The 57,671-nt window shown below is 37.8% G+C and carries 61 protein-coding genes and 2 riboswitches (2 of these 63 running past the window's edge); of the genes, 12 read left to right on the top strand and 49 right to left on the bottom strand.

Annotated elements, in window-relative coordinates:
- Positions 1–163: the final stretch of an L-serine ammonia-lyase, iron-sulfur-dependent, subunit alpha gene (gene sdaAA / locus IGL93_RS10575; protein WP_002367199.1), read on the top strand. Its footprint begins 710 nt before the window's first position; 163 of the gene's 873 nt are visible here — the last part of the coding sequence; its start codon lies beyond the left edge, outside the window; it ends in the stop codon at positions 161–163.
- Positions 164–227: 64 nt separating this feature from the next.
- Here sdaAA and IGL93_RS10580 read toward each other — a convergent pair whose 3' ends face one another.
- Genes IGL93_RS10580 through IGL93_RS10590 form a run of 3 tightly spaced genes read right to left on the bottom strand, consistent with a single transcriptional unit; the run spans position 228 to position 3,815 of the window.
- Complete coding sequence (locus IGL93_RS10580) at positions 228–1,073, bottom strand: M55 family metallopeptidase (RefSeq protein ID WP_002362310.1); 846 nt, start codon at positions 1,071–1,073, stop codon at positions 228–230.
- Positions 1,070–2,173: a M42 family metallopeptidase gene (locus IGL93_RS10585; protein ID WP_002397881.1), complete on the bottom strand. Its 1,104-nt coding sequence runs from the start codon at positions 2,171–2,173 to the stop codon at positions 1,070–1,072. Before IGL93_RS10585 ends, IGL93_RS10580 begins: the two co-directional genes overlap by 4 nt.
- 13 nt (positions 2,174–2,186) lie before the next feature.
- Positions 2,187–3,815, bottom strand: coding sequence for a peptide ABC transporter substrate-binding protein (locus IGL93_RS10590; RefSeq protein WP_010776057.1), 1,629 nt, complete (start codon positions 3,813–3,815; stop codon positions 2,187–2,189).
- A gap of 76 nt (positions 3,816–3,891) precedes the next feature.
- Between IGL93_RS10590 and IGL93_RS10595 the strand changes: the two genes are divergently transcribed.
- Positions 3,892–4,614, top strand: a complete 723-nt coding sequence (locus IGL93_RS10595; RefSeq protein ID WP_002367202.1) for a MurR/RpiR family transcriptional regulator — start codon at positions 3,892–3,894, stop codon at positions 4,612–4,614.
- Positions 4,615–4,706: 92 nt separating this feature from the next.
- Here the strand turns inward: IGL93_RS10595 and IGL93_RS10600 are convergent, their stop codons facing one another.
- The 4 genes from IGL93_RS10600 to rpmG all read right to left on the bottom strand — a co-directional run bounded on the left by IGL93_RS10600 (position 4,707) and on the right by rpmG (position 6,718).
- On the bottom strand, positions 4,707–5,594 hold the full coding sequence (locus tag IGL93_RS10600) for an alpha/beta hydrolase (RefSeq protein ID WP_002356414.1): 888 nt from the start codon (positions 5,592–5,594) through the stop codon (positions 4,707–4,709).
- A 110-nt stretch (positions 5,595–5,704) separates the two neighbouring features.
- Positions 5,705–6,250: a transcription termination/antitermination protein NusG gene (nusG, locus tag IGL93_RS10605; RefSeq protein ID WP_002384070.1), complete on the bottom strand. Its 546-nt coding sequence runs from the start codon at positions 6,248–6,250 to the stop codon at positions 5,705–5,707.
- A gap of 124 nt (positions 6,251–6,374) precedes the next feature.
- Positions 6,375–6,545 (bottom strand): preprotein translocase subunit SecE, encoded by a 171-nt coding sequence (gene secE, locus IGL93_RS10610; protein ID WP_002356409.1) that lies wholly within the window; start codon positions 6,543–6,545, stop codon positions 6,375–6,377.
- A 20-nt stretch (positions 6,546–6,565) separates the two neighbouring features.
- Entirely contained in the window at positions 6,566–6,718 is a 153-nt protein-coding gene (gene rpmG, locus IGL93_RS10615) for a 50S ribosomal protein L33 (protein ID WP_002356408.1), read from the bottom strand.
- Positions 6,719–7,003: 285 nt separating this feature from the next.
- Between rpmG and cbpA the strand changes: the two genes are divergently transcribed.
- Complete coding sequence (gene cbpA, locus IGL93_RS10620; RefSeq protein WP_002365057.1) at positions 7,004–7,642, top strand: cyclic di-AMP binding protein CbpA; 639 nt, start codon at positions 7,004–7,006, stop codon at positions 7,640–7,642.
- A gap of 455 nt (positions 7,643–8,097) precedes the next feature.
- Here the strand turns inward: cbpA and IGL93_RS10625 are convergent, their stop codons facing one another.
- From IGL93_RS10625 to IGL93_RS10635, 3 genes are all read right to left on the bottom strand, one after another.
- Positions 8,098–8,841, bottom strand: a complete 744-nt coding sequence (locus tag IGL93_RS10625) for a hypothetical protein (protein WP_010776058.1) — start codon at positions 8,839–8,841, stop codon at positions 8,098–8,100.
- A gap of 777 nt (positions 8,842–9,618) precedes the next feature.
- A complete protein-coding gene (gene murB, locus IGL93_RS10630) occupies positions 9,619–10,506 on the bottom strand; it encodes a UDP-N-acetylmuramate dehydrogenase (protein ID WP_002387193.1) in 888 nt (295 codons plus the stop codon).
- 86 nt (positions 10,507–10,592) lie between these two features.
- The gene (locus IGL93_RS10635) at positions 10,593–11,507 is read right to left on the bottom strand and encodes a Gfo/Idh/MocA family protein (RefSeq protein WP_002359452.1); all 915 of its coding nucleotides are present in this window, start codon (positions 11,505–11,507) and stop codon (positions 10,593–10,595) included.
- A gap of 206 nt (positions 11,508–11,713) precedes the next feature.
- Here IGL93_RS10635 and IGL93_RS10640 point away from each other — a divergent pair, with 206 nt between their 5' ends.
- From IGL93_RS10640 to IGL93_RS10650, 3 genes are all read left to right on the top strand, one after another.
- Positions 11,714–12,469: an exodeoxyribonuclease III gene (locus IGL93_RS10640; RefSeq protein WP_010776059.1), complete on the top strand. Its 756-nt coding sequence runs from the start codon at positions 11,714–11,716 to the stop codon at positions 12,467–12,469.
- Positions 12,470–12,503: 34 nt separating this feature from the next.
- Positions 12,504–13,037 (top strand): 3'-5' exonuclease, encoded by a 534-nt coding sequence (locus IGL93_RS10645; protein WP_002356400.1) that lies wholly within the window; start codon positions 12,504–12,506, stop codon positions 13,035–13,037.
- A gap of 120 nt (positions 13,038–13,157) precedes the next feature.
- Positions 13,158–13,748, top strand: coding sequence for a hypothetical protein (locus tag IGL93_RS10650; protein WP_010707185.1), 591 nt, complete (start codon positions 13,158–13,160; stop codon positions 13,746–13,748).
- Positions 13,749–13,848: 100 nt separating this feature from the next.
- On the opposite strand, the gene IGL93_RS10655 is transcribed toward IGL93_RS10650, so the two are convergent.
- The 14 genes from IGL93_RS10655 to IGL93_RS10720 form a co-directional block, all read right to left on the bottom strand.
- Positions 13,849–15,531, bottom strand: coding sequence for an FAD-dependent oxidoreductase (locus tag IGL93_RS10655; RefSeq protein WP_010776060.1), 1,683 nt, complete (start codon positions 15,529–15,531; stop codon positions 13,849–13,851).
- Positions 15,532–15,627: 96 nt separating this feature from the next.
- On the bottom strand, positions 15,628–16,191 hold the full coding sequence (ahpC, locus tag IGL93_RS10660) for an alkyl hydroperoxide reductase subunit C (protein WP_002356396.1): 564 nt from the start codon (positions 16,189–16,191) through the stop codon (positions 15,628–15,630).
- A gap of 240 nt (positions 16,192–16,431) precedes the next feature.
- Positions 16,432–17,121, bottom strand: a complete 690-nt coding sequence (locus IGL93_RS10665; RefSeq protein WP_002381418.1) for an O-methyltransferase — start codon at positions 17,119–17,121, stop codon at positions 16,432–16,434.
- 613 nt (positions 17,122–17,734) lie between these two features.
- Positions 17,735–18,739, bottom strand: coding sequence for a lipoate--protein ligase (locus tag IGL93_RS10670; protein ID WP_002356394.1), 1,005 nt, complete (start codon positions 18,737–18,739; stop codon positions 17,735–17,737).
- Between the two features lie 32 nt (positions 18,740–18,771).
- Positions 18,772–19,512 carry an MBL fold metallo-hydrolase gene (locus IGL93_RS10675; RefSeq protein ID WP_002356393.1) on the bottom strand — a complete coding sequence of 247 codons (741 nt, stop codon included), beginning with the start codon at positions 19,510–19,512 and terminating at the stop codon, positions 18,772–18,774.
- Between the two features lie 145 nt (positions 19,513–19,657).
- Positions 19,658–20,449: a DUF975 family protein gene (locus IGL93_RS10680; protein ID WP_002365061.1), complete on the bottom strand. Its 792-nt coding sequence runs from the start codon at positions 20,447–20,449 to the stop codon at positions 19,658–19,660.
- 20 nt (positions 20,450–20,469) lie between these two features.
- Positions 20,470–21,552, bottom strand: coding sequence for a M42 family metallopeptidase (locus tag IGL93_RS10685; RefSeq protein WP_002367214.1), 1,083 nt, complete (start codon positions 21,550–21,552; stop codon positions 20,470–20,472).
- Between the two features lie 212 nt (positions 21,553–21,764).
- Positions 21,765–23,039 carry a D-alanyl-lipoteichoic acid biosynthesis protein DltD gene (dltD, locus tag IGL93_RS10690; RefSeq protein ID WP_002362324.1) on the bottom strand — a complete coding sequence of 425 codons (1,275 nt, stop codon included), beginning with the start codon at positions 23,037–23,039 and terminating at the stop codon, positions 21,765–21,767.
- Positions 23,039–23,275, bottom strand: a complete 237-nt coding sequence (gene dltC, locus IGL93_RS10695; RefSeq protein ID WP_002356389.1) for a D-alanine--poly(phosphoribitol) ligase subunit DltC — start codon at positions 23,273–23,275, stop codon at positions 23,039–23,041. The genes dltD and dltC overlap by 1 nt, the downstream gene beginning before the upstream one ends.
- Before the next feature lie 32 nt (positions 23,276–23,307).
- The gene (gene dltB, locus IGL93_RS10700; RefSeq protein WP_010776061.1) at positions 23,308–24,513 is read right to left on the bottom strand and encodes a D-alanyl-lipoteichoic acid biosynthesis protein DltB; all 1,206 of its coding nucleotides are present in this window, start codon (positions 24,511–24,513) and stop codon (positions 23,308–23,310) included.
- Positions 24,510–26,030 (bottom strand): D-alanine--poly(phosphoribitol) ligase subunit DltA, encoded by a 1,521-nt coding sequence (gene dltA / locus IGL93_RS10705; protein WP_002368807.1) that lies wholly within the window; start codon positions 26,028–26,030, stop codon positions 24,510–24,512. The genes dltB and dltA overlap by 4 nt, the downstream gene beginning before the upstream one ends.
- Before the next feature lie 14 nt (positions 26,031–26,044).
- Positions 26,045–26,194, bottom strand: coding sequence for a teichoic acid D-Ala incorporation-associated protein DltX (locus IGL93_RS10710; protein WP_002356384.1), 150 nt, complete (start codon positions 26,192–26,194; stop codon positions 26,045–26,047).
- A gap of 203 nt (positions 26,195–26,397) precedes the next feature.
- A complete protein-coding gene (locus IGL93_RS10715; protein ID WP_002384061.1) occupies positions 26,398–28,494 on the bottom strand; it encodes an ABC transporter permease in 2,097 nt (698 codons plus the stop codon).
- Positions 28,484–29,251 (bottom strand): ABC transporter ATP-binding protein, encoded by a 768-nt coding sequence (locus IGL93_RS10720; protein ID WP_002356382.1) that lies wholly within the window; start codon positions 29,249–29,251, stop codon positions 28,484–28,486. The genes IGL93_RS10715 and IGL93_RS10720 overlap by 11 nt, the downstream gene beginning before the upstream one ends.
- Positions 29,252–29,656: 405 nt before the next feature.
- On the opposite strand from IGL93_RS10720, the gene nrdD reads away from it, so the two are divergent.
- Both nrdD and nrdG read left to right on the top strand, forming a co-directional pair.
- Positions 29,657–31,840, top strand: coding sequence for an anaerobic ribonucleoside-triphosphate reductase (nrdD, locus tag IGL93_RS10725; protein ID WP_002385686.1), 2,184 nt, complete (start codon positions 29,657–29,659; stop codon positions 31,838–31,840).
- A 32-nt stretch (positions 31,841–31,872) separates the two neighbouring features.
- Positions 31,873–32,469, top strand: coding sequence for an anaerobic ribonucleoside-triphosphate reductase activating protein (gene nrdG, locus IGL93_RS10730; protein WP_002356379.1), 597 nt, complete (start codon positions 31,873–31,875; stop codon positions 32,467–32,469).
- Positions 32,470–32,513: 44 nt separating this feature from the next.
- On the opposite strand, the gene dinB is transcribed toward nrdG, so the two are convergent.
- From dinB to IGL93_RS10805, 15 genes are all read right to left on the bottom strand, one after another.
- Positions 32,514–33,629 carry a DNA polymerase IV gene (dinB, locus tag IGL93_RS10735; RefSeq protein ID WP_023894966.1) on the bottom strand — a complete coding sequence of 372 codons (1,116 nt, stop codon included), beginning with the start codon at positions 33,627–33,629 and terminating at the stop codon, positions 32,514–32,516.
- A gap of 128 nt (positions 33,630–33,757) precedes the next feature.
- The gene (locus IGL93_RS10740; protein ID WP_002356377.1) at positions 33,758–34,516 is read right to left on the bottom strand and encodes an ABC transporter permease; all 759 of its coding nucleotides are present in this window, start codon (positions 34,514–34,516) and stop codon (positions 33,758–33,760) included.
- Positions 34,500–35,162, bottom strand: coding sequence for an ABC transporter ATP-binding protein (locus IGL93_RS10745; RefSeq protein ID WP_002356375.1), 663 nt, complete (start codon positions 35,160–35,162; stop codon positions 34,500–34,502). The genes IGL93_RS10740 and IGL93_RS10745 overlap by 17 nt, the downstream gene beginning before the upstream one ends.
- Before the next feature lie 14 nt (positions 35,163–35,176).
- Positions 35,177–36,049 (bottom strand): 16S rRNA (cytidine(1402)-2'-O)-methyltransferase, encoded by an 873-nt coding sequence (gene rsmI, locus IGL93_RS10750; protein ID WP_002394142.1) that lies wholly within the window; start codon positions 36,047–36,049, stop codon positions 35,177–35,179.
- A 111-nt stretch (positions 36,050–36,160) separates the two neighbouring features.
- Positions 36,161–36,508, bottom strand: a complete 348-nt coding sequence (locus tag IGL93_RS10755) for a DNA replication initiation control protein YabA (protein WP_002356372.1) — start codon at positions 36,506–36,508, stop codon at positions 36,161–36,163.
- A complete protein-coding gene (locus IGL93_RS10760; protein WP_002356371.1) occupies positions 36,501–37,340 on the bottom strand; it encodes a PSP1 domain-containing protein in 840 nt (279 codons plus the stop codon). The genes IGL93_RS10755 and IGL93_RS10760 overlap by 8 nt, the downstream gene beginning before the upstream one ends.
- 116 nt (positions 37,341–37,456) lie before the next feature.
- Entirely contained in the window at positions 37,457–38,407 is a 951-nt protein-coding gene (gene holB, locus IGL93_RS10765; RefSeq protein ID WP_002384059.1) for a DNA polymerase III subunit delta', read from the bottom strand.
- A 1-nt stretch (position 38,408) separates the two neighbouring features.
- Positions 38,409–38,738, bottom strand: a complete 330-nt coding sequence (locus IGL93_RS10770; RefSeq protein WP_002356367.1) for a cyclic-di-AMP receptor — start codon at positions 38,736–38,738, stop codon at positions 38,409–38,411.
- A gap of 19 nt (positions 38,739–38,757) precedes the next feature.
- Positions 38,758–39,396 carry a dTMP kinase gene (tmk, locus tag IGL93_RS10775; RefSeq protein ID WP_002356366.1) on the bottom strand — a complete coding sequence of 213 codons (639 nt, stop codon included), beginning with the start codon at positions 39,394–39,396 and terminating at the stop codon, positions 38,758–38,760.
- A gap of 208 nt (positions 39,397–39,604) precedes the next feature.
- Positions 39,605–40,201 (bottom strand): recombination mediator RecR, encoded by a 597-nt coding sequence (gene recR, locus IGL93_RS10780; RefSeq protein ID WP_002356363.1) that lies wholly within the window; start codon positions 40,199–40,201, stop codon positions 39,605–39,607.
- Positions 40,202–40,381: 180 nt separating this feature from the next.
- Positions 40,382–40,804 (bottom strand): hypothetical protein, encoded by a 423-nt coding sequence (locus IGL93_RS10785; RefSeq protein ID WP_002367219.1) that lies wholly within the window; start codon positions 40,802–40,804, stop codon positions 40,382–40,384.
- Between the two features lie 31 nt (positions 40,805–40,835).
- The gene (gene tenA / locus IGL93_RS10790; protein ID WP_002407262.1) at positions 40,836–41,519 is read right to left on the bottom strand and encodes a thiaminase II; all 684 of its coding nucleotides are present in this window, start codon (positions 41,517–41,519) and stop codon (positions 40,836–40,838) included.
- 11 nt (positions 41,520–41,530) lie between these two features.
- Positions 41,531–42,184 carry a CbiQ family ECF transporter T component gene (locus tag IGL93_RS10795; RefSeq protein WP_010713128.1) on the bottom strand — a complete coding sequence of 218 codons (654 nt, stop codon included), beginning with the start codon at positions 42,182–42,184 and terminating at the stop codon, positions 41,531–41,533.
- Positions 42,175–43,533, bottom strand: coding sequence for an ABC transporter ATP-binding protein (locus IGL93_RS10800; RefSeq protein WP_002374040.1), 1,359 nt, complete (start codon positions 43,531–43,533; stop codon positions 42,175–42,177). The genes IGL93_RS10795 and IGL93_RS10800 overlap by 10 nt, the downstream gene beginning before the upstream one ends.
- The gene (locus tag IGL93_RS10805) at positions 43,530–44,093 is read right to left on the bottom strand and encodes an ECF transporter S component (protein WP_002359429.1); all 564 of its coding nucleotides are present in this window, start codon (positions 44,091–44,093) and stop codon (positions 43,530–43,532) included. The genes IGL93_RS10800 and IGL93_RS10805 overlap by 4 nt, the downstream gene beginning before the upstream one ends.
- A 104-nt stretch (positions 44,094–44,197) precedes the next feature.
- Positions 44,198–44,288: riboswitch (TPP riboswitch) on the bottom strand.
- 178 nt (positions 44,289–44,466) lie between these two features.
- Here IGL93_RS10805 and IGL93_RS10810 point away from each other — a divergent pair.
- Both IGL93_RS10810 and IGL93_RS10815 read left to right on the top strand, forming a co-directional pair.
- Positions 44,467–45,252, top strand: coding sequence for a TraX family protein (locus tag IGL93_RS10810; RefSeq protein ID WP_002356353.1), 786 nt, complete (start codon positions 44,467–44,469; stop codon positions 45,250–45,252).
- A 163-nt stretch (positions 45,253–45,415) separates the two neighbouring features.
- Entirely contained in the window at positions 45,416–46,777 is a 1,362-nt protein-coding gene (locus IGL93_RS10815; RefSeq protein WP_010776063.1) for an MFS transporter, read from the top strand.
- Between the two features lie 50 nt (positions 46,778–46,827).
- On the opposite strand, the gene IGL93_RS10820 is transcribed toward IGL93_RS10815, so the two are convergent.
- Positions 46,828–48,018 carry an MFS transporter gene (locus IGL93_RS10820; RefSeq protein ID WP_430599992.1) on the bottom strand — a complete coding sequence of 397 codons (1,191 nt, stop codon included), beginning with the start codon at positions 48,016–48,018 and terminating at the stop codon, positions 46,828–46,830.
- A 144-nt stretch (positions 48,019–48,162) separates the two neighbouring features.
- Between IGL93_RS10820 and IGL93_RS10825 the strand changes: the two genes are divergently transcribed.
- The gene (locus tag IGL93_RS10825) at positions 48,163–48,519 is read left to right on the top strand and encodes a winged helix-turn-helix transcriptional regulator (protein ID WP_002356348.1); all 357 of its coding nucleotides are present in this window, start codon (positions 48,163–48,165) and stop codon (positions 48,517–48,519) included.
- Positions 48,520–48,612: 93 nt separating this feature from the next.
- On the opposite strand, the gene thiD is transcribed toward IGL93_RS10825, so the two are convergent.
- The 8 genes from thiD to galE form a co-directional block, all read right to left on the bottom strand.
- Entirely contained in the window at positions 48,613–49,443 is an 831-nt protein-coding gene (gene thiD, locus IGL93_RS10830) for a bifunctional hydroxymethylpyrimidine kinase/phosphomethylpyrimidine kinase (RefSeq protein WP_002362487.1), read from the bottom strand.
- Complete coding sequence (thiE, locus tag IGL93_RS10835; RefSeq protein WP_010776065.1) at positions 49,440–50,075, bottom strand: thiamine phosphate synthase; 636 nt, start codon at positions 50,073–50,075, stop codon at positions 49,440–49,442. The genes thiD and thiE overlap by 4 nt, the downstream gene beginning before the upstream one ends.
- Positions 50,072–50,890: a hydroxyethylthiazole kinase gene (locus IGL93_RS10840; protein ID WP_010776066.1), complete on the bottom strand. Its 819-nt coding sequence runs from the start codon at positions 50,888–50,890 to the stop codon at positions 50,072–50,074. The genes thiE and IGL93_RS10840 overlap by 4 nt, the downstream gene beginning before the upstream one ends.
- On the bottom strand, positions 50,874–51,362 hold the full coding sequence (gene thiW / locus IGL93_RS10845; protein WP_025190581.1) for an energy coupling factor transporter S component ThiW: 489 nt from the start codon (positions 51,360–51,362) through the stop codon (positions 50,874–50,876). The genes IGL93_RS10840 and thiW overlap by 17 nt, the downstream gene beginning before the upstream one ends.
- 140 nt (positions 51,363–51,502) lie before the next feature.
- Positions 51,503–51,591: riboswitch (TPP riboswitch) on the bottom strand.
- Between the two features lie 147 nt (positions 51,592–51,738).
- The gene (locus IGL93_RS10850; RefSeq protein WP_002382484.1) at positions 51,739–52,053 is read right to left on the bottom strand and encodes a YbaB/EbfC family nucleoid-associated protein; all 315 of its coding nucleotides are present in this window, start codon (positions 52,051–52,053) and stop codon (positions 51,739–51,741) included.
- Positions 52,054–52,073: 20 nt separating this feature from the next.
- Positions 52,074–53,834 carry a DNA polymerase III subunit gamma/tau gene (dnaX, locus tag IGL93_RS10855; protein WP_002376472.1) on the bottom strand — a complete coding sequence of 587 codons (1,761 nt, stop codon included), beginning with the start codon at positions 53,832–53,834 and terminating at the stop codon, positions 52,074–52,076.
- 71 nt (positions 53,835–53,905) lie between these two features.
- Positions 53,906–55,156 carry a UDP-glucose--hexose-1-phosphate uridylyltransferase gene (locus IGL93_RS10860; RefSeq protein ID WP_025192703.1) on the bottom strand — a complete coding sequence of 417 codons (1,251 nt, stop codon included), beginning with the start codon at positions 55,154–55,156 and terminating at the stop codon, positions 53,906–53,908.
- Positions 55,137–56,129: a UDP-glucose 4-epimerase GalE gene (galE, locus tag IGL93_RS10865; RefSeq protein WP_002378649.1), complete on the bottom strand. Its 993-nt coding sequence runs from the start codon at positions 56,127–56,129 to the stop codon at positions 55,137–55,139. The genes IGL93_RS10860 and galE overlap by 20 nt, the downstream gene beginning before the upstream one ends.
- A gap of 267 nt (positions 56,130–56,396) precedes the next feature.
- Between galE and IGL93_RS10870 the strand changes: the two genes are divergently transcribed.
- Positions 56,397–56,564, top strand: coding sequence for a DUF3042 family protein (locus tag IGL93_RS10870; protein WP_002356337.1), 168 nt, complete (start codon positions 56,397–56,399; stop codon positions 56,562–56,564).
- 162 nt (positions 56,565–56,726) lie between these two features.
- Here IGL93_RS10870 and IGL93_RS10875 read toward each other — a convergent pair whose 3' ends face one another.
- Positions 56,727–57,671 carry the 3' portion of an FAD/NAD(P)-binding protein gene (locus IGL93_RS10875; protein WP_010776068.1) on the bottom strand. It continues 894 nt past the right edge of the window, so only the last 945 of its 1,839 coding nucleotides appear in the window; the start codon falls outside the window, past its right edge; it ends in the stop codon at positions 56,727–56,729.

A 57,671-nucleotide genomic window follows, 5' to 3' on the forward strand; every position in this document is an offset into this window, starting at 1 on the left:
AGCGGGGATTCGAAGTGTCATTCCACCAGATGAAGTCATCCACGCAATGTACCAAGTGGGTCGCCAAATGCCACAAATTTTCAAGGAAACCGCTGAAGGCGGTCTTGCGGTGACACCAACTGCACAACGTTTAAGCAAAGAAATTCTAGAGAAACAAAAATAGAAATAACTATTGCAAGAAGCTTACAGAAAAAAACGTCCATTCGTTTTTTCCGTAAGCTTCTTCTTTAATAACTTGTTCCGCCTAAACCAACCACAGCGACAATTCCATTCATGACATCTTTCATCGTTTCACCTACAAATGAAACAGTTCTACCATCAATGCGTTTAATCATTGGTAACATTTCAATACGATCTGCTTGTGCTGTCGTCACGCATTGCAATTTTACAGTTGCTGGTGTTTGCAAGGCATATCGGGGTAATTCAGACAACGCAAAGGAAGTTAACACCTGACTTGTAGTTGCTACGATAGCTTCCCGAACTTGTTGCATGGGTCTATTTTTGATTGCATAACGTCCCAGAGATTCTTTGGTGGAAACAAAGGGAACTTTGGACATCATTTTTTCTTGAAAAAGTTGTTCCTCTAAGCCTGATTCACCGATAATTAAACCAACAGGGACACCTAATTCGCTAGCGTAAGCTGCATTAATTGTCGTTTCATTCATCGCTAAGTCGTTTATTTTTAAATCATAAGCAACACTAGCGCTATACCCATGATCCATATTCCCTTTTTGTTTACCAATACCGGCATGATAACCTAAGAAAAAGACCACATCATAGCTACTATCCAAGCCACTCATCATATAATCCATGCGAGGAAAGCCGCTCACTAAGGAAATTCGTTCATCCATTTCTGCCAAGCGCGCATAAGCTAAATTCAATCCACGGCTATGCGAATCGGCAATAGTAATTTCTGTAATTTGTTCATTTTTGGCACTCTTTTGAATCCCTTCAATCAACCAAGCCACATGTTGGTGATATAATTCTCGGAATAAAACGGTGTCTTCTTTTTCCATATCAAATGTCGCAATACCTGCTAATCCTTCAATATCGCATGATACATAAATCTTCATTTGTTCCACTCCTTTGACAATGGCTGAACCAGTGCTTGAATTTTGTCAGCATCTAAATTTTTGATTAATTGAATGACTAATTCTTTCGCCGCTTGGTAATCTTGAAAGTCCACATAGCAATGGGGTGTGTGAGCGTAACGGACAGGAATTCCTACAACAATCGTCGGGGCTCCTTGAACTTGTGTAATCGCCATGCCATTGGTTCCACCACCACTTCGAACAGAAACTTGAACAGGAATTTTGTGTATTTTAGCAATCTCTAGTGCATACTCTTGAAATTCCGGATTCGTAATCATAGAAACATCAAAATAACGTAACATCGGTCCTTTTCCCATTGCTGATTGAATCATCTCTGGCGTTTCTGCCGTATCATCAGCCGGGCAGCCTTCGAAAACAATAGCTAAATCAGGATTGACTTGCTTTGCGGCAATAAGTGCTCCTCTTTCGCCAACTTCTTCTTGTGCAGTTACTGTCGCAACTAACTTGAATGGAAGCGTCTCTTCTTTCAACTCCTCCATGACATCCACTAAGCAAGCACAGCCAATGCGACAATCAAAAGCTTTTCCTAAAAAAAGATCTGTCTGTTCGTTGTAACAGCACGTCACATCTGGAATGACCGGTGCACCAAGATCGATTTTGTACGTTTCAATTACTTCTTCTTTTGAGGTAGCACCAATGTCGATCGTCAAATCAGCAATGGTTAATGGCCGCTGTCGTTCCTCTGGTGTCATAAAATGAGGGGGCCGACTAGTAACTACGCCTGGCAGATAGGTACCTTCCCGGTTACGAATCCGAACTTTTTGTGCAGAAATCGTATTTGGGACCCAGCCACCTAACGGAAGAAAACGCAACAAGCCGTTTTCTTTAATTGCTTGAATCATAAAACCCACTTCGTCACTATGAGCATCAAAAAGCACTACTGGACCTTCACTTAGATTATTTTTCTTCTCAAGATATAAATTTTTAATGGAATCTAGCCGTTGAATAGTAAAATCCGCAGTTGCGTGTTGAAGGATTCTAACGACTTCTGTTTCAAAGCCTGAAACACCATTAGCATTTGAAAGTTCCTGAATTAATTGAACAGCTTGACTTTTTTTCATTTTTTCCCAACCTTTACTTGTCGCTGATAGAGACTGATTTGTAATAGCCTGAACCTAATGGACCATAGACTAAATTTTGGACAGAATCGTCCACTAAGCGTGCTTCTGTTAATTGATAAAGAGGAACTAGGGGTGCTTCTTCCGCAACCAATTGATCCGCTTTTTGTAATGTTTTCCAACGTTCTTCATATTTGTTTGCATAAGTTACGTTTGCTTCTTGAAGCAACTGATCAAAGGTCTTATTAGACCATTTACCAAAATTATTGGAATTTTTTGATTGCAGTAAGTTTAAGAAATCGATTGGATCAGCATATACTGGCGTCCAGCCACCAACCACAATGTCGAAATCTCCGCTGCGACTTTTTTCTAAACGATTATTAAAAGGAACTGGTGAAACATTGACTGTTAAATTTTCTAAATTATCTGCTAAAGCTCCTTGAACATACTCACTGATTTTTTTAGCATTTTCTGTATCCGAACTTAAAATGGTTAGCTCCGCTTTTTCAATTCCTAATTCTTTTTTAGCCATTTGCCATAACTCTTTCGCTTTTTCTGGTTCACTAGGATTTAAATCTCCTAATTCCTCTGCAAAATCTTTTTGCGTTTCTTGATTAGTGAAACCTGTTGGCACGAAGCCAAGTGCTTTTTTTGAGCCATCATTTAAAACATTTTTAGCTAAACGTTCAGAATTTAATGATAATGCTATTGCTCGACGTGCATTCTTATTTGCCAAAAGATCTTTTTGCGTATTTAATTGGATATAATACGTTCCAGGAATTTCACGAATTTTCAAAGCTGCATTGTCTTGTTCTTGTGCAACAATTTCTCCAGAAATTTTTACAACATCTAATTCTTTCCCTTCGAAAAGATTTTTCCCAGTATTGACTTCTTTAACTACTTGGACATCCACCTTATCCAATGAAACATTCGCTTGATCCCAATAATTTTTATTCTTCACATAGGACCAAGTATTATTCGTGCCATCCCAACCTTCCAATGTGAAAGCGCCATTGTAAAGTGTTGACTCAGCTGATGTACCATAGTTTTTGCCCGTTTTTTCGACAAATGCTTCATTTAAAGGATAAAAAGCTGGCACCGCCAATAATTGTTGAAAATAACTCATAGGATAGCTTAGCTCTACTTCCAAGGTATGGTCATCAATGGCTGTTACCCCTAACTCTTCTTTAGATTTGCCACCGTCAACAATAGCACGATAATTTTTTAGCCCTTCAAAATAATACGCTTGCGGGGAAGCTGTTTTTGGGTCCACTGTGCGCTTCCAAGAATATTCAAAATCATTGGCTGTGATTGGCTCGCCGTTACTCCATTTTGCATCTTTTCGAATCGTAAAAGTATAGATTAAACCATCATTGGAGGGCTGTACTTTTTCAGTTGCCAATGCTGGTTTAGCTTCTCCTTTTTCGTCAAAGGAGAAAAGTCCCTCCCCTACTTGGCTCATTACATCTGCTGCGGTATTATCCATTGCCAACGACACGTCTGCCGTTGATAATTCCGAATCAATCCCGACCCGTAATACCTGTTGTTCTTGCTTTTTGGTTTCTTTCCCAACACTTCCACAGCCCGAGAGAAGTAGAACCATGATTGCTGCCAAAGACAGCCTTTGCTTTGTTGCCCTTTTCATAAAAACACCTCATTTTTTATTTTTTGATACCTTTTTCCCACAAAATTATTTATAATCTGATAAAGGAGGTTTGCTCATGAACTTAGATTACTTAAAAGAAACGTATCATTTAACAAAAACAGAAAGTCAGATTTTGTATTATTTGGATCAACAAAGTACGAACGCGGCCGATTTGAGTATTCGAGAAGTTGCCAAACACTGCTTTTCTTCGCCTAGTTCCATCATTCGTTTAGCCAAAAAATTAAATTTATCAGGTTATAATGAACTTATTTACAAATTAAAAGAAGCCCATTTTTCTCAGCCAATCCCTTTTGAAACAGCACCTTCATTTGAAACAACCAACGAGTTTTGTCGACTGCTTGCCAAACACAAGAGTCATTTATTTGTTATTTTAGGTCATGACTTTTCACGACATTTGGCGGCTTACATTAGTGAAGTTTTCAATTTTCATGGCATCCCCAGTATCACAACAGCCCATACTCATTCGATAAATAGTCAAAATAATCAGAATTTTCTTTTTATCATCCTTTCACATTCTGGTGAAGAAAAATACTTAAAAGAAACAGCTCTGCTTGCGAAAGAGAAAAAACATCCTATCATTTCTTTTGTTGGTGCCAAAAATTCAACTCTTGGTCGACTGGCAGATCTCGTTTTTTCAACTGACTCTTACAGCCCGTTTTCAACAAGTGTCGCTCAGCCACAAATGTTTTTTGGCCAAACATTAATCACCTTTGAAGCCTTGATTTGTGCTTATTTAAATCATGAGGATTCCATTCCAATATCTCCTAAAAATAAATAATTTTATTTATTATAGCTGAAAAAAGCTATTTCGCTAGCCAAAGTATAGAAAAAGGCACATGTTCCATTTTTTATGGAACATGTGCCTTTTTGCTATTTTTTACTCGGCCATAGAAATTCGATTAGCAATTGATCTACTTCAGGATTTTCATGTAATTGGCTATGTTGTGCATTTTCTCCTTTAATAATCTGGCTAGTGACTTGAGTTCCTCGCTGTCTTAGCAAGGCGTTGACTGCTAAGGCACTAGATAACGGTACTGTTCCATCACTTAAATCTGTTGGACTTAATTGACCACCAATTAATAAAATGGGCAGTTTTTCTGGAACAACATTAATCATCTCTTGATAATCCAAATAGCGGCTACTTTTTTCTGTGGGGCCGTTCTCTAGTTCCGTTTCGATGGTTTGCTGTTGACTCGTATCAATAAAATCATTGAAAGGTGCTCCAATGCTGACGAATTTTTCAATTTTAGGTAACGATGCGTCTTGCCCATAGGTTCCTAAATAACGTAAACCACTAACACCACCCATAGAGTGCCCGACAATATTGGCTTTGTTCACTTGATAATTTTTTTGTAAATAGAGTAATGTGTTTTTTATCCATTCTGTTTGATTCCATTCATTGTTTTTATTATCTTCAAATAGAACTTGAACACTGGGATTCGTCGCTTTGCCACTTAAAGCTCCTCGCTCTTTAACCACGGTCCCATCAGGTTTAACGAGTAGCACTAATTCTTGAGTTGTGGCACCTTGTTTCTCCAAGCGATGCAGTAACGAGCCAAACGAATTTTTAGTTCCTGCGTAACCATGAAAAAAAAGTGTTGGTGTTGTTGTGCGGTTTAACTCAACAGTTGCTTCTTTTGTGGCGGCTTGATTGTCATTCTTCGTGGTTGCCCCAATTTGGCAAGCACTTAATAATAGAACAAGACCCATTAGCAAAGAAAAATAACGATATTTTTGGGCATGTTTCATTTTTTTCATTCCTTTCTGCGATGAACTAAAAAAGGGCTTGGAAAAGAAGTCAGTTGACTGCTTTTCCAGACCCTACAATCTGTATCAATCAGCTGAACAATAGTTTGTCAGCTTGTTTATTAATCAATGTTATCGACTTGTTCAAAGTCTAATTCTGTACTTGTTTCACGACCAAACATATCGATGTTTACTTTTAATTTTTGTTTTTCTTCATCGATTTCTGTCACAACACCTTCAAGACCAGAAAAGGCACCTTCGATAATTTTCACTGTATCGCCTAGCGCTACTTCTAAGTCTGATTGACGGGTGCTCATGCCAATTGAACGTAAAATGTGGTTAATTTCTTCTTGTAATAAAGGAGCGGGTTTACTACCAGCACCATGTGAGCCTACAAAACCAGTTACGCCTGGCGTGTTACGAACAATATACCAAGAATCATCGGTCATAATCATTTCCACTAACACATAACCAGGGAAAGTTTTATGAACGATTTCTTTTTCTTTACCATTTTTGACTTCTTTTTCTGTTTCTTCTGGTACAACGACACGAAAAATATAATCGCCCATCCCCATGCTTTGTGCACGTGATTCAATGTTTGCTTTTACTTTATTTTCATAGCCTGAATAGGTGTGCAATACGTACCAATTTCTTTCAAAAGTTTCCATTACTGATTCGGCTCCTTTAAATGTTTTAGTTTATTTTTTTCGAGCAAATAAAAAAAGCTCAGTTTCCCGAAGCTTTTTCTCGAATACTATTATAGCACCCCTCGTCGGGAAATACTAGAATTAATTATTTTAAAATCCAGCCAAATGCCGTTTGGATAACAGTATCCATGATAAAGAACAATGCTGCAAATAAAATAGATGTTTCAATTACAACTAATGTATCTTTACGCAATTGTTTTTTTGTTGGCCAAGTTACTTGCTTCATCTCATCAGCAACGCTGCGGAAAAATTTCATGTTGATACCCTCCTCTAAATCTATTTCGTTTCTTTATGTAACGTGTATTGATTACAATATTTACAGAATTTATTGATTTCTAAGCGTTCGCCACGTTTACCTTCACTAACGGATTTAGAATAGTTGCGAGAGCCACAAACGGAACAAGCAAGAGCTGCTTTCTTTGTTGCCATGTTCTTCGACCTCCTCTATTCACAAATTTACTTCTTAACAGTACCATTATTCGAAAAAGTTGTCAAAGTTTAATTTACTTTTTAAAGAAGCGCTGTGCCGATTCTTACGTAATTTTTTACCATTATCGCGAATACGTGCTTGATTTCTTTTATAAAATATCTGATTTTTCTTTATTTTCTATTTATTTTAACAAAATTGCTTTTATTCTGAGGTCTCAGCTATTGTTTTCTGCTAAGTTATGATATGATAAATTTATTAAAAATGAACCCTTAGGAGGCCTGTTTATGTTATTAAAATCTGTAGTTATTAAAAAAGATAATTTAACAACAGTCAATGAATCTTGTACTCTAGAAGAAGCTCTTTCTATTTTAGAAGACTCAGGTTACCGTTGTGTCCCAATTTTAGACGAATCTGGAAAAATTTTCCGAGGAAATATCTATAAAATGCATATTTACCGCCACAAAGCAAACGGTGGCGATATGAGTTTACCTGTTACCTATTTGTTAAAAAATGCCACAAAATTTATTTATGTCAACACTTCATTTTTCAAGGTATTTTTTACTATTAAAGAACTACCTTACATTGCTGTTTTAGATGAAAATAATTATTTTTACGGCATTTTAACACACAGCACCTTATTAAATATTTTAGCGCAATCTTGGAATGTAAAACAAGGGAGCTACGTTTTAACAATTGCTTCAGTTGGTCAACAAGGCGACTTAGCAGCCATTTCAAAAATCATTGCCAAATATAGCAGCATCGCCAGCTGTATTACATTGGATGTTGATAGTGAAGAATTTGTTCGTCGCACACTTATTACTTTACCAGCCGGCACAACTGCCGAAACGTGTACAGCCATTGTAGAACATTTAGAGCGGAAAAACTTTAAAGTTGTAGAATTGGAAAATTTAGAAGACGAGTAAAAGAGATGACTCACTTATCTTGATACAAATAAAAAGAAATGGAACAGATGACAATACACAATCTGCTCCATTTCTTTTTACGTTTGTTTTTTAATATATTTTTGGGAAAAAATTAGTATCAGTATGCCGAACAGCACTATAAAATAGTTTGCTACCGAAATCTTTAACAAAGGTACATTTAGATAATCTACTATTTTTTTAGGAACATACATCAACAGAAAAGTTGTTAGCCAAAAGAACATCCTATTACTCTTTTTATTGGCGTAATACGCACTCATAAAAGATATACCAAAAATGATGCCAAAAAAAGTTGTATAAAAAGTGATTTCTGATTCTTTTTTAACAGCTAACTGAACAACTCCTAGAATAACCATCACTATAAATAGAATTAGTAATGTGTAATTAATCCAATAAAAAAACAATCGTTGCATTTAATCACTTCTTTTCCTAAAAATTTAAAAAGTACGATGCTGATAACCAATCAAAGGGGCACCTTTGTAACGATAAACTCCTCGCTTATAGAGCGCTACCCAACCATTTCCATTACTATCAAAAACTTTTGCCAACCTTTCTCCAGCAGAAATTCCACGAGCACCCATATATCCGAAAACGAAATCAGCAGCAGCTCTCGAAATTCTAAAAAGAGAAGCAAAGTAACCTATCCAAGAACCTAATCCCATATCAACAATTGTTGCAAAAACATTTCTACCTACTGCCAAATGTGTATAAGTCCACGGACCATTATAGATTCTTTGCAAAGGATTATAATCTTGTATTTTTTCTTTTTCACTATCAAAACTACCAATAATTGGTGACGTCTCTGTTTCAACCTGGTACGTTCCATCTTCTAATAAAATGCTTTTTTGTACAATAATATTTTCTCCTGTATTAACGACTGATATAGTTTGATTATTTTCGGTATCATTAATTTTTGTAGCCAGAACAACGTCTTCTTCCCCAATAACTGTTTTAACTTCTTCGCCGGAACCTGTATCTTCATACGAGCTTATATTAATAACCTCCGTACTCTTTTCAACAAAAGTATCGAAAACAGGAGCTGATTCATTTGAAGAAAAAGTTTCTCCTTCAGTAATTCCATCGCTGCTTACACTTGAAGTATCCTCTGCCAGAACTGTTACACTAGGAACTATTATCGTGCCAAATAAAATCAGGGTTGCTAAACAAATCAATTTTTTCATAATAAACATCTTCTTCTATCAATCTTATATATACAACAAGTATATAAGTTCATTGTATCACATTCATCTCCTGAAAATAAGTTTTTTCTCGTTTTTTTCAAATCTAAAACTAATTATTTTATCCCCAAAAACAAATAATTGTTATTTAATAAGCATTATTTTCTATCGAATATTTAGAACGAAAAAACTTTAAAGTCGTTGAGTTGAATTAGAAAACTTAAGAGTAACCTAAAAAAGAAGCAATGGTCTCTGCAGTAGGGAACAGACCTGAAAAACATCTGTCAACCAGCTTGTCATACTTAGCTCTTGGCATCTCACTCCAAAATAAATTGTTTATCGCATATAATAGGTACGTCTTATGATGAACTTACTTTGGAAATCATTCGAGAAGCAACAATCCAAATCGTTCCAATTGTGCGGGTATTATTATTGGCGATTTACTTAGGACTTTTGCTACCTTTTCAATCCCATAATTATCTCCATTCACAAGAACACTTTTAAAAATCAAAAGAGCCTGGGACAAAAATCACTGTGGATTTTTGCTCCAGGCTCAAAACCTGATAAACGACGGGAACAGAACCAACACTATGCGTTGCTCCGATTTCAACAACTTCTAAGGTGTTGAAATCGACATACGTCTAGCCTTCAAAAGAGCTACAGCTCTAAGAGTTGTGATGTTTAACTGTGAGACATGAACAGATGACATCATCGTACCTACTTGGTTCTTGGAGTTAAACACTTCTGTCCCGTCCTCTTTGGGCAACTAATGAAGTACTTCTAGACTTCTTCACCAATAATTCGAACTTCCGTTTGCAATTCAACATCAAATTTTTCTTTAATCACTTCTTGGATATGTGCAATTAATTCCACATAATCTGTTGCGGTTGCATGATCGATGTTAACAATAAATCCCGCATGCTTTTCGGAAATTTGAGCACCGCCCCATTTCAAGCCTTGTAAGCCTGCGTCTTGGATTAATTTTCCTGTAAAATGACCAACAGGGCGTTTAAAGACACTGCCACAAGAGGGATACTCTAGCGGTTGCTTCAGTTCACGAAGTTCCGTTAATTCATCCATTTGGGCTTTAATTTCTGCATGGTTTCCTTTTTCTAAAGCAAACGTAGCTTGCAAGACAATGCAATGTAATTCTTGAATTTCACTATGACGATAACGGAAATTCAGGTCTTCTTTCGTCATGGTTTGAATAGTCCCATCTGCCAACAGCACTTCTGCAGACTGGAAAACATCTTTAATTTCCCCGCCGTATGCTCCAGCATTCATATAAACAGCACCACCGACACTTCCCGGAATGCCACAAGCAAATTCAAAACCAGTTAAATCAGCTGCTAAGGCTTCGTAGGTTGTATCAATCAGCTTGGCACCAGCATCCACAATCATGGTGGTACCGGCTACTTTGATTTCTTTCATTTCTGTTAGCATAATCACGACATCGCGAATACCGCCATCACGAACAATCAAGTTGCTAGCATTGCCTAATACTAACCATGAAAGTCCTTGTTCTCGGCAATACGCCACAATCTCTTCGACTTCTTTTTTTGTTTTGGGTAAGGCCAACACATCAGCTGGGCCACCTGTTTTGGTAAAGGTTACGTTTTTTAATGGTTCATCTACTAATAAAGTAATTTCGTTTAATGTTTCTAACATAGCTTTAGTGTTCACGAAAGTTAGTCCTTTCTTTTCAAAATATCTGTCTTATTCTAGCATGATAGAAAGAAAGTTGCTAGTCCTCTTTAAAGAACATGCCGTTGTTGTTGGCGTAGCATTTCTTCACATAACGCATGACTTTCATAGACTTTTTCTTGCTTTAACTCTTGCTCTTGCGGTTTTTGAATGGCCTGAATGAAAGCAGTAACCATTTGGTAAAAACCTCTTTTTTCCAATGTTGGCGTCCAATCTCCCATCTCTTTTACTTGGTATTCTTCTTCTGTTTGGATGGTCAAATGCGTTAAATTTTCCAAACGATAAGTACCTGTAGGGCTGGTGACTTCAAAAGTTTCTGTATTGGCCCCAGAGTGTAAATCCATAGAACAAACAATTGTTGTCTGTTCGGTTTCTAATTGTAAAATTGCTCGTTTTAAATGACCGTTTTCTTCCACTAATTTTGACTGCACCACGTGGAGCGGTCCTTCCGCTAAATAAACGGCGGTATCAACGACATGTAAAAATAAATCATACATCATAAAACTTGTTTCTCTCGTTGTATTGATGCGGTTCTTTTTAATAAAAATTGTTTGTTTTTCAGGAATATTTTTCAATACTTCCGTATAAGGGGCAAAACGACGATTGAAGCCAACCATCAGGCGCAGATTTTTGGCTGCTGCCAATGCTTGTAATTCTTTGACTTCAGCAAGCTCTTCACTTAAAGGTTTGTCCACAAAGACGTGAATACCGGCCTGTAATAATTGGCGAACGACTGCACCATGCACTTTTGTGGCTACATGGACAAAACAAGCATCAATCTTCGCTTCAATCAATTCTTCTATGGTCCCAACGGTTTCTGTAAAGCCATACTGATCAGCGATTTTTTGTCGTGTTTCTGGGTTTCTAGTTGCTAATACAAACTCTGCCAAGTGGCGGCATTCACTATAAGTTGGCAAATACGCTTTTTGTGCAATGTTTCCTAAACCAATGACTCCAATTTTCATTCGTTTGTCCTCATTTCTGCTCTTTTTACTATTTTATCATAGACTACTTCTTTACAAAAATCAGTCATTTTCTCTTTTTCTTTTCAAGTATTTAAAACTTCTTTAAAAAGTATTAGAATAGAAGAAAGCACCAAGCGACCTTTTCTTTGGTTCTGGTTTGCACTGAAACGAGCAAAAGCGTTTCTTATTTGAAAGGAGTTTCAACAATGAAATGTATTTCTTGGAATGTCAACGGCTTACGAGCGGTTGTTAAAAAGAATTTTATGGATGTTTTTAATGAATTAGATGCAGATTTTTTCTGTTTACAAGAAACAAAATTACAAGCTGGGCAAATTGATTTAGAACTTCCTGGCTATCATCAGTATTGGAATTACGCCGAAAAAAAAGGCTATTCTGGCACAGCAATTTTCGCTAAAGAAGAAGCGTTAAGTGTTCGCTATGGCTTAGGTATCGAGACTCACGATCAAGAAGGCCGCGTGATCACTTTAGAATATCCAGAATTTTTCATGGTCACTTGCTACACACCAAACTCACAAGCTGAACTAAAGCGTTTAGCTTATCGAATGACATGGGAAGATGCGTTTCGTGCCTATTTAAACGAATTAAATCAAGAAAAACCCGTAATTCTTTGTGGTGATTTAAACGTAGCTCATCAAAAGATTGATTTAAAAAATTGGAAAACCAATCAAAAAAATGCGGGATTCACGTCTGAAGAACGGCAAAAATTTACTGAGTTGTTAGACAGTGGCTTCACTGATACATTCCGTTATTTTTATCCAGAAGCTGAAGGCATTTACTCATGGTGGAGTTATCGCTTTAACGCACGAAAAAATAACGCAGGTTGGCGGATTGACTATTTCGTTGTGTCAGAATCCTTGAATGAACGTTTAGTCAGTGCTAAAATCCATACAGATATTCTTGGTAGTGATCATTGTCCAGTGGAAGTTGTACTTGATTTTTAAGTGTTACTCAACGCGTTGAAAGGAGTTTTTTTTAATGAACTTTTACGCTTTTGACTTTGAAACAGCTAGTTATGATAAACATAGTGCCTGTTCCATTGCAATTGTTAAAGTAGAAAATAGTCGGATTGTGGATGAATTTTACACGTTAATCAAACCAGAAACACCTTTTTTCTGGCGAAATACGCAAATTCACGGCATTCATGAATCAGATGTTGTCAATGCGCCCAAATTCCCTGAAGTATGGCAACAAATTCAGCATTGTTTTCAACCAAATCGGTTAGTGGTCGCTCACAATGCAAGTTTCGATTGTAGTGTTTTGGCTGGCTGTTTAGATTACTATGGCTTAGAACAACCTAATTACCTTTCTTTATGTACAGTCAAAACGAGTCGCAAACTGTTTCCTGAATTTCCTAATCATAAATTAAATACCGTTTGTGAAAACCTCAATATCACTTTAAATAATCATCATGATGCTTTAGAAGATAGCCGAGCTTGTGCCGAAATTCTTTTACAGCAAGAACAACGATTTGGGGTTGAACCTTTAAAAAAATTAGTATTGGTGAAATAATCCAGTTCTTGTTTCCAGCGAAGGCGTTATCTCTTTCAGTGGCTAGTTGGCAGGAGATAACGTCTTTTCTTTTACATAACTTTTCCGCTAAAACAAAAATTTTTCAGAAAGGACGCGATGATGTATTCGATTCTTTACTTATTCACAGACTCTCTCAAAAATGCGTGGCGCTCAAAAAACCAATTTAGTACGTTGATTCTTATCTTTATTATTAGTTTTCTGACTTTTTCTGCTCTATTATTGACTTTGTTGTTTTCTCGATGGCTTTCACAAATGATTCTTCTTGATAATTATGCAGTGATTCCTCCCTTGAAAATTTTCAGAGGTTTGGCTGGAATCAGCGCTGGAACACTCTTTTTCTTCCTGATTAGTTATATTTGCCGAACTTTCTTCCTAACTTTTTTAGAGCAAAAAAACGACTTACTGATCTTAGCTCTTTTAGGTACGACAAAATTACAAATTTTAATTAGCTATGCCTTACACCCCCTCTATTATTTGATTTTTGTTTTGCCTTTAGCTGCTTTTCTAGCTAATAAGCTCATTCAACAGTTTATCCATGATTTTTTCAGCGAGGTACCTGGTTTAATGCATATCGATAGCTACATGCAAGATGTCTTTTTACCACTAACAGGAAGCCTGTTGTTCATTTGCTGTTGTGTCTTTTTAATTCTTTTTAGGAAACTCAATCGCCTAATCAAAAAAGGTACTTGACTAACTATGCGAAAAAAGTGAGAAATACATCATCTCGACGTATTTCTCACTTTTTTGAATGACTTAGGTTCTTTAGGCTAATTACTTTTTTCCGCCTCTTTTAAGCCAAGGCTTCAATAATTTCGGTCATTGTTTTTGAACCAAAAATCATTTGTTCGCCATCAATCAGCATTGCTGGAACGCTCATAATTTTCTTTTCTTTTTTCAACTCTGGAAACAGACTAATGTCCACCATTTCTGCTTCCACATGAGGATTAATTGATGCAATATGTTGGCAAGCGGCCACGACATCGGGACAGAAATGACATGTTAGTGAAACAAAGATTTCTATTTTTCTTTTTGGCAATGCAAGTATGTTCTTTTGCAGACTTACTTCTAACGGCTGCCCCTCGCTGCCGACATTATAAACCGCCAAAACCAACGAGTTTACTTCATGGCCACTAGGAATACCACTAAATTTAATTCCTGTATAGTTTCCTGCCGCATCTAAGAGCACAACGCTAGGCATTTTTTCAATCCCATACAGCAATTCTTTGGCTGGCTCAGTATCTTTCAAAATCGTTTCTAAAGTAATCTTCTGATCCAGACTTGCAAATTCTGTTAAAAATGACTGAAGTTCCAATGATTTTTCATCACTTGCATCCAAAAACTGAAGCAATGTCACTTTTTTGGTTAGTTTAGCGAAAATACCGCTTAATTGTTGGCGCATACTTTCTGGGAACCACTGATGCTTACCAGTAACTTTCGCTGGCTGTTTTTCTTTTGGTTGCTGACTGTTTGTTTCAGGGACAGATTGATTAGCTAATCGTTCAGTCATTCGCTTCGTTACAATCGGTTGACCTGCCTGTGTTTTTTGTTCTGTCACGTAACGTTGCGCATGAGTGGCGGCAATTGCACCGTCTGCAACCGCCGTCACAATTTGACGTAATTTTTTTATTCGTAAATCTCCTGCTGCATAAACTCCGGGAATATTGGTTTCCATATTTTCAGTTGTTGGCACATACCCACGGTCTAAGGCAATTTTTCCTTCAAAAATTTCTGTACTTGGTTTATTTCCAGCAAAAACAAACAGGCCAAATGTACTGTCTTTTGGCGCTTCATAAACCGTTTCTTCTCCCGTCTGGTTATTGACAAACACAGCTTTTCGGACAAAATCATCTCCCGTAATTTCTTTCACTTCTGTGTTATAAACAATCTTAATTTTCGGGTGATTTTTAGCCGCCTCCGCAGTTAATTTTGCACATGTAAAATCGGGTTCTCGGATAATCATCGTTACTGATTTACCGTAACGTGTCAAATAAACGGCCTCTTCCGCTGCTGCATAACCGCCACCAATCACAAAAATATCTAGGCCTTGGAAAAACTCCCCATCACAAGTAGAACAATAGGCCACGCCGCGTCCTGTAAATTCACTTTCACCAGGGAAACCAATTTTACGAGCAGAGGCCCCTGTCGCAATCAATACTGCATATGCTTGATAGGTTTGACTCGCTGATTGAACAGTTTTTATCGTTTGACTAAAATCAACATCAATAATCTCGTCTTTTGTAAAAGCTACACCGAAGTCTTGTGCTTGAATGCGCATTTCTTCCATTAGTTCTGGACCTGTTGTGTGACGAATCGCTGGATAGTTCACAATTTCAGAAGTCGTCGTTACCTGTCCGCCAATTTTGTCTTTTTCAATAATTAAGGTATCCATCATTGCGCGACCTGCATAGATACCTGCAGATAAAGCAGCTGATCCGCCACCAATAATAATCAAATCGTAGATTTCTTCTGTCACTTGCTTCTCCTCTTTCTTCTGTGTTTCAGAAAAAGAGCTGAACAAAACATTTTCTCTGTTTTATCCAACTCTTTGACCTCTATTTACAAAGCGAATTTAAATTTTACCAACTAAATCTAAGCTTGGCGCAATTGTTTCTTCTCCTGGTTGCCAATTGGCTGGACAAACTTTATCACCATGTTCTGCTACAAATTGAGAAGCTTCTAATTTACGAACAAGTTCTTCAGCATTACGACCAATACCCATGTCGTTGATTTCATAAGATTTGATCTCACCTTCTGGACTCACAATAAATGAAGCACGGTAAGCCATTCCAGAAGCTTCATCTAAAACGCCAAAGAAACGAGCAAGTTGACCGTTGGGATCGGCTAACATTGGATATTTAATTTTTCCAATCGTTTCTGTAGCGTCAGCCCATGCTTTATGCACATAATGACTATCTTCTGAAACAGAGTAAACCTCACAATTTAATTCCTGTAAATGCGCATAATGCTCTTGCATATCCCCTAATTCCGTAGGACACACGAAAGAAAAATCAGCTGGATAAAAGAAGAAAATACTCCATTTTCCTAAAATATCTTCTGTTGATACTCGTGTAAATTCACCATCGTGATAGGCATCACATTCAAAGTCAAAAAGTTTTTGATTAATTAAATTCATTGTCGTTCCTCCTCTGTTTTTTTACTCTTTAAGGATAACAGTTTATAATTATTCCGTCAATAGAATAATTATAAACAAACGAGGTTTTATTAACACATAATACTGTCATATTGAGAATTTTATGATTATCATTCTCAATTAGAAATAGCGAGATAACTTTTTAAATAACATAAAAAAGAAAGCGAATCATTAAAAGAACTTGCTTTTTAATGATTCGCTTTCTTTTTGTGAAGACATTCTTTAACTATCTAAAATAATCGTTTCTTTCTCTTTGGTAATTAAAATAACTCCATCACCAAGAGGAACTAAAGTAGAAGTTAAATCAGGGTGAGCCATGACTACATCTAAAAATTGGTTTAATTTACGATGAATCGCTCGATTTTTTTTCGGTACTTCCTCAGCAGGGTCTAAGATTGTCCCAGCTTGAAATACATCATCCACCATTAAAACGCCGCCAACTGGTAGCAACCGTAAACATTCAGGTAAAAATTCAATGTATTTTGATTTGGCACTATCCATAAAAATAAAGTCATAAGGTCCTTCCAACGTTGGTAGAATCTCAGCTGCTTGTCCTTCTAAAAGAGTGACCTTTTCTTCTAAGTCTAGGCGTTGGTAGGTTTTCTTCGCTTTTTTTATCATTACGTCAAAACGATCAATCGTGGTCACGTGACCATCTTCACCGACAAATTGGGCCATCAAGCTTGAAGAAAAACCAATTGCTGCCCCGATTTCTAAAATATTTTTGGGCTTTAGTTGTCCTAGCAAAAATTGTAGAAAAACTACTGTTTCGTGCGGAATAATCGGCACCCCTGCTTCATTGGCTTCCGCCTCCACTGCCCCTAATTCTCCGGGAAGTTTCTTTTGTTTTGTACGCATATACTCAACCAATTCTGGTTTAACGACTGGTCGATGCATCATTTCGTTTCTCATCACTTTCGCTCCTTTTCGTCCCTTTATTATACGAAGTCCTTGTTCCTCTGTAAAGGATTGAAATAGGATTCTTATTATTTGTTTGAAAATAACATGCACATTCTTAACTTCCTAGCTAAGTCCGGATTACTTCTTGTAAGCACATTTTTTCTTTGTTTCTGCTATTTTTTATTAAGTTTTATTCAGAAAACGTCAAAAAGTAGCCCTCAAGAACATACCTATTGATTTTTTCTCGTTATTTCTTATAAAAATACTTCTACATATGTTAATATTTTCCCTTAAATCACTATTAATTCTTGCTAATTCAAGCCCCAAAACAAGCCTATAACCTTGCTAAAATAAGAAACGTCAAATTTTACTACTTTGTCTGTAAAAATTTGATATCACAAAAGAAAGGAAATCTTGTATACTCTTTACAGATAGTGATTTATAGTGAAGCACATAACCAAATTCCCGGACTTGACTTGGTTCAAGTACATATGCAGGCGAGCTATTTGATAGTTCCCTGATAAAAATCGTTTCGACGATTTTGCACATAGCACTACCTTTCTAAAAGCTAAACATTATTTTTTAGCTAGAAAAAAGACAACCGTTTGAAACGGCTGTCTTTTTTTTAATAAATTAACCCAAGCAAATCTTCTTTTTCGATATTGCCAAAGTATTTTTTAACGTCAATTTGATCAATGGCTTCTTCTAAAGAAGCTTTATCATATTTCACGCCGGTTAAAATATCTTCAACATCTTTAATTTCACCAAGCCCAAAGAAGTCCCCAAAGATTTTAATTTCTTGAATGGCACCATCCGCCACATTCATTTTCATTTCAATTGAACCAATTGGAAAACGATGGCGACGTTCTAAGTTAAATGCAGGTGATTTACCATAATTCCAATCCCAATTGCGATAGTATTGCTCTGAAATTTTGTTAATAGCCGCCCAGTCTTGATCAGTTAATTCATACGTTTTAACTTGGTCGATCGAATCTACGCCGAAAATTTTCAAAAGAATTTCTTGGCGGAATTCTTCCGTTGTCATCTCTTGTTTATCTTCAGATAAAAATGGTTTAATGTTTGTTACCCGTGAACGAACAGACTTGATACCTTTAGATTCGATTTTATCTTTCCGTACTTTCAATGTATTTACAACTTCATCAATATCACTATCAAACATTAAGGTTCCATGTGCAAACATGCGGCCGTTGGTAGCGTACATCGCATTTCCTGAAAACTTCATATCATTAATCACTAGGTCATTGCGCCCTTTTAATTCGGCACCTTCAACGCCTAAGTCGTGCAATGCTTGGATAATTGGTTGGGTAACTTTCGCAAAATCACGGAAAGAGTTGCCGTCATCTGGCATAATAAAACTAAAATTCAAATTACCATGATCATGATAAACGGCGCCGCCGCCACTTAAGCGACGAACAACATGAATGCCGTGCTCATCTACATATTCTTTGTTAATTTCTTCAATTGTATTTTGGTTACGGCCAATAATGATTGACGGCTCGTTAATGTAAAATAAAAGGATGGGCTCATCTAAAGGCATTTCTGTTAACAAATATGTTTCAATTGCTAAGTTCACTCGTGGGTCATTATTTTCATTCGGTACAAAAATCACAATCGGTTCTCTCCCTTGGTATAGTTACTTTTTTAAATCTCAACTGTTAAATCTGGTTGGGCTAATGTCACTGGAATTTCCGTTCCAGCATAGTTTTGCGCTTCTTCCCGTAGTTGTTCCAATGACCCATGCTGTGGTAAATGGGTCAACATCAATTGTTTGACTTGTGCTGCTTTGGCAATTTCACCTGCTTCTCTTGACGTAAAATGTGCATGATGTCGTTCATTACCTTCAAATAAGTACGTATCCGCTAAGAATAAATCCGCGTCTTTTGCAAAGTCTTCAAAACTTGCTAAGTAACCAGAGTCTCCTGTAAAGACAAAGACTTTGCCAGTCGCTTTTTCAACAATCCGCATCGCGTAACAAGTGACAGGATGAATCGTTTCCATGAAAGTAATTAAAAATGGTCCTACTGCCAACTCTTCTGCTTCAAAATACTCTTTCCCTTCGGAAACGTTAGGAAGCGTTAGTTCTTTGAAATGCATTTGATCTTGTGTATGGCCATATATTGGCAAAATAGGAGTCGGTTCCAGCGTTGGATAAAGCTGACGATAATATTGTAAAACGCCTAAATCTGCGATATGGTCATGATGGTAATGCGACAGAATGACAGCATCTAATTTCAATGGATCTAGATAGTTTTCTAAACGCACTAATGTCGTACTGCCTGCATCAATAAGCAAATGAAAGCCTTCAGATTCTAACAAATAGGAACTTGTTCCTTCTCCTTTGTATGGATAAGCACCTAAACAGCCTAAGACAGTCAATTTCATGTGTGGACAACCTCCTTCAATACGATACTTCCATGTTACCATAAAATAACGGAAAAACGAGGTTAAAACGCTTAAATTTTCACAAAAAGACCAAAGAAAAAACCTGAACCCTTTGTCGAGATAACGAAGGATTCAAGCTTCTTTTTTATTCTTCGGCTAAACCTTTTTCTTCTAAGGCAGTTTGATAAAAACTAGCTAACGCTACATAGTTATAAGGAATCACCCATAATAGACCGATACCAATAGCTAAAAAGCCCACAATATACCAACCAATAAAAGAAAATTGTAAACATAAATATTGCCAAAAACGATTTTTCATTAAATATAACGCCTGTTTCAATGCCATCATAATTGGCAGTTCTGGATTATCAAAACGTAGCCACACAGCAAATTGAAAAACGCCACTCACAAATAAACCAATTAAAAAGATCAAGATAGTGGCAACGCCAAATGCTAGGAAAAAGGAAAAATCATTTAAGAAAAAGGCTTGGATTTCCTCTGGTGTAACTGTATTAAACATCAATTTGAAATACAAGGTTGTCCCTGCCCCAAATAAAATTGGTAACAAAAATAACAAACCAATTACACGTTCAAGTACTTTTTGAAGTAGGTTGACCACAAATAGCGGACCATAATATTTTCCTTGAAAAACACTCATTAAAATATTGACCCGCACCTTTTCACCACGTAACACCTTCAAGGCTGCGTAATATAGCGCATAACTTAACGCGAATAAAACAAAAATTTGCAGTAATACTGCGGCAAAACTACTTTGAAAAACTTGATTTTCACCAGAAAATAAATTTTGCACAATCGATGTTAAGAAGCTCTGTAAAACCACTCCTAAGAAAGTTAACCAAGCCATGATCCCCCATTGCCCATCAAGAGCTCTGCGAGCATTGGCACGATGTTGCGAATTTGTTACTAAACTTTTCATTCATTCCATCCTTTCTGAAACTAATAACTAGTCAATTTAGCGACTGTTTCTTTATCTAGACGTTTCACCACTTCTGTGACTAATTTGACTGTGTTGAAATAATCATCTTCATGAATAACTGAGGTATGTGAATGCAGATATCTAACAGGCACCGTGATGGCTAATGATGGAATCCCGTTGCGCGTTAAATGCATGCGGCCAGCATCCGTACCTCCCCCTGTAATCACTGTATATTGGAAGGGAATGTTATTTTCTTCCGCCACTTGAATAACAAAATCACGTAATTTTTTATGCGGAATCATTGATGCATCATAAATCAAAATTTGTGGCCCTTCACCTAAAACAGAGTCGGCTTCTTTAGGTGTCATTCCTGGTGTGTCACCAGCTGTTCCTGTGTCTAAAGCAAACGCTATGTCTGGATTCACAAGATGCGTACTTGTTTGCGCACCGCGTAGCCCCACTTCTTCTTGCACATCACTGCCTGCAAATAAAATATTGGGGTGCCCTTCTGTCGCTAAATTTTCTAAAACTTTTAATGAAACGGCCGTACCAATTCGGTTATCCCACGCTTTTGCCAATAAAAATTTTGTATCATTCATGCGACGATAGTCAATATATGGTGTCACCATATCTCCTGGATGAATCCCCCATTCTGCAACTTGTTGATCGCTACTTGCACCAATATCAATAAACATATCTGCAATCTCATAGGGTTTGTTACGAACTTCCGCTGTTAACACATGTGGTGGTTTAGACCCAATGACACCATGGTAAACCTTACCAGTCGTGGTTTTAATCTGAACTTGTTGGGCCAACATCACTTGCCCCCACCAACCGCCAACGGTTTGAAATTTTAAAAAGCCTTTTTCTGTGATTTGGGTAACCATGAAACCGACTTCATCCATATGCCCAGAAATGTAGACTTTTGGTCCTTCTTTATCACCAACATTTTTTGCAATAATACTGCCAAGACCATCATATAAAAATTTATCCGCATACGGTGCTGCATACTTTTTAAATAACGAACGTACTTCGTCTTCATTCCCAGCAATCCCTTTAGCACTTGTTAAATCAATTAACATTTTTTCTTCTTTTGCATCCATAAAAATAACTCCCCTCAAAAACCAATTTTATCCATTATACCACGAACTAAAAAAATACTTACAAAAAATAAATTGAGCAACGTTCTCCACTAAAAGTAAACGAAAAAACAGCCTGCACGCTCGTTATTCAACGGCAGGTACAGGCTATTTTCATTGTTACGAAGCGTTTCTAGTCCGCTTCAGATAATTGGTACTTGATCCATCTTGCCTTCTTAAAATTGAGGTAAGACCAATGGATTTTGTTGTTGCCAATCTGTCTGATAAAAACGATCATCAATTTTATACGCTAACTTTTTAGACGCAGGTTGTTTCATAAATTCATCTACTTGACGATCAACAGCGAGCCAACCACGCCAACCTAAATGAATCGTGTCCGCCATAAAGTAGCGTTCATTACTACATGTTGAGAAGTCAGCAATGTTAGTAAACCCTTGCTCTTGAAGTTGATATTTCAGCTTGCGTGCTACTTGTTGCAACATATCTTGTGACAAGCCCGTATAGTCCGACCAACGTTTGTTAACAGGTGGGATTACAAATAAAACATCGACATTTTTTTCTGCTAACTGTTCTAACGCAGCTTGGAAATCACCATATTCTGGAGAAAAACGATAATCCCATTTCTTTTGTGAATGAGCTAATTTCGGTAAAACTGGTTTAATCCGTTGGCGATAAAAACCGTTACTAATTTCAAATTTATTATTATTAATGGCTTTTGCCGCAATTTTTCCAGCTAGCTGATCTAATTCATTAAAATTATAAGTAGCAGGTAATTGTTTCATATCTTTTTCAACAATTGGTTCTCTGCTAACCATGCCAATTTGGCTAAACAATTCATCTTCACGATTCAAGAAACGGAGATTCATTATAAAATAATCTCGTTGAGAGCGTTGGGGAAGTTGCCCTGCCTGCAGATTTGCCAAGGTTTCCATTAAGACTTTGTCTTTTTGAACAACTGGAAATTTGGTCAAACGTTGTGCTAGATATTGGTCACCGCTGGTTAATTCGGTTAAATTAGCTAACCATTGATAGGTTTGTAATTGTGAATAGTGTGCACCAAAACTATCATTAGGTACACCCTTTTTGACAAACCATTGCGGAGATAAAATAAAGACCGCTTTCTTATTGGCAATCGCATCGCCCATCGAATGAATGACCATTGCTTGGGTTAATGACTGTGTGCCCGCTTCTCCTAGTAAAAACGGTCGGTAGTTCCGTTGATACTTTTCAGAGAGCACACTAGGGTGGAAAGCACTAAATCGACTTAATTCAGAAGAGCCAAAAAAAGGAACATATTTACCAGAAGCCACTGCTTTGTTTTTAATCACATTGCCTTTTAAAACGTTCGGTGCCATTGACGTTGATGCTTCCTTCAACGTTTTTTCGGAAGTTAAATTGATTCTGAACGGTGCAAAAAAGAACACTGCAACCAAGACCGCTGAACAAAGCACTGGACCTAAGATTCTGATTAGTCGTTTTTTTCTAGACATTATTGTAAAGCTTCCACTTGTTGAATGATTTGTTTTGGTGTTCCCCATACTTCACGGTCAAAGTCTGATACAGGAACTTGGATTCCTAATTGTCCTTCAATTTCTACTAATAATTGAACCGTTGCTAAAGAGTCCAATAATCCTTCTTCAAATAATTGAATGTCTTGATTGTTCACAACTTCGTCTGTTCCTGTAATATCTTCTAAAATGTTTAATACTGTTTCTTGAATGTTCATTGTAAATTGCCCCTTTATATTTTTATTTTTGTTTATTTAAACCATAGTTTGTCTAAAAATCCTGAGAAAATCAGGAAGCTGACACAAACCGCTTGGAAAGTTAAAAAGACTGCAAATGCATGTGTAAATTTGTTTGATGGTATCTTGTCTTTATGTTTTTTCTTAAAACGTAGCCAAGCATCTGTTACACAAATTAGTGTTGCATGGTAGAGCCCATAAGCGATGTAGAACCACGTTAATCCATGCCAAATGCCCATGATTAAGAACAACGCAAAGTAACCAATATTAGAAGTCACAATCCGACTTTTAAAGACTTTCTTTTTCATTAAGAAAAACATTAAGCGCATGTAAATGTAATCACGGAACCAAAAAGATAAGGTCATGTGCCAACGATTCCAGAATTCTTTAATATTCCAACTTAGGAACGGTTTGTTAAAGTTCATTGGTGTATCATAGCCCATTAAATAACTTGTGCCAACGGCCAGTAAACTATAGCCTGCGAAATCAAAGAATAGATACAAACTGTAATTATACATATAGCCGACTGTCCACCAGGATAAACCACCTTGTGCCAAGGCCATTTTTTCCACATGTGGTAAAAAGACACCACCAAGATAATGACTGATAATAAACTTATATAAAAATCCTAGAAATAAATAAAAAATTCCTTTTTCTAAAAAGTCTAAATATTTCTCCGCACTCGGCGGGTTTTTCAAATCTTTTTCAAAGCGCCGATAACGATCGATGGGTCCTGAAGAAATAGTCGGGAAAAACAAGAGAAACTGAATGTAACGAAACGGATGATATTCTTTCATTACGCCATCCCGTAAATCCATGACCACTTGGACCGCTTTAAAGGTTAAATAAGAAATCCCTAAAAAGCCAAGTAAGGTTGTTTTGCCTGTCATGAAGGGAGAAACTTTCACCCAAACAAGCGGTAATATAGCTAAAAAGACAGCCAGATAAAAGACCCAACCTGCATTTTTATTTTTTCGATAAGCCGCATAGCCCCACGTTAGTAACGTCTGATAAATAACATATACAATCAGAGCGACTCCTTGTTGCCAAAATTCGCCACCAAAACTGATATATAGAAAGACCAGTGTCACGAGTGTTTGGTACCAAGACCAACGTGTCCCTTTAATGGCTAAAGTTAAAATCATCGGCAACAAGGCCGCAATTAGCAGAACAAAGTAATACGGCGCATTATAGGGAATCATATGAGGAAAATTCATCATGTGGCATTCACCTCATTCATCAACCCTTTCCGATCAATTTTGCCATTACTTGTCAAAGGTAATTGTTCAACATATACAAATTTTTGCGGAATCATATAGTCCATTGTCAACGTGGCTAATTCTTGTTTAATTGCCTTAGTTAATTGAAAATCACTTGAAAATTCATGTGCTTGCGGAACGACATAGGCAATTAATTGTTGGACTTTATTTCCTTGATATTTCGGCACAACGACTGCTTGTTTCACGTAGGAAACATTCGTTAAGTGATGATCCACTTCTTCTAACTCAATGCGGTAGCCATGCAATTTAATTTGAAAATCTAAGCGTCCCTCATACTGCAATAGGTTATCGACTAACTTTCCAGCATCGCCTGTGCGATAAGCTGGTACGCCATCTAATTGGAAAAAAGCTTCAGCTGTTTTCGCAGGATTATTTAGATAGCCTTTGGAAACACTTGGTCCAGCAATGACGATTTCACCAATTTCACCTGCAGGTAATTTTGACATGCCTTCCATAATATAAATTTGCGTATCCTCTTTCACATACCCGATTGGTAAACGTTGAACACTTTTTAAAACTTCTTGAGTGATTTCAATGGCACTAATCGCTACAGTCGCTTCTGTCGGCCCATACGTATTATAAATATGCGCAGTTGGGAAACGAGCGGCTAATTTCTCAGCTGTTGGTTTTGGTAATTCTTCTCCACAGAATAAAAACGTGCGCAGTGCTGGTAGATGTTCACCATCGAAGCTTGGTTCCATTAGACACAATTCAATAAAGGACGGTGTTGAAACCCAGACGTCGATTGTTAATTGTGGCAAACGCGTAAATAATTGTTTAAAATCGTTAATGATTTCATTGGGTAACGGAGTTAATGAGCCGCCTAACGCCAATGCGGGATAAATAGACATCACCGATAAATCAAACGAATAAGGTGCCTGTGCTAAAAAGCGGGCCCCTTCTTCTAAACCAAAATCTTGCAACAACCAATTCGTAAAGCTAACTAAATTATCATGACTGATTTGCACACCCTTTGGTACGCCAGTTGTCCCTGAAGTGAAAATGATATAGTAATTACTTGCTCCTGTGACAGGCGTCAACGCAGGCGCATGTCGAGGTGCATGCATCATCATTTCTGTTAATTCTTCCGCCGTAATTACTGGCACTTCGGTGGCTAACTCAGGCCATTCATGCACAGCAATCACTGCGGTTGGTTTGGCTACGTTTAGAATTAGTTCAATGCGTTCTTTTGGTGTATGTGCATCAATGGGGATATAGCTAAAACCAGCTTTCGATGCGCCTAGAAAACTCACAATCATTTCAAAATCTAATTCTCCGTATACGACAATCGCTGACTTGTCCGTTTTCAGCTCAGCTAAATAAGCGGCTAGATTGTCTGACTTTTCTTTTAACTCTCCATACGTAGAGACTTTTTCTTCGGTTAAATAAACAGGACGTTGGGGTTCTTTACGTGCCCATTCATCAATCGTTTGAATCATATTAATTACTTTTTCCATGTATAGCCGCCTCCTTAAAACTCGTTATAAATGAAGGTTCCTCCATTGATATTCTTGTAATGATAAAGATAAATTAATGCAATGACAATGAAAGAATAAAATAACGTTTTACCGATGAATTTAAGACTTTCGTTATTGAGAATTTTCTGAAAAGTTGTTTTCATTATCATTCACCTCCTAAGGTTAATCGCTATCCATTATTTTATGCTATATTTCAGCAAAGTCCATTGAAATTTCTTACAATTTAATAAAAAAACTAACAATTTCGTCACTTCTTAAATTTTCATGATTTTCATAAACGGAAATCTCATAATTTTTTCGCATAAAGAAACTGTAAAAACCGCTTCACAACGGCTTTTACAGTTTTTTAAAAATGGATGTGTCGAATCATCCGCGCATAAATGGCAGACGTTAAAATATAAAAAATTAGATAAACAATTATTAAGATTCCACAAGAAAGATATACTAACAAATATCCTGGACTCTTAATAAATTGGCTTAGCAAATAAATGGCAAAGGTAGTATGCAAAATCCCAATGACCATCGGCGGAAAGAAAATCAAACTATTCTGTCGATAAATTTGCTTAGTTATCGCTTTACTAGAAACACCCATCCGTTTTAAAGTCACGTAATCTTGACGCTCACTTACAGCTGAAAAGAGTTGTCGTAACATCAAAATACTGCCCGTAATAAACAACGCTAAAATTGCCACAAACATGGAGACATATAAAGTCAAGCCGTTAATTTTTCGTTCATAGCGTAAAGAGGCGTAGCGATCATTCATATTTAGCCGCCAAGTTTCTGTGACATCATCTTGCGTATTCTTTACCTCTTCGTTAGGCATTTGTTTGGCAAAACCACTCAACTGCTGGTTATTTTTTTCATACTTATACAAAATTGGCGCTTGCCATTCTGTGGCAATCTGTTTATTTACGGCTTCATAAAGTTTTTCACGGCTTTTCGTGTCAACATTTACGGCGTTAATCTGATACTGAATGGAATTTTTTGTCACTTTCTGATAAAGGGCATCGGAAACGACAATCGTTGGTAAGGAATATTGTAATAAAAAATTGCCTAGATAGTTAGGCAGCACTTGTTGCAGTTGTGCCTTCTCCCCTTCAACAAATTGCAGTTTCGATTCATAACGAGACATACCACTTAAAATATTGGTAAAGCTATCCATATAGATAACACTTTGGTCATTTTTTAAATGTAAATCGTTTAAATAAGGATTAATTTTTTGATAGTTGCGGTAATTTGAGAAGGATAAAACATTAACTGCTTCAATCGTTTCTTGTTCCTCTTGCGCTTGACCAATTCGCAAACTGCGTTCAATTCCAGTAATTTTATAAGAAAGTGTCACTTCATTTTTTATTTTGGTGTCCTTCGCTTCATCGAGAACTTTCTTCAATTTAGGATAGCTTTCCTGTGAAACTAAAAAGTCCACGGGGCCATCACTGTTGACCGTGTGCATACTAATCGTATACACAAAAACCATCACGCCGATCCCACTCAAGGCTGTCGCAATTAACAAGGTCAAACCAGTGAGTGTTTTGCTACTTTTAAATAAGTAGCGTTTGGCATTGCCTAAAGTAATCATACGTAAATCTTGGTAATACCATTTTTTTCTATGATTAAATAAGCGAATGATAAAATACATGGTATAACGGAAAAATAAATAAGTTCCCACCACACAGAGACCCAAAATGATAAAAGGCGTCAATGTAATAATCATCGGAATCGAGATATCCAATGAATCATTTAATTGTTTATACACAATACCTGTCGCTAAATTCCGAAAATCAAACGCAATAAAATAACCAGCCAGTAAACAAATAGGTCCTAAAATACCTAGAAACTGCCGCCGTTTCGTTAAACGACTATAATTAATTTGACCAATTTTTTCTTGGTGCATAAGCTGCGACAATGGATAACGATAAATCATCCAAATACTTCTTAAGCAGACAATCAAAATCATAAATGCAAAAGCTACACCGGTTTCAATAACGGAACGCCAAGAAATATAGAAGAAACTGGGGACTTCTAAAAACATAACTTTGGCTAAAATCATTGAAAACAACTTGGTGAAAATCACTCCTAAAATAATTCCATTAATTAGTGAAACAAAGCCTAAAACTAAATTTTCTACTAAAAAAATTAGTGAAACTTGGCTCTTTCTCAAGCCAATTAATCGATACAAGCCAATTTCTTGGCTACGTTTTCCTATAAAAAAACGATTTGCTGCCAACATAAAGCCCAAAATAATAATGGTGACTAAGGTACTACCAAGTCCTAAAGATCGCTTAATTTCGATATCACGGCCTGCACCTGCGACAAGAGGCTGGTTGTAAGCAATCGCACGGAAACAATAATAAACGACCGCTGCAAAAGTCATACTAATGTAATAAACCAGATAGTTAGGTACATGAGCTTTTAAATTTTTTAATGATAGTTTAAAAATCATTTGCGCGCCCGCCTCCACCAATCGTTGCTTGCATATCTATCACACGATTAAAAAATTCCTTACGTGATCCTTGACGAACAACTTCTGAGAAAATCGCACCGTCTTTAATGAATAAGATGCGATTGCAAAAACTGGCCGTGTACGGGTCATGTGTCACCATCAAAATTGTGGCATCATCATGCAGATTAATTTCAGCTAAATATTTCAACAATTCTGTTGCTGATTTTGAATCCAGTGAGCCAGTTGGTTCATCTGCAAAAATAATTTTAGGGTTCGTAATCAAAGCACGAGCAGCTGCTACCCGTTGTTTTTGTCCCACAGATATCTCTGGTGGATAAGCAGATAAAAGCTCCTGAATCCCCAAAATCGAAGTCACATGTAACAAACGTTTATCCATTTCTTCTAATGAAACTTTTTCTACAGCTAAAGGCAACAGAATATTGTCCTTCACATTTAACGTATCAATTAGGTTAAACGATTGAAAAATAAACCCCATTTCGTTTCTCCGAAAATCACTTAATTGATTATCTCGCATTTTTAAAATATCTTGTCCGGCGATGCGCACGATTCCTGCGGTTGGCAAAATAATCGAGGATAAGACATTCAACAGTGTCGATTTCCCAGCACCGCTGGGACCCATAATCCCCACAAATTCGCCTTCATCAACGGTAAACGAAATATTATCTAATACTTCTGTTTTATTATTTAAACGACCATATGTCTTGCTGACATGGTTTACTTCTACAATTTTTTTCATTTTTCTCGCTCCAACGTTTTGTTATTACTCTTATTTTACCAAGAAAAAATCTGAATGAACATCGTTTTATCTTACAATATCGTTCGGTAGTCAAAGAATAATTGGCATTTCGTGAATAAATCCGCAAACAATTATTATTTAATAATTGTTATTTTTTAGTGTTGCTTTTAGCAATTTGGCAAAAAACTCTTTGCTGTTTTTTAATTTTGACAAAGAATTTTTTTCACACAAAAAAATTTGCTCAATCCTTTTCTTCATTTGTTTTCATATTTTTTCAAAACAGCACAAGCACAATATATAGTGTTTGTCTAGTGATATTTTACTAAAAATACGCAATATATCGATTGAATTTAGCCGACCTTTGTATTAGGATAGTTACTAACGAGATATAAGGAGCTGGATAAAATGATGAAGATTACTGATGAAAAAGCCGAGGATGTTAATCTCTCAACAATTAAAGTCGTCAAACGGGATGGTCGTTTAGTGACTTTCGATGATCAAAAAATATACGACGCTTTGATCAAAGCTGAACAAAAAATACATGACCAAGTCACTCCTTTGACACATCAAAAAGTCCAATCGATTGTTGCCGATGTCAATCGAGAAATTGCCGAACGTTTTACCAATAACGTAAAAATTTATGAAATTCAAAATATTGTGGAACATACTCTGCTATCCAACAACGAATATGCCTTAGCCGAAGAATACATTCATTACAGAACCCAACGTGATTTTGAGCGTAGTAAAGCAACTGATATTAATGTATCTATCGGCAAATTAATTAATAAAGATCAGACTGTCGTGAACGAAAATGCCAACAAAGACAGTGACGTTTTTAATACGCAACGTGATCTAACCGCTGGGATTGTTGGAAAATCAATTGGTTTAAAGATGTTGCCTTCACACGTGGCTAATGCCCATCAAAAAGGCGACATTCATTACCACGATTTAGATTATCATCCATATACGCCCATGACAAACTGCTGTTTAATTGATTTTAAAGGCATGCTAAACAATGGCTTTAAAATTGGGAACGCTGATGTCGAATCACCAAAATCAATTCAAACGGCCACTGCACAAATTTCTCAAATTATTGCCAATGTAGCTTCCAGTCAATATGGTGGTTGCTCTGCCGATCGGATTGATGAATTATTAGCGCCTTTTGCGGAACGTAATTATGAAAAACATTTAGCAGATGCGCAAGAATGGATTGAAGGAGAAGAACGCCAAAAAGCATTCGCTCGGAAGAAAACGAAAAAAGATATTTTTGATGCCATGCAAAGTCTTGAGTATGAAATTAATACCTTATTTACTTCCAATGGACAAACCCCTTTTACTTCTCTGGGATTTGGTTTAGGTACCAACTGGTTTGAACGAGAAATTCAACGGGCGATTTTACAAATCCGAATTAATGGTTTAGGGATTGAAAAACGAACAGCTATTTTCCCAAAACTGATTTTCACAATTAAGCGCGGCGTCAATGCGCAACCTACTGATCCAAACTACGATATTAAACAGCTGGCACTGGAATGCGCAACGAAACGCATGTATCCTGATGTTTTAAACTATGATAAAATCGTTGAACTAACAGGTAGTTTTAAGGTACCAATGGGCTGTCGTTCCTTTTTACAAGGCTGGAAAGACGAACAAGGTGAAGAAGTAAATGTTGGCCGAATGAATTTAGGCGTTGTGACCTTGAACTTACCAAGAATCGCTTTAGAAGCGCAAGGAAGTCAAGAAAAGTTCTGGCAAATTTTAAATGAACGTTTAGCGATCGTTAAAGATGCTTTGGTTTATCGGGTTGAACGTGTTAAAGAAGCTAAACCAGCGAATGCACCGATTTTATACATGTATGGTGCATTTGGAAAACGTTTAGCTACACAGGATGCCGTAGATGAACTGTTTAAAAACAAACGTGCCACGGTTTCGCTTGGCTATATTGGCTTGTATGAAGTGGCTTCTGCCTTTTACGGCGGTGCTTGGGAGGACAATCAAGAGGCCAAAAACTTTACACTGGATATTTTAAAAGAACTGAAAAAAAATGCCGATAACTGGGGCAACGAATACGGCTATCATTTTAGTGTCTACTCTACACCGAGCGAAAGCTTGACTGACCGTTTTTGCCGTTTAGATACTGAAAAATTTGGCATCGTCGAAAATATTACAGATAAAGAATATTACACAAATAGTTTCCATTATGATGTACGCAAAAATCCAACGCCTTTTGAAAAACTTGATTTTGAAAAGGATTATCCAAAATATTGTTCTGGTGGTTTTATCCACTACTGTGAATACCCCATGTTACAGCAAAATCCCAAAGCACTTGAAGCTGTCTGGGATTACGCTTATGACAAAGTTGGCTATTTAGGAACCAATACGCCAATTGATCATTGTTATGCCTGTGGTTTTGAAGGGGACTTCCATCCAACTGAACGTGGCTTTGAATGTCCAGAATGTGGCAATCATGATCCTAAGACTTGTGATGTCGTTAAACGGACTTGTGGTTATTTAGGTAACCCGCAAGCTCGCCCAATGGTACATGGTCGTCACAAAGAAATTTCCTCTCGTGTGAAACATTTAAAAAATTAAACTCGATTATTCTATAGAAAGAAGTTTTGCTGATGCGTAATCCGAAACCACAAGAATGGAAAACCGAAGACTACAGCCAAAAAAAGATTGCCGATTACAAAGCGTTCAACTTTGTTGATGGCGAAGGTGTACGCAATAGTTTATATGTGAGCGGCTGTCTCTTTGCTTGTGAAGGTTGTTTTAACAAAGCTGTCCAAAATTTCAATTACGGTACGCCGTTTACAGAATCTTTAATGAATCAAATTATTGAAGATTTGTCCCATGACTATGTCCAAGGTTTGACTCTTTTGGGTGGTGAACCTTTTCTGAATACAGATGTTTGTCTTAGTGTAGTCAAACGTGTGCGGGAAACATTTGGCTCAGCCAAAGATATCTGGTCTTGGTCTGGGTATACCTTTGAAGAACTACTTTTAGAAACGCCTGATAAGCTTGAACTACTCCATTCAATTGACATTTTAGTTGATGGGCGCTTTGAACTGGCAAAACGTAATTTAAATTTACAATTTCGTGGCAGTAGTAATCAACGGATTATTGATGTACCCAAATCACTTGCTGCTGGCAAAGCTGTTATTTGGGAAAAATGTCATGACGCCGAAACGTCTTATGAACAAATCAAAAAATCAATTTAAAAAAGTTAGCCCTTTAGCCATCTCTTGAGGATGTGTCTAAAGGGCTAACTTTTTTCCCATAAAGGTAAAACAATGTTTTCATACGCTAGTGGATCTAAATTCGTTAAAGTAATGCCTAATAAACGGATTCCTTGTTCTAAACCTAAAATATCTTCCCAAATTAAATTCGCTTGATAGAAAAGTTCTTCTTTTTTAGAAATATATTCAGGTAATGTCACACGTTTCGTAATCGTCGTATAGTCAGTATAACGAACTTTCAGGACTACTGTTTTGCCATGTTTTTGCACTCGTTGCAACGCACGCTCAACCCCTGCTGCTAATTGTCTCAATTGAGCCGTAACCTGCTCTTCCGTCGTTAAAGGGGTGCCGTAAGTATGTTCCTTGCCTACCGACTTACGATCTCTAGTCACTTGAACTGGCGCATCATGGATACCACGGACTTTACGATACAATGAATAACCCATTTTACCGAATAACCGAATCAACGTCATCTCATCTTGCTTGTATAAATCTGCTCCAGTAAAAATCCCTAGTTCATGCATTTTGGGCACTGTTTTTTTCCCGATTCCATGGAAATCTTCAATCGGTAATGCTTTCAAAAAATCTTCGGCCTCTTCTGGTAAGACAACCGTCAGGCCCTTTGGTTTCTGAAAATCTGATGCTAACTTGGCTAAAAACTTATTGTAACTAACACCTGCCGAGCAAGTTAACTGCAATTCATGCCAAATATCATATTGGATCATTTTCGCAATTTTAATAGCCGACTTACTGTTGACCTTATTTTCAGTTACATCTAAATACGCTTCGTCAATAGATACCGGTTCAATCACATCTGTATAGCGGCGAAAAATTTCACGGATTTCTTGAGAAATTTCACTATATTTCTGATAATTACCTGGCTTAAAAATGGCACTTGGACATAGTTCATACGCCTTTTGAGCACTCATAGCCGAGTGAATACCGTACTGTCGAGCAATATAATTCGCTGTGGTCACCACTCCTTTGCCCCCAGTATCACTTGGATGGCGCGCAATAACTAACGGATGTCCTACTAGCTCTGGATGATCTCGTTCTTCAACTGAAGCAAAAAACGCGTCCATATCTATATGTATAATTTTTCTCGACGTATCTTTTTTTAAGGGAAAACGTAATTCGCTCATCATTTTGATTCGCCTCCTCCCTCCATTATATACGAACGTCCGTTCTTTTTCAAATTGAAACTTCTTTATTTCAACCAGAAAAAGCTGAAAATCCGTGAAGTTATAAACACAGATTTCCAGCTTTTTAATTAAACGACCAATTGTTTTTGTTGATTATAGTAGCCTTTATAGGCAAGATAAGTTGCAATCACTGAACCAATACTTGTTGCTGATAGCAACATAAAAGTCACCATAATCTGATATTTTATCGCATGGACAGGATCAACGCCCGCAAAAATTAAGCCTGACATCATCCCAGGTAAACTAACAATTCCGACAGTTTTGGCAGAATCAATCGTCGGCGCCATCCCGGTTTTCACACTTTGTTGGATGATTGGTAAAGAGGCGAGTTTGATAGTTGCACCTAATGCTAGTTTCTCCATTACCGCTTGCCGTTGGTTTTGAAAAAGAGTATCTAAATTGCGATAGCATAAACCAATTGCCACCATCGAATTGCTGGCAATCATCCCACTGATAGGAATGATTTGAGAAGGAATAAATTTAATAGAACCAGAAAAAATCAAAATACCAATGGTAATTCCTGTACTACAACCAATTGCAATGAAAGAAATCAAAAAGCCCTTTTGTAATTGCTGGCTGCGTTTTTTTGCATTAAAGGCTGCGTTGGAAACAATCACCAAAACCATGATGAGCGTTAAAATAAGGTTATTGACTTGAAAAACATATTTTAATAAATAGCCGACTGCGACTAATTGAATGACTGCTCGAATCACACTAATAATAATATCTTTGGTAAAACCTAATTTTTCTTTAGTACTAATAATTAATGCGACCACCACTAGCATGGCTGAAAAAAATAAGGATAAATTATTAACTGCTAAATCCATCTGTCGGCGCCACCTTTCCTGCTACAATACGAATCACTTGCTGTGCTTGCTGAATTTCTTCGGTATCATGCGTGACACGAACCAGCGTGACTCCTTGCTCTTTGTTTAATTGGTTTAACAATTGATTGACAATCTGTTTGCTTTCTTCATCTAATCCCGTTGTAACTTCGTCTAATAATAAAACATCTGGTACAAAAATAATGTTTCGTAGCAAAGCAACCCGTTGTCGCTCACCACCAGAGAGTTCGGCTATTTTCTTTTCAAGATAAGCAGCGGGCAATTTCACTTGTTGGAGTAATGCCACGACTTTTTCCTGATTAAACGCTTCTTGTCTGACGGTAAATGGAAATAACAAATTATCATACACGGTTTCACCAAATAAAGTTGGCTGCTGAAAACAATAAGAAACCTTTTGGCGGTATGTTTCGATTGGCATTGTAGTAATTGGCGCTTCTTGATAAAAAATTTCGCCTTCTGTAGGACTTAATAATGAAGATAAAATTTTTAAAAATGTACTTTTCCCGCTACCTGAAGGACCAACAATTGTTGTATTGCTGCCTGTTTCAAATGACAAATCAATATCAGAAAGAATGCTACGACCATTTACTTGATAAGACACGCCTTCTGCTCGCAATAAATTACTCATGTTTCTCTCCTTTTTTAAATGGAATGATATTCTTTATATACTTCTTGTTTTTTTACATTTCTCAATTTGGCCACTTCTTTGATTGCCTCTTTTGAACTCCGTCCCTCTTCCTCCATTAAAACTTGTACATGTTCCTTGAGGGAAATAGCCGGCATTGCTGCTATTGTCTCTTTCTCACCAGCAAATCCGCTAACTAATAAACAACACTCGCCTTTTAGCGTATTTTCTGCTAAATATTCTGTTAGTTCTCCTAAGGTACCTCGTAAATACTCTTCGTGAAGTTTCGTTAATTCTCGACAAATCACAGCGGGGCGTTCTTGACCATAGACTTCAGCAAACGTTGCTACCGTTTTAGCAATCCGATAGGGGGACTCATAAAAAATCTGTGTCGGCCGTTCTTCTTTTAATGCTGATAACACGTCTTTCTGTTCTTTTTTCTTTCTTGGTAAAAAACCATAAAACGTAAATGGCTGTGGTAAAAGGCCCGAGGCAATCAAGGCGGTCATTCCTGCCGTAGGTCCTGGCAAGGCAATCACTGCCAGTTCTTCTTCAAGACATGCTGTAACCAATTCATGGCCAGGATCACTAATTGAAGGCATACCTGCATCGCTAACTTGGGCAATCGTTTCACCACTCAGCAATCGTGTAATCAGTTGAGGAATTCGCTCTTTGTAATTATGTTCGTGTAAACTAATTTGTGGTGTTGTAATCTCAAAATGATTTAGCAATTTTTGTGTGTTTCTTGTGTCCTCACTAGCAATCACCGTTGCTTCTTTCAATATGTTTAAACAACGAATACTCATATCTTCTAAATTGCCGATCGGTGTTGGGACAAGATACAATTTTCCTTTTGTTGTTTGCTTATCAAAACTTTTCTGTTTTTGCATAGCGCATCCCTCATTTTCCTTTTTCGTTCTATAAATAGATAAAGGTTTGATTTGACAATCGATTGACTGTCAAACCAAACCTTTCCTTTTTATTTGCAGTGTCCACTAGACTTAACGCGTACGTTCCCCATAAATAACATCAAGACAAAAGGCACATTCTTCATCATTTTCACGTCTTGAACCATATAAAATATTGCAGACATGGAAGCCCTCTTCATAAAGTTTTTCCAAATTCATACGTGATTTTGATAGCTCTTGTTTTTCAGTTTCAGTTGTATTTCCTGCTAACTTATTCAGTTCTTGGAGATGCTCCCGTAAGCGTTGATTTTCGATTTCCAACGTGGTATTTTTTTCTACCAACTCATGGAGTGCTGCTTTAATTTCTCTTAATTGTGTCACTGAACTGTCTAAATCAGTTTCCAACGAATTTAATCCATCATAGAGCGAACGTTTATCCATTTTGATCACCTTTTTCAGCAGCAACTTTCGCAGTAGCTTCTTTGATTTCTTCGTAATCATAATCCGCTGCGATTTCACGACCATGCAGACGAACTTTGACAATCCGACTTAATAGATTCAACCCGACGACTTTGCCTTTGCCATCTGGTGTTATTACTTCTTTTCCATAATCTGGTAATTCTTTTTTAGCGGCTTCATATTCGTCGTTTTCGTATTTCAAACAACACATTAAGCGGCCACATAATCCCGAAATTTTGACAGGATTTAAAGATAACCCTTGATCTTTAGCCATTTTGATTGAAACTGGCATAAAATCTCCTAGAAATGTTGAGCAACATAGTTGTCTGCCACAAGGGCCAATGCCACCTAATATTTTCGCTTCATCTCGGACACCAATTTGACGTAACTCAATTCGCGTCCGGAAAATAGCCGCTAAGTCTTTGACTAATTCACGAAAATCAATTCGCCCATCTGCCGTAAAGTAAAAAATCATTTTGCTACGATCGAAGGTATATTCTACTCGCACTAATTTCATTTTTAAGTCATGAGCTCGAATTTTTTCATTGGCAATGCTTTTGGCAGCTTCTGCATCAGCCAAATTTTTTTGTTCTTTTTCTAAATCATTGGCTGTTGCTTTATTTAAAATGGGTTTTAGGTCCTCTGGTAAATCGTCTGAATCGACTGTTTTTTTAGGAATAGCAACAGTAGCTAATTGTTTTGACTGTTGAGATTCAACGAGTACTTTCTCATTATAAATATACTCAGATTTTCCAGGAGCAAAATAATAGATATGACCGGCTTCACGGAAGCGAACTCCTACTACTTCTACCATTTTATTCCTCCTAATCTAGTTCAAGTGAACGTCGCTTCAATCGGTTAAGGAACTTGCTGAAACAACTAAGTTCCTACTATATTATGAAACTGAATGCCACTTGGCACTTTTTTCCTTTATGATTTAGGGTGAATCATTTGGATAACTAATTGTTCACAAACATTTTGCCAACTAACATTGGCAGTCCATTTTTGGCGTGCTTTCAAAATTAGCGCCAACCGTTCCGCCTGCTCTTCCGTTACTTTTTTGGCTTGCTGTGTCGCAACACTTTCTTCCAATAATTGACGGTAATAAACCATGAGCAAGTCAAAGCTAAGCGCTTGTTGTTCTTTTTCCTTAAATACTTTGACCATTTTCTTCTGAACGTAGATAAATGCCTGTAAATCATTACTTTTTAGATAATTAAACCATTGCAAAATGATTTCCCTAGCTTCATTAAACCATTCATCTTGAGAGATTTCAACTGCTTTCTCAAAACTATTTGTCAGCTCAGCTAAAAGGGTTGCAGTCTTTTCACCAATCCCCTGTTTGATTAAGCGATCAATTAATGTTTTTTTGACTAATGGTTGAAAATGTAAGGTTTGGCATCGTGATTGAATCGTTGGTAAAATTCGAGAAAGCGAAGTGGTTTCTAAAATAGCTAAAATTTGTCCTTCTGGTTCTTCTAAAAATTTTAAGAGACTATTGGCTGCGCCGGTACTCATTTTATCTGCTTCTTGAATTAAGAAAACTTTTTTAGCAGTCTCGACCCCACTTTTAGAAAACTCCGCTTTTAATTCACGGATTTGGTTCACTTTGATGGTTTGCCCATCTGGCGCAATTCTTAAAACATCTGGATGTTCATTTTCATTAATCCGCACACAATTATGGCATTCGTTACAAGGCTGTTGATTTACTAAATTCGTACAAAAGACATGTTTCGCCATCCATAAGCCAAATTCTTGTTTTCCAGTTCCTGTATCTCCTTCAAAAAGATAAGCATGGGCAAGACGACCATGCTCAAAACTTTTTTGGAGTTGCTTGTACAGCAAAGGTTGCATTTGCTGTAGCTGTTGTGCTTCATTCATCTTAATATTGATGGAATCCTTCAACTGGTAAGACGAAGCAAGTAGCGCCGCCTACTTCAACTTCCACAGGATAAGGAATTTGGCCATCCATTGTGATATCTAAAGTCACAGGTGTTGAAACATATTGTTTTCTTGATTGACATGTTTCTTTAATTAAAGCTAATGTTTCGTCGACACGTTCATCATCAATCCCAATAATAAATGTGCTGTTTCCCGCTTTTAAGAACCCACCTGTTGAGGATAATTTTGTAGCACGAATATTGGCATCAATAAATTCGTTGGCTAATCGGTTACTATCTTTGTCTTGTACAATGGCTAAAATAATCTTCATGGTCTACACCTTCCTATAATTAAAAGTTTTCTGGATAACGTTCAATAATCGCCTGATACGTTGCTTCTACGACAAGTTCTAAACTCATCCGTGCATCAATCTTTTTGATACGTTGTGGATTTTCTTCTGCTAATTTCAAATATTCATGACGAACACGTTGATGAAATTCTAATCCTTCTGAATCTAAGCGATCAATTTGCTGTGTTCGATTTTCTTGAATCCGCCGTAAGCCAGTATCTGAGTCAACGTCTAAATAAATTGTAAAATCTGGTGAGACACCTTCTGTCGCAAACGCATTAATTGAAGCAATGGGGGCAATCCCAATTCTACGCCCAGCGCCTTGGTAGGCTAATGAGCTGTCAACAAAACGATCACATAGGACTAAATGACCTGCTTCCAAAGCTGGCAAGATTTTTTCCACTAAATGTTGACGACGAGCAGCTGCGTAAAGTAAAGCTTCTGTTCGCTCATCCATTCTGTCATTTCTTGGATCTAAAATAACTGTTCGAATCTTTTCGGCAATCGGTATGCCGCCTGGTTCTCTTGTAGTGACAATTTTTCGTTTTGACTCTTTAGCTAATCTTTCAGAAACTTCCTTCAAAACACTGGTTTTGCCAGCGCCATCTGGACCTTCAAATGTGATAAAAATACCCTGCACGTGCGAAAACTCCAATCAATTTTTACTTGTATCTATTATACTTCATCTTGCTCTATCAGTCTAATTGAAATCCTTATGTCCTATTTAAAGTGATGCATCCGCTGAAAAAAAGAAACTGAAAAAGAAGTACGGGAAAGCTTGAACTGCGACATTTTCTCACAGAAACGACCTACTTCGATTTCAACTTCTTTTTCCAACGATGTTTCTTTTAAATTTCTCGACGTCCTTCGACTGCTTTTAGCAAGGTTATTTCGTCTGCATATTCAATATCGCTGCCGACAGACAAGCCGTGTGCCAAACGAGTAACGGTGATTCCGGCTGGTTTAATGAGCCGTGATAAATACATCGCCGTCGCTTCTCCTTCAGTGGTAGCGTTGGTTGCTATAATGACCTCTTTCACTTCATCATCGTGCAATCGTTTGATCAAAGAGGCAATATTAATATCTTCTGGTCCTGTTCCTTCCATCGGTGAAAGCACCCCGTGGAGTACGTGATACAAACCTTGATATTCACGCATTTTTTCCATTGCCATAACGTCTTTTGGTTCTTCCACTACTAAAATAATACTACGGTCACGATTTTTATCTTGGCAAATTTCACAAGGATCTTCTTCAGTAATATTTCCGCAAATACTACAGAAATGGAGATCTCTCTTGACACTAATTAGCGCTTTTGCAAAAGCATTAGCATCTTCTTCTTTCATATCAATTGTATAAAAAGCAAGCCGTGTCGCTGTTTTTTGACCAATTCCTGGTAATTTCATATAACTTTCAATCAATTTTGCAATCGGTTCTGGATAATTCATGAGGCTTCTACAGTCCTTTCTTAGCAAGGCGTTTCTGTTATTACTAAACGAGTTATAACAGATTTTGCGTCACTGAATATCTTATCACGCCCTGTCAAAAAAGCAATATTTAACCGCTATTTAAAGAATCAAAAAAAACTTCCACTTTGTTGTGACAAAATGGAAGTTTTTTTATTTTGCTCAAATTAAAAATCGCAATAGATAACGTACTAGTAATAATGGTAATACACCTTTCAAGAAAAAAAGAACTAATTCTCTTAGCTGAAATTCTGTACCTTGATACCGAATTCTACCTTTCAATTTGGTAATATTCAAATCATACAATCGTTCCTGAAAATTTTTTTCACCACAGATTGGACAAATAAATTTGTACAAGCTTTTTTGTGTATTCAACGTCTCTTTGCGGATATGAATACTCCACTTGATTTTTTCCTTTGTTTCCACAGTACTCAACTCATATTTTTCACCACAAGCCGTGCAACAAAACCTATGCGTTGTGCGTACCTCATTTGCTTCTTTACGCAGTTTCCGTAAGGTCAAAATCCCTTGATAAACAAAATTTCCAATGCCAACAATGAACAATAGTATACCAACACTTTTCATAAATTTATCCTCCTATTTTGATAAATTTATTTTACCACATGTTCATCTCTTCTTTTTGTATCCAGGTTTCGTGTGTATAGGCCATTTCCCAAAAAGCGTATTCCATCTCACTGCTGATAACAAAAGCGGTGATCATAGCTGCTTGTTCTTGTGGTGAACTTTCTTCATATAATTGGTCTAACAGTTGGCGTTCCTCTTGGACGTGTTGGTACGCTTCCTCCCCAGCATAGGTTTCAATCCAACGTTGGTACAGTGGCTCTGGTGAGTGTTGTTTGACTAACTGTGCACCAATTTCTTGATAGAGCCAAGAACAAGGCAACATACTTGCTGCGGCCGTCTTAGGCGTTCCTTCAATAAGTTGGCGATACATATGAGAAACATAGTGATACGCGGTTGGTGCAATCGGTGTCGCTGCAACCTCTTCTTCCGTAATCGCTAGTTCTTCAAAAAAAGTTTCACGAATAGCTAATTCGCCCAACGCGAGATTTTCCGCATTTGTTAAGAGTAATTTTTTCAATCGAGGTTGTTGCGTTTGTGCCGCAATCAAGCGATAAAGTTGACTAAAGTGTTTTAAATAGTAATGATCTTGAATTAAATAGTAGCGAAAAATCGTTGGACTCAAGGTTCCTTCATGTAATTCTGTGATAAAAGGATGCTGAAAACTCCCTTGCCAAGAAGCTTGCGCTTGTTCTTTGGCTTGTTCTGTAAATGTCATAGGTTTCTCCTTTACGTTAGAAAAATAAACAAATTGGTAAAAATGATGATCAAAATAGCAAGCCCCAGACTGACTTTTGCTGACACAAAATGCTCTTTTCGACTTCTGGTGGCTCCTTCTTCATAGCCATGGGCAGACATTGCTTCCGTATATTTATCTCGCCAAGAAACAGCGACGAGCAGTGTTTTAACATAAAGCATCGGCGACCAAAAATGAAACGTTTTGCCACGGAGTAGGCTCGCTTCTTTTAAATCATTAATTTCTCTTTTCACTTCAGGTAAGGCGTGAACCACCACTAAAATTCCATAAACAAAGTTCGGTGCTAGCCCCTTTTGTTCCAATAACAACAATAATTCTTCAAAATCAACGCCTACAGCAAAAGCTAGTCCTAAACCGGCAAAGGCATACGTTCGACTAAACAAAAGCCAGGCTTGTTGACTACTCGTACCATGCAAATAAATAGACCAAAACGTCCCGATTGCTGGTAAAAGTGGCAAGAAAAATAACCAAAGCAGTAAGCGGGATTTTCGCTGGCCTATTAAAAAAATGACACAACCCATAAAAACCGCCAAATTTGCCAAAATTGACTGAGAAAAAGATAATTCAAAGGTCAAAATAAGAATCAAAGAAGCATAAATTGCTGCATCTGTTTGCTTTATTTGCATGTGGTTCCCTCCTGCCAGATAATCAGTTGTTGCTGCAGCAATTCTATTCGGTAATTGCTCACGCCAGAGAGAGGTTCTAGCCGATGCGTGACGATTAGAAAATCTTGTTGCGCACTTTTTTCTTTGATCCATTCAACAAAATAATTGCATGCTCGCTCATCTAATCCAGCAAAAGGTTCATCTAAAAGTAAACAGTCCAAATCTAAGCTCAGCAAACTGATTAATTGCACCATCTTTTTTTGCCCTTCACTTAGTTGAAAAACACTGTGCTCTAGTTTTTCTTTTAAACCTAAAAAAGTTAAGGCTTCCTCTTGTTTTCTTCTTTTTTCTGCTGTCATGTTCTGACCAAACAAAAGCTCTTCTCGTAAAGTCAACGTGACAAACTGACGATTGGCTTGTTGCACCGCTAATGTCATGTGTTGATACAATTTTTTTGAAGCCCGCAAGCGGCGGCCTGCCAAGAACATTTTTCCTTGATATTTTTGTCTCTGAACGATGGCTTTTAATAAGGTGGATTTTCCCGCCCCATTTGGCCCCGTCAACGTGGTAATTCCTTTAAACAAAAGCGCTTCTTTTTCTTCAAGTAGCACTCGTTTTCCCTGAGACAAACGAAAATTTTTCAATTGGAGCATTGGTTGTTTTACCACAGAAGTTGTAAGCTGAAATGTCTGTGGTTTTGTTTTGATAAACGTCAACGGTTGCTTTTCAAACTGGCCATTTTTCAACGTGACGACTTGGTCCACAACATCAGCGTAATCGCTGAAATCGTGGTCGCACACCAAAATCGTTTTGCCTGCTTGATGGAGTCTTGCTAAAATTTGAATAAATTGTTTTCGAGAGGTTGGATCAATACTTGCAAAAGGTTCATCTAATAAAAGAATATCTGGGTTCATTGCTAGCAGAACTGTCAACGCCGCTTTTTGTTTTTCACCACCAGATAACGTCGCTAATTCTCGTGTGAATAAGGTTTGAGTCTGAACAAGTTGAAGCGCTGTTTGGATTTTTCGATTCATTTCTTCAGGCGAGATTCCTAAATTTTCTAAAGCAAAAATCAGTTCTCGTTCCAAGGTTTTCATTGTAAATTGTTGACTGGGATTTTGAAACAGCATGCCAATTTTTTGCGCCTTTTCACGAGTTGATAATTGTCGGCGTTCCATTCCTTCAATCAAAATTTCTCCTTGGTAATCAAGCGGAGCAAATCCGGCAATCAATCGTAAGAGCGTTGATTTTCCACTACCACTATCGCCAATTAATAAGGAAAACGTTCCTTGAGGAATTGCTAAATTTGTCTTTTCAAACAAGGGTTGTTCTCGTGAAAAGGACACAGCTTTTAATTGGATACTATTCATTTTGCCTTCACAGCTAACCCTTGCGCAGACTGATACATTCGTAAAATAACTTTCGTTAAGAAAATACCAAAGAAACAAATAGAAACGAACCGAACGCTAATTAAAGCAATGTTCATCCCCAGACCGTAATTGCCATAACCAAACTTAAAGTATTCATACACATAACTAAAAATAGTCGTCCCAATCGCACTATAAAATAACGTTAGTGTATCGTACCGTTTGTAGCGTGTCACAAAAAAGCCACTTTCACTACCTAGGCCTTGAATCACACCAGAAATTAATACACTAGGTCCGAAATACGAACCATAAAGCATTTCTGCCAAAGCGGCTAAAACTTCCGCCAAAACAGCACTTCCCGCTCGTGGAATCAGCATCGCTGCAATTGGTGCCACCATGGTCCACATTCCAAATAAAAGCTCATTGGCAAATGGACTCAGTCCTAATGGTAACAGCGCAGCATTCAATAACGCATAGAGGAACCCTGCCCCCATAAAAACACCGCCAAACAAAAAGGCTAAAAAAGCGAGTAAGACGACTTGTTGCAATGACCATTTTTTCAATAAAAAAACTCCTTTCTCTTAACAAAAAGCAAAAGGAGTGACTTAAATAAACCCTGATAAAAGAAAACACACTCATCCTAGGACAGAATGAGTGCGTGAAAAATCAAAGTAAATCGGCATTTCCCTGCGACAGTACTAACTGCATCAGGTTCAATGGGTATCATCTCAGCCATAACAGCACCCCAAATGTTTTTTATTAAAATGTACTTTTACTATAGCATAGAATAATTATAAAAACTAGTCTTGGCACTTTTTTCTTTCATCAAAAGCTGAAGAAATCAAACAATTTTGTAAGATAACTGTTAGGCAAATAAATGGTTGGTTTTTCTGGACTTTGTTATATTGTTCTTTATGAAAGAGAGGCGTTTATACTATGGGTAAAACATTAACTGGCTTTCATTTGAAAGTCATTGGGGTTATTTCAATGGTCTTTGACCATCTATTGCAATTTTTTAGTTTTTTAGGCGTGCCTGGTTGGTTCGGATGGATTGGACGAATTGCTGCACCTATTTTCTTATTTGAAAGTTCTGAAGGCTTCATTCACACAAGCAATCGGCGAAAATACATGTTCCGGTTATTGTTAGGTTTCTGGATTATGGGGATTCTGAACGGCATTTTAAATGCGTATTTTTCAACAGGTGGCTTAATTATCAATAATATTTTTGGGACGTTATTTTTAGGTACGGTCTACATGCAGTCTATGGACTATTTTAAACAAAAACAAATTGGTAAAGGGCTTCTTTGGTTTATTGTGCCTTTATTAATCAGTGCCTTACCTCTCGTTGTTTTTAGTTCTCCAGACATATTAAGCAACCCTGCTATCTTAATTGGTTTCCAAATTTTCAATCTGATTGTGCCATCACTAATGATGACAGAAGGTGGGTTTTTATTTGTTCTCTTGGCCGTAGCTTTTTATTTATTCCATGGCAAAAAGTGGTTACAAATTTCAGCAATTGGCGTTGTTGCGTTGATTTCAGCAGCCAGCTATAATTTCCAAGAACTATTCGGGGTGAACCACCAATGGATGATGATTTTAGCAGCGATCCCAATTGTTCTTTATAATGGTGAAAAAGGCCGTGGCATGCGGAATTTCTTTTATATTTTCTATCCAGCTCACATTGCTATTTTTGCAATTATTAGTTTCTTCATGCAACGTTAATTATTTTCTGCTTGACGATTGCCTAAAAACTGTTTACAATGCAACATGTAAACAAATCGTACAGATAACACGCAAGTTGCGTGTCGAGAGAGAGGCGGTTTCTATTCTTATAGAAACTGCTTCTATTTTTTTACGAAAAAATGAAAACTATAGAGGTGATTAAATGGAACAAAAAAACGTACGATTATTCCCTGCCGTTTTAGCGACAGGAATTATGTCTTTTGCTGGCGTATTAATTGAAACAGCAATGAATGTAACCTTTCCGACATTAACAAAGGAATTTGGTGTTTCCACCGGTACCGTGCAGTGGGTGACAACGATTTATTTATTAGTTATTTCTATCATGGTGCCCTTATCCAATTATTTATTAAAAACCTATTCGCTAAGACGCTTATTTATCGTTGCGAATCTTTTCTTTTTGATTGGTTTAGCGATTGATGTCTATTCGCCATCTTTCAGTATCTTGTTATTAGGCCGACTCTTCCAAGGGGCTAGCACTGGGATTGCTTTGCCACTGATGTTTCATATTATTTTGAACTTTACTCCGCTAGAAAAACGAGGAACGATGATGGGGGTAGGCACATTGACCACTTCAATTGCTCCAGCCATTGGTCCAACGTATGGTGGAATCTTAACATCTTCCCTATCTTGGCACGCCATCTTTTTATTCTTAATTCCTGTTTTACTACTTTCTTTGTTTATGGGATTATCTGCTATTCCAGAAATACCTGTTAAAAAAACCACCACTCTTGATTTGGTTAGTTTAATTGGTATTGCCCTGTTATTTAGTGGTTTGTTGATGTTTTTAAGTAAAATTGGCACATTGTTTGGCTGGCTTTCACTTCTGGCAGCCATTATTGGCTTTGTTATTTTTTATAAACGAGCAACGACGGCTGAACAGCCACTAGTTCGTTTGACAATTTTAAAAAATCCCGCCTTTGTTTTATTTTTATGTGGCTTTTTAGTTTGTCAATTCTTATTGTTAGGTATTTCCTTTGTCTTACCAAACTTTGTTCAAATCGTCCTTGGAAAAAATGCGTTTGTAGCTGGGCTAGTCATGCTGCCAGGTGCTACAGTCGGGGCCATTTTGGCACCACTTTCTGGACGAGTGTTGGATCAATACGGCGCTAAAAAACCTATATTATTTGGCTTAAGTTTGGCGACAATCGGTTGGCTAGCTTTAACAATTTTACTAGAGATGCCTGTTTTATTAGGATTCGTCGCTGGACATGTTACCTATATGATTGGTCTAGGTTTTGCATACAGTAATATGATGACGACTGGTATGAGCTTGTTAGAGGAGAAAGATTTTGGCGACGGCAATACGTTATTTAATACACTTCAACAATTTTCTGGCGCTATTGCGACGGCCATCGTAGCGACGATTATTAATATCGCTCAAGACCACGCAGATAATTTTGCTCAGGGGACAACAACGGGCTCACTCATTTCTCTGATTTTCTTGTTAACCTTATTAGTAATTGTTTTAATTGCTTGCTGGAATTATTTCCGCAAAAAAGCTTAAAAAAAAGCAGCTGGTCCGTTCCGTAGTGACCAGCTGCTTTTTTTAGTTTTCTAAAGATAGTTGTTTTTTTGTTCTTCTTGCTTCCGTATATAAAGTACGAACAAGACAGCAATTAGCACGATAAAGCCACCAAAAATCGGTGTATATGTTACTGATAAATGATCTGTGACCACCCCACCTGTCATTGAGCCGACGGTAATCCCAATATTAAAGGCTACAATATTAAAAGCTGAGGCCAAAGTGATATCTTCTGGAACATACTTTTCCGCTAATTCTACAACATATAGTTGTAAACCAGGTACATTCATAAAGGCAAATAGACCCAACATCAAACTTGCTAATAAGCCTAGAAGACTGTTATCCATTAAAACAGTAATAAATAAAAAGACTAAGGACAGAATTAATAAGCTAAACATTTTTACTAACGAATCTAAGGGTTTTTTATTTGCCCAGTGACCACCTACTGTATTGCCAATTGCGACCATTACGCCATAAATAACTAAAATAATCACTACCGCGTTGGCTGAAAAGCCTAAATTTTCCAATAACGGTGACAAGTACGTATATGCAGCAAACGTTCCACCATAACCAAAAGCAGTAATTAGAAAAGAGAAAACGAGGGGTTTGTTCGTAAAAATCCGCGTGATTCCTTTTAAGTCAACCTTCCCTGGTATCGGTAAATTTTTGGGAACTAAAAAATAACTAGCAATCAGTCCCACCAAGCCAATACTGGCTATAAAAAGAAAGGACATATGCCAAGCTGTTTGTTGCCCAATAAACGTCCCTAAAGGTACACCAGTCACTGTTGCAACCGTTAAGCCCGTAAACATAATAGCAATGGCGCTAGCACGACGTGATGGCGGCACAACATCTGCGGCGATGACAGTCGAAACAGACATGAAAATACCGTGCGCCAATGCAGAAAGTATCCGCCCTACCAATAAAATAATAAACGTTGGCGCAAACGCAGCAATTAAATTCCCACTAATAAAAAGAAGCATAATCCCCAGCATTAATGAGCGACGATTCCATTTTCCTGTCAAAATTGTTAATAACGGCGCCCCAATCGTCACACCTAAAGCGTATAAAGAAACAGTCAAACCTGCTTGGGAAAGACTAATATGAAAACTTTTAACAATCATTGGTAATAAACCCACACTAATAAATTCTGTTGAACCGATTGCGAAAGCATTGATAGCTAATGCAAAGAGCGTTAAATTTGGTGAAATTTTCTTTTCCATTCTCTTCCTCCTAAAAAACATTTGAATTTCAACAAAAATTACTATATACTAAGATTGAATTTTTGATAAGTACCTACTTTTTTGTATCATAGGTACCTTTTAGTAACTTTTGGTTATTATCAACCTATTAAGGAGGAATGTTTTTTGGAAACTCGTACATATGCGATTGGTGTCGAAGCAACGATGGATGTTATTGGCGGTAAATGGAAACCAATTATTCTGTGTAATTTACGGCACGGCGCCATGCGCCCCAGCGATTTAAAACGCGGTATTACTGGCATTAGTCAAAAAATGCTGACACAACAATTACGGGAACTCGAAGAAGACAACATTATCGAGCGGAAAGTTTACAACCAAGTTCCACCAAAAGTCGAATATTATTTAAGCGATTATGGTCAAAGCCTCTCTGCTGTCTTAGATAACTTATGTAATTGGGGAGAATCCCACGTGGCTCATTTGCAAGAACAAGGCCAAGAAATTTATTTAAAATGTGAAGATTAGTGAACAAAACGTTTATAAACTATATCAAAAAAGAGCTTTAAGCTATTTAAGAGCCTGGGGAAAAATCTAAAATGATTTTTCCCCAGGCTCTTCTTATGCTTTAATAACTTGAATATCTTGCGTTAATTGGGCCCAATGATTAGTAGGTCCGTGACCATGTCCAACAGAAATTGCTTGGCTAATGGCCCCTTGTATAAACTGTTTGCCAATCACAATCGCCGCTTCTAACGGCGTACCTTTTGCTAATTCGGCTGCGATACACGCTGAAAAAGTATCTCCTGTTCCATGAGTATTTTTCGTTACAATTCGTGGTGCACTTAGCCAAAAGCTCGAACCGTCTTCCATTAACACATAATCAGCCGCTTGTTGATTTGTGCTATGTCCGCCTTTCATAATAATATTTTTTGTGCCCAATTGCTGTAATTTTTTTGCTGCGGTCTGCATTTCTTGTTCTGTCTTGATGGTCGTCTCTAGTAAAACTTCCGCTTCTGGTAAATTAGGTGTCACGACCGTTGCTAATGGCAACAGTTGCTCTTTAATCGTTTGAACTGCCTCGGCTTCTAACAAATGATGTCCACCTTTAGCCACCATTACAGGATCGACAATCAACGGACCAAAATCAACTTTCTGCAAATTGCGAACAACAGCTTCGACACGCTCACTATCTGCTAACATCCCCGTTTTCGCTGCCCCAATTTTAAAATCAGCCGCCAGTGATTGGAATTGTGCATCAATGAATGAACTAGGAATCGGTAAGCTATCTTGCACGCCATACGTATTTTGTGCCGTCAATGCAATGACAATATTTAAGCCAAATGCCTGCCGCGCTTGAAATGTTTTTAAATCTGCTTGCATGCCAGCTCCCCCACCAGAATCAGAACCAGCAATCGTGACTACTTGTGGGGTCAAATTATATTCGGTCATTTTCTCGCCTCCAACATTCGCTCCGTTACACGCATCAACCCTTGAACTTTCTCGGTTATCTGTTCAGCCAGCATAATTTCACTGACCAGTGAAACACCAGCCACTCCCGTTCCCATAAGTTGTTCTATATTCTCTTCTTTGATTCCACCAATCGCTACAACAGGAATCGTGACTGCTGCGGCAATTTCAGAAAGTGTCTGCAAAGAAGTTAACGGACTGTCCTTAGTCGTTGTGGGGAAAATTGCGCCCACGCCTAAATAATCAGCGCCCTCGTTTTCCGCTTCAACTCCTCGTGCCACCGTTTTGGCTGAAACACCTACGATTTTTATGGACCCAACCAGTTTTCGCACAAGAGCAACCGGTAATTCATCATCCCCTATATGCACACCTGCCGCATCCACTGCCAAGCAAATATCGACACGATCATTAATAATCAACGGAATCTGATACGCATCTGTTATCGCTTTAACTTTCACTGCTAATTCGTAAAAGCGCCGTGTTGACACTTTCTTTTCGCGCAGTTGGACCAATGTCACTCCACTGCGACAAGCAGTTTCAATTCGTTTTAAAAATTCAGTATCACTAAAATCATACCGACCTGTCACCAAATAAACTTTCAATTGTTCTCTCATAGCACTCGTCCTTTCACCGCCTCAAACCAATCCTTCTCCTTCATTAAAAGAGATAACTGATTTAACGTATTTTGGCGAAAATCGGCCAGCCCTTGGCTCTTAGTCTTGGCTTTTTCTCCGCAAAGATTAAAATAGCTCACTGCGGCTACTGCCGCAGTCATTGGCGCGTTGCCTTCACCTAATAAAGCGGCAACTAATGCGCCGACTAAATCGCCCGTGCCAGTGAAACAATCCAACTCAGGAACGCCATTTTGTAAGACAATCACTTGCTCTTGGCTAACCAAGACATCTTGAATCCCTGTTGCTAAAAATACCGTCTGGGGAAACTTTTGCGTTTGTTGACGTAAAGCCTGAATCAGTTCCTCAATTGCTTCTTCACTTTGATCCAAAGGGCTGCCATCCACTCCTCGGCCATGACTCACCAACTGGCAAAAAGTCCGCATTTCTGAAAGATTCCCTTTCACAACGGTTGGCTGATTGTGCACCAGCTTTTCCCCGACTTCATTACGAATATCACTAGCGCCATAACCAACTAAATCGACTACGGTCGGTTTATTCACTTGCCGAGCATAATCACTAGCTGCTAACAAGCTCTGCTCTCGTTCTTGTGATAAATGGCCTAAATTCAAAACCAAGGCACTGGTTTGCTGAAACAACTGCGGAAATTCCCGGAGATCATCTGCCATAATGGGTTTAGCATCAATATAAAGTAATGCATTCGCCATAGACTCACACGTAATTTCATTCGTAATGCACTGAATTAATGGTGCCGTTGTCAGTGGAAAAATCGTTTCAAACTTAACGCTTGTTTTCATAAAAGTACCCTCCTAAAAATAATTCCTGTGTTTGTTTAAATACCCGAGTTTCTTTCAGTTTTGCTAAGACAAGCCAAGCAATCACTGAACCAATCAGTGTGGCACCAATAAATCGTGGTGTATAAATGAACCAATAAAAATTCTGCTTACTGCCAGTAAACCAAACCATTACAGGATAGGACAATAACGAGCCAATGATGCCTGTCCCAAAAATTTCCCCTAGCATCGACCAGCCTAATTTTTGTCCCCATTGATAAAATAAACCAGCAAAAAACGCGCCAAAAACGGCACCTGTTAACGCTAATGGCGGAATACCTAAGAATGTCATACGGATTAAGCCGCAGACAAGTGCCATGAGCGTTCCGTAAAGAGGACCTAATAAAACTCCGGCAATAATGTTCATGACACTGGACATAGGGGCCATTCCCTCAATTCGCATTAACGGCGATAATACAACGTCCATCGCAATCATTAAAGCCAGTAACGTAACTCTGTGGATTCGATTTTTTTCCACGTAAAAAAACTCCTTTCTGCGAGAAGCAAAAGGAGGCGCGACTGAAAAAGACAGAAAAACCCAACCACAAATAAACGTAGTTGGGTGCAATAATCGGTCAAAATTTCAAGACATTTCCCTGCGCCAGTCCTAACTGTTTCAGGTTCCATGGGTATAATCTCAGCTAATAGCACCCCAAATGTTTCTCTTTAATTGGCTTTAGTATAGCATAGTTTTTTGGAAGCGACTACTAAAATTGCCAAAGAGTTTTCCCACAAAAACAGAAAAAACGTCATGCCCAAAAAGTTCGATTTTTTGGGCATGACGTTTTTCATACTTTCGTTTGTCTTATTTTTTAGAATCCTGGCATTCCTTTGGTGTATTTACCTAAAGTTGCTTCGGTTTCTTTTTCAATTTTTACTAACGCATCGTTGACAGCCATAATGACTAAATCTTGTAACATATCAACGTCTTCAGGATCAACCACGTCTTCTTTAATGGTCAAATCTTTCATTGTGCGATCACCAGTAAATGTCGCTGTCACAAGTTGATTGGTTGCTTCACCGATAAATTCTTTTTCATTTAGCGCTTCTTGCGCTTTGGCCATTTCTTTTTGCATTTTTTGTACTTGTTTCATCATGCCTTGCATGTTGCCCATTCCTCGCATCATAATTCCTCTACTCCTTCGTATTAATCATCTAGTACTTCGACAAGCTCTTCACCAAACATAGCGATTGCTTCATCTACTACTGGATTTTCTTGTGAATGTTCATTTGTTACAGGCGGTTCGTCCGCTAGACGAGCCATTTCATTTTCAGGTTCAGAATGATTCAAACTGCCCTGATTTTGGTTAATAAAACTTTGTCTTAGTTTTGGCCAGCTTTCTCTAGTAATGCAGACCATCTCTGGTGTATAGTCCATCAAACGGCTTAAATTATTATTGAAAGCTAACTGCATCTCTTCATCGTCTGTTGCACGAGCACAAACAATCTCATAGTCAAATGCCACCACGATCCCCTTAGGACTCGCTGCGACAGGTTCACTAGCCTTTAGCATCGCTCGTTGAGTCACAGATAATGTTTGCAGTAAGTCTTCCCAAACATTTTTCACATTCATTAAATGTGTTCTAGTCGCTTCGTTTAAGACTTGATATACCCGTTCTGTGGGTACACGGAACGAACTTTTTGGCGCTTGTGGTCGTGCTTGTTGACGTGGCGCATCTGCTTCTTTAGCAGCTACACCGTGTTTCTTTAATTCAGCCAGTTCTTTCTTCAGTTGCCCGATTTGATTTTGTAAATCTGCTAATTCTGGATTTCCCTCTGCACTACCACCTTGATTAGTTGTTTCTGGCGTGTTGTGTTTATTAGATTGCACCGTTTTAGCTAATTTGACAGTGGCTACTTCCAGATAGATATTCGCATTGTTGGTAAAGCGGATCTCATTTTGTGTGTCACTTAAAATTTGGATTAGTTGATATATTTTTTCAGCAGGTGTTTGTGTAGCTAGTTCCTTAAATGCTTCTGTCAAAGTTCCTGCTTTTTCTGCTAATAACTTCGGTGCTTGCTGATACATCAGCAAATCTCGACAATATAATAACAAATCTTCTAAGAAACGGCGCGCTTCTTTACCTTCGCCTAAAATACTTTCCAAGCCTTCTAATGCTCGTTCAACATCACCGGCGACACAACACTGAATATAATGATCCATCATTTCATAGGTTAGGCTGCCTGTCACTTGCATTGCATCTTCCAGTGTTACTTTTTCATCACTAAATGAAATCGTTTGATCCAAGATACTCAAGGCATCTCGCATCCCACCTTCCGCAGCACGTCCAATCACATAAAGGGCTTGTTCCTCATAATCGAGAGCCATTTCCTGCATGATATGGGCCATATGATCGACGATATCTTGCGTACTAATTCGCTTAAAATCAAAGCGTTGCGTCCGTGAGATAATCGTTAACGGAATCTTGTGTGGTTCAGTCGTTGCTAAGATAAAAATAACATTTTGTGGCGGTTCTTCCAAGGTTTTTAAAAGTGCATTGAACGCGCCTGTTGATAGCATATGAACTTCATCAATAATATAAACTTTGTACTCGGCTTGTGTCGGTGCATACTTTGCTTTATCACGAATATCACGGATTTCTTCCACGCCATTATTACTCGCCGCATCAATTTCAATGACATCATTTAAACGACCTTCCGTAATGGCTACACAGGTTTCACAAACATTACAAGGTTCACCATCTTGACTATGTTTACAGTTAATCGCTTTAGCGAAAATTTTTGCGGCACTGGTTTTACCTGTACCACGAGGGCCAGTAAATAAATAGGCATGAGATGTTTTCTTTTGCACTATCGCATTTTTCAGTGTCTGAGTAATTGCTTTTTGTCCTACTACGTCATCGAAACGTTGTGAACGCCAGACCCGATAAAGTGCTTGATAAGCCATTTTTTACCCTCCCTTATTTTTCATTCTTATCTATTATACGTGATTTTTAGTCATTCGGCATCTTTTTTCTTTTAATGAGTCACTGGCGCAACCATTGCTAAAAAAGCCGCTTTTCCTTCACTTGTTTCTGCAAACGCACTGGCTTCTTTTAATCGCTGTTGATACGCTGAAGCGACAGTTTCAAGTGCCTGCGTTTTCTGGTTGTTCCAAGTCGTTAAACCTTGGACTTCTGCTAACGTTAACGAAGGCTTTGCTTGAGGTCGACTAAAAATTAAGTCCATGACATATAAAAGTTCTTTTCGTCGGGCAACGATTTGTATCTCATCCGTTGGCAGTTTTAGCATTTGCCATTGCTCAAAAATATCATTTGCGGCTTGGGCAACTTCTGACGCATTCGGTCCCTCTAGGCGAAATGTCGCAACTGGCCAATTCACCATTCCTGCGTTGATTAAAGGATAGTTAGCTAACTCAACATATTCTGAAATGCTCGCTTCGGCTAATGGAAATTGTTGCAAACCCGTTTGATAATAGACATGCTCATCTTGTTCAAAGTCAGCATCAATCCCAGCAAAATAATGAGGAAAGACCTCAACAATTTTCAACAATTGCTGAAAAGTCTTAATTGAACGTTTCGCTGCCTGATGTTTTTCAAACGCAATCACACCTTGTTGCTGATATTGTGCCTGTTTTACAAAGGAAAACCCCCAGCTTTCGCCATCTAAGTTCATTCGAATCACTCGATGGTTCGTAGTCGCAGGAAATTGCTGACTTCCCTGGTAGCCTTCTGTTGCCATGCACCATTCACAGCGGGGATAGCTTTGTGCAGAAAGCGTTGCTTTTGGCGCCTCACCGTGGACCTTATTTGCTAAAAAATCACCATAGACTGTTGAAAAAACAACAGGTTCTTCCTGTTCAATGACCGTACCGTTTTTTTGACAAAGTTGGTAAAAATACTCGGTAGCCTCTTGTGGCTCTTTGGCATAATGTTGCGCAAAAAAAGCATTAACCACAGAAGGTGGCGGTGTCAACAAATCCATCAATTGCACCATGAACTGTTCTTTTTGTTGCTCTGTTTTTACAAGTTGGTTGGCACTCGCAATTTGACACAATTGTTCCGCCAAATCAGCGGCGGGTGTTGCCACAGGCCGTATGTCTACTTCGCCTAATTCTTGTTCACCAATCATTGATAATAAACGGTTCTGAAGATATAAGCGATCCAATTCCATCCAACCACCTGCTTGAATAGCGAGTGTGGTAAAATCGGCAATCATTTGACTCGTGGTCATCGATTCATTCCTCCTATTACTTTTCTTGATACCCATGTGGATGAGCTTGGTGCCATTGCCAAGCGGTGGCGATAATGTCCTTGACCTCAGTTACTTCTGGTTGCCAGCCTAAAACTCGTTTGGCTTTTTCACTAGAAGCAATTAACGTACTAGGATCCCCTGCTCGGCGTGGCGCGATTGTCGCAGGAATTTCTTGGCCTGTCACTTCGCGAGCAGCATCTAACATTTCTTTAACAGAATAGCCGTTGTTGCTACCCAGGTTAAAGACGTCACTTTCGCCGCCATTTTTCAAATATTCTAAAGCCAAAATATGTGCTGCAATCAAGTCTTCAATGTAAACATAATCTCGAATGCACGTGCCATCTGGTGTATCATAATCATCCCCAAAAATACTTAGCTCTGCTCGTTGGCCCAATGCCACTTGTAAAATAATTGGCACAATATGCGTTTCTGGCGTGTGATCCTCACCAATTGAGGCATCTTTTTTTGCTCCCGCAACATTAAAATAACGCAAAGCAACATATTTCATTCCATAAGCGTTGTCGCACCATTTCATGATTTTTTCCATCATTAATTTACTTTCCCCATACGGATTTTTAGGATTCGTTGGGGTTTCTTCTGTAATAGGCATTGCTTTTGGTTCGCCATAAGTGGCCGCTGTGGAAGAAAAAACAATGTGTTTCACCCCGAATTCTTGCATGACTTCCAAGGCAATTTGAGTGCCGTGAACATTGTTATTGAAATACATTAACGGTTGCTCCACGGATTCTCCTACTAAAGAATTGGCCGCAAAGTGTAACACCCCTTCAATTGATTCCTTTTCAAAGACACTACGTAAAAAAGCTTTATCACGAATATCGCCTTCATAGAAAGTCGCTTGTTCATGAACTGCTGAACGATGCCCCGTTAATAAATTATCAACAACAACAACGGCATATCCTTTTGAAATTAATTGATCGACGGCATGTGAGCCAATGTAGCCTGCGCCGCCTAATACTAAAATAGACATAAATACGCTCCTTTTACTCCCTAATTTCTTTTTCTATTGTACCATTAAATAAGGTTTACTTCTGAATTATTTCATTTTGTAAACAGGATTTAATTTGGCCATTTCTCCTTATTCATTTTTCCTATAAAAATACAGAAAAGACTTGGTAAATTTTAACAAATCTCTAAATTAGTCGTAGAGTTTATGAAAAATCATTGTAACTATTGGATTTTTTTGCTTTTTTCCGTCATAATAGAAACAAATACAATTTGAAAGAAGGAATGAACGATGAAAAAATTTGTATCAGGTATGTTAGTCGGTACTGCTATCACAGTTGCTGCTTTAGCCGGTGTGGCTACAACTATTAAAAAAACAGTCATTGATCCAATTGAAGAAAAAGAAGATATGATTGAAGAAAACCGTAAAAAAGCGATGCGTAAACGTATTGCACGTTAAAAAATAGCTGTGACGTTGAGATAAAAAATCTAACGGCAAGAAATCAACAGGAGCGCTTCTGGCTTGGTTGATTCTCTTAAGCATAACAAGTGGTCATCCATCAAAGCGATGGATGACCACTTGTTATGCTTTCTTTTTTACCAAAGGAGCTGACTATTTTTCTTAACTATTAAAAATAGTGGCAGCAATCCGATCCATATCGCGCATATTCCAAGGATCCACACCCGGACGAGCTGCAGCGGCTGTTAACCAATGAATCCCTTCTGTTGGAATACCACAACTAAAAAGGCCTGTCGCCACCTGTCCATCTTTTGTGATGACTTGATTCGTGGCAGGCACAATCAAGAGTGCACCTGTTTTGACTATTTGACCATCGGCTAATGCCAGTTGATGGAGCGTAGCTAGCTTATCGGCTAACAACTGCCTCGTTAAAGGATTCAAACTTTTTTCATTATTGACTTTAGGAATGCGCGCTTCAATTAAAAAGTGACTATTATACCGATTTTCCGGAAACAAATTAGCATAAGTAATAAATTGACCCGCTTTCATTTCGACACGCATTTCTGGCCCCAGAATCGTGACTAATCCCAGTTCAACTAACGCCTGTAGCTCTTCTGTTCTTTCAACAGAAGGTCCCACTGACAAAAAGGTATTCAACGGGGTAAACCAATGCCACAACCACTTTTGACTCTCGTCATTCGTTAATAACCCCTCATCCAAAACAAAGCGAATCTGATCTCTTAAATCTTTTAAACTGTCTAAAGCAGTGGTCAAAGGACCGCTAAGATTGCCTTTCTCTGCTTCTTGAATATCCCATTTTAAATACTCTAGTAAAAACGAACGAAAACTTTCATGAGTGGTTTTCTTTGTTTCAGGATGTTCTAACGCTTGCCAATCAAACCAATCTTGTTTTTCAAAGTGGGCTAAGCTTTCCGGCGCTCCCTTGGTTTGAATAAACAGCTGTTGAAAGGCCTCTTTAGAAAGATGCGGATATTTTTCTTCGATTAAGCAAGTGTAATACACATATTCCACTTCTTTTTTTAAATACCCAAAAAACTCTGCACCTGTAACCTGTCCTTTTTTACGACATTCAGCTAAATACGTTTC

This window comes from Enterococcus sp. DIV1328a (assembly GCF_050536905.1).
Lineage (GTDB): Bacteria > Bacillota > Bacilli > Lactobacillales > Enterococcaceae > Enterococcus > Enterococcus faecalis.

Coding starts and splice junctions, on each gene's coding strand:
- IGL93_RS10580 (WP_002362310.1), bottom strand. CDS start 1,073: ATGAAGATTTATGTATCATGCGATATTGAAGGATTAGCAGGTATTGCG.
- IGL93_RS10585 (WP_002397881.1), bottom strand. CDS start 2,173: ATGAAAAAAAGTCAAGCTGTTCAATTAATTCAGGAACTTTCAAATGCT.
- IGL93_RS10590 (WP_010776057.1), bottom strand. CDS start 3,815: ATGAAAAGGGCAACAAAGCAAAGGCTGTCTTTGGCAGCAATCATGGTT.
- IGL93_RS10595 (WP_002367202.1), top strand. CDS start 3,892: ATGAACTTAGATTACTTAAAAGAAACGTATCATTTAACAAAAACAGAA.
- IGL93_RS10600 (WP_002356414.1), bottom strand. CDS start 5,594: ATGAAAAAAATGAAACATGCCCAAAAATATCGTTATTTTTCTTTGCTA.
- nusG (WP_002384070.1), bottom strand. CDS start 6,250: ATGGAAACTTTTGAAAGAAATTGGTACGTATTGCACACCTATTCAGGC.
- secE (WP_002356409.1), bottom strand. CDS start 6,545: ATGAAATTTTTCCGCAGCGTTGCTGATGAGATGAAGCAAGTAACTTGG.
- rpmG (WP_002356408.1), bottom strand. CDS start 6,718: ATGGCAACAAAGAAAGCAGCTCTTGCTTGTTCCGTTTGTGGCTCTCGC.
- cbpA (WP_002365057.1), top strand. CDS start 7,004: ATGTTATTAAAATCTGTAGTTATTAAAAAAGATAATTTAACAACAGTC.
- IGL93_RS10625 (WP_010776058.1), bottom strand. CDS start 8,841: ATGAAAAAATTGATTTGTTTAGCAACCCTGATTTTATTTGGCACGATA.
- murB (WP_002387193.1), bottom strand. CDS start 10,506: ATGTTAGAAACATTAAACGAAATTACTTTATTAGTAGATGAACCATTA.
- IGL93_RS10635 (WP_002359452.1), bottom strand. CDS start 11,507: ATGAAAATTGGAGTCATTGGTTTAGGAAACATTGCACAAAAAGCGTAT.
- IGL93_RS10640 (WP_010776059.1), top strand. CDS start 11,714: ATGAAATGTATTTCTTGGAATGTCAACGGCTTACGAGCGGTTGTTAAA.
- IGL93_RS10645 (WP_002356400.1), top strand. CDS start 12,504: ATGAACTTTTACGCTTTTGACTTTGAAACAGCTAGTTATGATAAACAT.
- IGL93_RS10650 (WP_010707185.1), top strand. CDS start 13,158: ATGTATTCGATTCTTTACTTATTCACAGACTCTCTCAAAAATGCGTGG.
- ahpC (WP_002356396.1), bottom strand. CDS start 16,191: ATGAATTTAATTAATCAAAAACTTTTTGACTTTGAATGTGATGCCTAT.
- IGL93_RS10665 (WP_002381418.1), bottom strand. CDS start 17,121: ATGAGAAACGAAATGATGCATCGACCAGTCGTTAAACCAGAATTGGTT.
- IGL93_RS10675 (WP_002356393.1), bottom strand. CDS start 19,512: ATGAAATTGACTGTCTTAGGCTGTTTAGGTGCTTATCCATACAAAGGA.
- IGL93_RS10680 (WP_002365061.1), bottom strand. CDS start 20,449: ATGAAAAGTTTAGTAACAAATTCGCAACATCGTGCCAATGCTCGCAGA.
- IGL93_RS10685 (WP_002367214.1), bottom strand. CDS start 21,552: ATGGATGCAAAAGAAGAAAAAATGTTAATTGATTTAACAAGTGCTAAA.
- dltD (WP_002362324.1), bottom strand. CDS start 23,039: ATGTCTAGAAAAAAACGACTAATCAGAATCTTAGGTCCAGTGCTTTGT.
- dltC (WP_002356389.1), bottom strand. CDS start 23,275: ATGAACATTCAAGAAACAGTATTAAACATTTTAGAAGATATTACAGGA.
- dltB (WP_010776061.1), bottom strand. CDS start 24,513: ATGATGAATTTTCCTCATATGATTCCCTATAATGCGCCGTATTACTTT.
- dltA (WP_002368807.1), bottom strand. CDS start 26,030: ATGGAAAAAGTAATTAATATGATTCAAACGATTGATGAATGGGCACGT.
- IGL93_RS10710 (WP_002356384.1), bottom strand. CDS start 26,194: ATGAAAACAACTTTTCAGAAAATTCTCAATAACGAAAGTCTTAAATTC.
- IGL93_RS10715 (WP_002384061.1), bottom strand. CDS start 28,494: ATGATTTTTAAACTATCATTAAAAAATTTAAAAGCTCATGTACCTAAC.
- IGL93_RS10720 (WP_002356382.1), bottom strand. CDS start 29,251: ATGAAAAAAATTGTAGAAGTAAACCATGTCAGCAAGACATATGGTCGT.
- nrdD (WP_002385686.1), top strand. CDS start 29,657: ATGATGAAGATTACTGATGAAAAAGCCGAGGATGTTAATCTCTCAACA.
- nrdG (WP_002356379.1), top strand. CDS start 31,873: ATGCGTAATCCGAAACCACAAGAATGGAAAACCGAAGACTACAGCCAA.
- dinB (WP_023894966.1), bottom strand. CDS start 33,629: ATGAGCGAATTACGTTTTCCCTTAAAAAAAGATACGTCGAGAAAAATT.
- IGL93_RS10740 (WP_002356377.1), bottom strand. CDS start 34,516: ATGGATTTAGCAGTTAATAATTTATCCTTATTTTTTTCAGCCATGCTA.
- IGL93_RS10745 (WP_002356375.1), bottom strand. CDS start 35,162: ATGAGTAATTTATTGCGAGCAGAAGGCGTGTCTTATCAAGTAAATGGT.
- rsmI (WP_002394142.1), bottom strand. CDS start 36,049: ATGCAAAAACAGAAAAGTTTTGATAAGCAAACAACAAAAGGAAAATTG.
- IGL93_RS10755 (WP_002356372.1), bottom strand. CDS start 36,508: ATGGATAAACGTTCGCTCTATGATGGATTAAATTCGTTGGAAACTGAT.
- IGL93_RS10760 (WP_002356371.1), bottom strand. CDS start 37,340: ATGGTAGAAGTAGTAGGAGTTCGCTTCCGTGAAGCCGGTCATATCTAT.
- holB (WP_002384059.1), bottom strand. CDS start 38,407: ATGAATGAAGCACAACAGCTACAGCAAATGCAACCTTTGCTGTACAAG.
- IGL93_RS10770 (WP_002356367.1), bottom strand. CDS start 38,738: ATGAAGATTATTTTAGCCATTGTACAAGACAAAGATAGTAACCGATTA.
- recR (WP_002356363.1), bottom strand. CDS start 40,201: ATGAATTATCCAGAACCGATTGCAAAATTGATTGAAAGTTATATGAAA.
- IGL93_RS10785 (WP_002367219.1), bottom strand. CDS start 40,804: ATGAAAAGTGTTGGTATACTATTGTTCATTGTTGGCATTGGAAATTTT.
- tenA (WP_002407262.1), bottom strand. CDS start 41,519: ATGACATTTACAGAACAAGCCAAAGAACAAGCGCAAGCTTCTTGGCAA.
- IGL93_RS10795 (WP_010713128.1), bottom strand. CDS start 42,184: ATGCAAATAAAGCAAACAGATGCAGCAATTTATGCTTCTTTGATTCTT.
- IGL93_RS10800 (WP_002374040.1), bottom strand. CDS start 43,533: ATGAATAGTATCCAATTAAAAGCTGTGTCCTTTTCACGAGAACAACCC.
- IGL93_RS10810 (WP_002356353.1), top strand. CDS start 44,467: ATGGGTAAAACATTAACTGGCTTTCATTTGAAAGTCATTGGGGTTATT.
- IGL93_RS10815 (WP_010776063.1), top strand. CDS start 45,416: ATGGAACAAAAAAACGTACGATTATTCCCTGCCGTTTTAGCGACAGGA.
- IGL93_RS10820 (WP_430599992.1), bottom strand. CDS start 48,018: ATGGAAAAGAAAATTTCACCAAATTTAACGCTCTTTGCATTAGCTATC.
- thiD (WP_002362487.1), bottom strand. CDS start 49,443: ATGACCGAATATAATTTGACCCCACAAGTAGTCACGATTGCTGGTTCT.
- thiE (WP_010776065.1), bottom strand. CDS start 50,075: ATGAGAGAACAATTGAAAGTTTATTTGGTGACAGGTCGGTATGATTTT.
- IGL93_RS10840 (WP_010776066.1), bottom strand. CDS start 50,890: ATGAAAACAAGCGTTAAGTTTGAAACGATTTTTCCACTGACAACGGCA.
- thiW (WP_025190581.1), bottom strand. CDS start 51,362: ATGATTGCGATGGACGTTGTATTATCGCCGTTAATGCGAATTGAGGGA.
- IGL93_RS10850 (WP_002382484.1), bottom strand. CDS start 52,053: ATGATGCGAGGAATGGGCAACATGCAAGGCATGATGAAACAAGTACAA.
- dnaX (WP_002376472.1), bottom strand. CDS start 53,834: ATGGCTTATCAAGCACTTTATCGGGTCTGGCGTTCACAACGTTTCGAT.
- IGL93_RS10860 (WP_025192703.1), bottom strand. CDS start 55,156: ATGGGTATCAAGAAAAGTAATAGGAGGAATGAATCGATGACCACGAGT.
- galE (WP_002378649.1), bottom strand. CDS start 56,129: ATGTCTATTTTAGTATTAGGCGGCGCAGGCTACATTGGCTCACATGCC.
- IGL93_RS10870 (WP_002356337.1), top strand. CDS start 56,397: ATGAAAAAATTTGTATCAGGTATGTTAGTCGGTACTGCTATCACAGTT.